The organism is uncultured Aggregatibacter sp. (assembly GCF_938046485.1).
Classification (GTDB): Bacteria; Pseudomonadota; Gammaproteobacteria; order Enterobacterales; family Pasteurellaceae; genus Aggregatibacter.
In genome coordinates this window covers 57,672-99,694 of sequence record NZ_CALIWN010000032.1, presented here as the reverse complement: position 1 = coordinate 99,694, position 42,023 = coordinate 57,672, and the positions used below count along the sequence as shown (strand labels likewise).

General features: G+C 42.9%; 37 protein-coding genes and 1 pseudogene (1 of these 38 only partly in view). 20 read left to right on the top strand and 18 right to left on the bottom strand.

What is annotated here, in order from left to right; translation table 11 throughout:
• Positions 1–371: 371 nt before the first annotated feature.
• The 4 genes from tpx to Q0203_RS04640 are packed head-to-tail and all read right to left on the bottom strand — an operon-like array spanning position 372 to position 5,485.
• Positions 372–872, bottom strand: coding sequence for a thiol peroxidase (tpx, locus tag Q0203_RS04655; protein ID WP_297929897.1), 501 nt, complete (start codon positions 870–872; stop codon positions 372–374).
• A gap of 39 nt (positions 873–911) precedes the next feature.
• On the bottom strand, positions 912–1,973 hold the full coding sequence (hemH, locus tag Q0203_RS04650) for a ferrochelatase (protein ID WP_297929895.1): 1,062 nt from the start codon (positions 1,971–1,973) through the stop codon (positions 912–914).
• On the bottom strand, positions 1,966–2,388 hold the full coding sequence (locus Q0203_RS04645) for a hotdog fold thioesterase (RefSeq protein ID WP_297929893.1): 423 nt from the start codon (positions 2,386–2,388) through the stop codon (positions 1,966–1,968). Before Q0203_RS04645 ends, hemH begins: the two co-directional genes overlap by 8 nt.
• A 7-nt stretch (positions 2,389–2,395) precedes the next feature.
• A complete protein-coding gene (locus Q0203_RS04640; RefSeq protein ID WP_297929892.1) occupies positions 2,396–5,485 on the bottom strand; it encodes an FAD-binding and (Fe-S)-binding domain-containing protein in 3,090 nt (1,029 codons plus the stop codon).
• A gap of 409 nt (positions 5,486–5,894) precedes the next feature.
• Between Q0203_RS04640 and ompA the strand changes: the two genes are divergently transcribed.
• The 7 genes from ompA (at position 5,895) to tsf (ending at position 11,305) form a co-directional block, all read left to right on the top strand.
• On the top strand, positions 5,895–6,950 hold the full coding sequence (gene ompA / locus Q0203_RS04635) for a porin OmpA (RefSeq protein WP_297929890.1): 1,056 nt from the start codon (positions 5,895–5,897) through the stop codon (positions 6,948–6,950).
• Positions 6,951–7,050: 100 nt separating this feature from the next.
• Entirely contained in the window at positions 7,051–7,632 is a 582-nt protein-coding gene (locus tag Q0203_RS04630; protein ID WP_297929888.1) for a LemA family protein, read from the top strand.
• A 20-nt stretch (positions 7,633–7,652) separates the two neighbouring features.
• Positions 7,653–8,102: a TPM domain-containing protein gene (locus tag Q0203_RS04625; protein WP_295976622.1), complete on the top strand. Its 450-nt coding sequence runs from the start codon at positions 7,653–7,655 to the stop codon at positions 8,100–8,102.
• Positions 8,095–8,898, top strand: a complete 804-nt coding sequence (locus tag Q0203_RS04620) for a YgcG family protein (protein WP_297929886.1) — start codon at positions 8,095–8,097, stop codon at positions 8,896–8,898. Before Q0203_RS04625 ends, Q0203_RS04620 begins: the two co-directional genes overlap by 8 nt.
• An 81-nt stretch (positions 8,899–8,979) precedes the next feature.
• Complete coding sequence (grxD, locus tag Q0203_RS04615; protein ID WP_033002458.1) at positions 8,980–9,309, top strand: Grx4 family monothiol glutaredoxin; 330 nt, start codon at positions 8,980–8,982, stop codon at positions 9,307–9,309.
• 282 nt (positions 9,310–9,591) lie between these two features.
• On the top strand, positions 9,592–10,314 hold the full coding sequence (gene rpsB / locus Q0203_RS04610) for a 30S ribosomal protein S2 (protein ID WP_209363253.1): 723 nt from the start codon (positions 9,592–9,594) through the stop codon (positions 10,312–10,314).
• Positions 10,315–10,456: 142 nt separating this feature from the next.
• On the top strand, positions 10,457–11,305 hold the full coding sequence (tsf, locus tag Q0203_RS04605) for a translation elongation factor Ts (RefSeq protein WP_021615774.1): 849 nt from the start codon (positions 10,457–10,459) through the stop codon (positions 11,303–11,305).
• A 172-nt stretch (positions 11,306–11,477) separates the two neighbouring features.
• Here the strand turns inward: tsf and Q0203_RS04600 are convergent, their stop codons facing one another.
• Positions 11,478–11,810 carry a YegP family protein gene (locus Q0203_RS04600; protein ID WP_021615773.1) on the bottom strand — a complete coding sequence of 111 codons (333 nt, stop codon included), beginning with the start codon at positions 11,808–11,810 and terminating at the stop codon, positions 11,478–11,480.
• A gap of 196 nt (positions 11,811–12,006) precedes the next feature.
• Here Q0203_RS04600 and manA point away from each other — a divergent pair, with 196 nt between their 5' ends.
• Together manA and ycaO are read left to right on the top strand one after the other, a co-directional pair.
• Positions 12,007–13,209 (top strand): mannose-6-phosphate isomerase, class I, encoded by a 1,203-nt coding sequence (gene manA / locus Q0203_RS04595; protein WP_297929899.1) that lies wholly within the window; start codon positions 12,007–12,009, stop codon positions 13,207–13,209.
• Positions 13,210–13,283: 74 nt separating this feature from the next.
• Positions 13,284–15,047, top strand: a complete 1,764-nt coding sequence (gene ycaO / locus Q0203_RS04590) for a 30S ribosomal protein S12 methylthiotransferase accessory factor YcaO (RefSeq protein ID WP_297929883.1) — start codon at positions 13,284–13,286, stop codon at positions 15,045–15,047.
• 105 nt (positions 15,048–15,152) lie between these two features.
• Here ycaO and Q0203_RS04585 read toward each other — a convergent pair whose 3' ends face one another.
• From Q0203_RS04585 to dnaK, 11 genes and pseudogenes are all read right to left on the bottom strand, one after another.
• Complete coding sequence (locus tag Q0203_RS04585) at positions 15,153–16,538, bottom strand: Do family serine endopeptidase (RefSeq protein ID WP_297929882.1); 1,386 nt, start codon at positions 16,536–16,538, stop codon at positions 15,153–15,155.
• 182 nt (positions 16,539–16,720) lie between these two features.
• On the bottom strand, positions 16,721–17,851 hold the full coding sequence (gene nrdB, locus Q0203_RS04580) for a class Ia ribonucleoside-diphosphate reductase subunit beta (RefSeq protein ID WP_005700384.1): 1,131 nt from the start codon (positions 17,849–17,851) through the stop codon (positions 16,721–16,723).
• A gap of 134 nt (positions 17,852–17,985) precedes the next feature.
• Positions 17,986–18,114 (bottom strand): annotated as a pseudogene (locus tag Q0203_RS04575) (2Fe-2S iron-sulfur cluster-binding protein); the annotation flags it as partial.
• 68 nt (positions 18,115–18,182) lie between these two features.
• Positions 18,183–19,568, bottom strand: coding sequence for a DASS family sodium-coupled anion symporter (locus tag Q0203_RS04570; protein WP_297929879.1), 1,386 nt, complete (start codon positions 19,566–19,568; stop codon positions 18,183–18,185).
• Positions 19,569–19,826: 258 nt separating this feature from the next.
• Entirely contained in the window at positions 19,827–20,957 is a 1,131-nt protein-coding gene (gene nrdB / locus Q0203_RS04565; protein WP_005700384.1) for a class Ia ribonucleoside-diphosphate reductase subunit beta, read from the bottom strand.
• Between the two features lie 157 nt (positions 20,958–21,114).
• Complete coding sequence (locus tag Q0203_RS04560) at positions 21,115–21,555, bottom strand: pyruvate kinase (RefSeq protein ID WP_297929878.1); 441 nt, start codon at positions 21,553–21,555, stop codon at positions 21,115–21,117.
• A 94-nt stretch (positions 21,556–21,649) separates the two neighbouring features.
• Positions 21,650–23,920, bottom strand: coding sequence for a class 1a ribonucleoside-diphosphate reductase subunit alpha (gene nrdA, locus Q0203_RS04555; protein ID WP_297929876.1), 2,271 nt, complete (start codon positions 23,918–23,920; stop codon positions 21,650–21,652).
• A gap of 295 nt (positions 23,921–24,215) precedes the next feature.
• A complete protein-coding gene (dnaJ, locus tag Q0203_RS04550) occupies positions 24,216–25,340 on the bottom strand; it encodes a molecular chaperone DnaJ (protein ID WP_297929875.1) in 1,125 nt (374 codons plus the stop codon).
• Positions 25,341–25,610: 270 nt separating this feature from the next.
• Entirely contained in the window at positions 25,611–26,879 is a 1,269-nt protein-coding gene (locus Q0203_RS04545) for an O-acetylhomoserine aminocarboxypropyltransferase/cysteine synthase (RefSeq protein WP_297929873.1), read from the bottom strand.
• Between the two features lie 75 nt (positions 26,880–26,954).
• Entirely contained in the window at positions 26,955–27,353 is a 399-nt protein-coding gene (locus tag Q0203_RS04540; RefSeq protein ID WP_295974795.1) for a GyrI-like domain-containing protein, read from the bottom strand.
• Between the two features lie 120 nt (positions 27,354–27,473).
• Entirely contained in the window at positions 27,474–29,375 is a 1,902-nt protein-coding gene (gene dnaK / locus Q0203_RS04535) for a molecular chaperone DnaK (protein WP_297929871.1), read from the bottom strand.
• A 267-nt stretch (positions 29,376–29,642) separates the two neighbouring features.
• Between dnaK and Q0203_RS04530 the strand changes: the two genes are divergently transcribed.
• Positions 29,643–31,073 carry a YdgA family protein gene (locus Q0203_RS04530; protein ID WP_297929868.1) on the top strand — a complete coding sequence of 477 codons (1,431 nt, stop codon included), beginning with the start codon at positions 29,643–29,645 and terminating at the stop codon, positions 31,071–31,073.
• A gap of 99 nt (positions 31,074–31,172) precedes the next feature.
• Here the strand turns inward: Q0203_RS04530 and Q0203_RS04525 are convergent, their stop codons facing one another.
• Entirely contained in the window at positions 31,173–31,583 is a 411-nt protein-coding gene (locus tag Q0203_RS04525) for a copper chaperone PCu(A)C (protein ID WP_297929867.1), read from the bottom strand.
• 127 nt (positions 31,584–31,710) lie between these two features.
• On the opposite strand from Q0203_RS04525, the gene hflD reads away from it, so the two are divergent.
• Entirely contained in the window at positions 31,711–32,322 is a 612-nt protein-coding gene (gene hflD, locus Q0203_RS04520; protein ID WP_297929865.1) for a high frequency lysogenization protein HflD, read from the top strand.
• Positions 32,323–32,349: 27 nt separating this feature from the next.
• Positions 32,350–33,717 (top strand): adenylosuccinate lyase, encoded by a 1,368-nt coding sequence (gene purB, locus Q0203_RS04515; protein WP_297929863.1) that lies wholly within the window; start codon positions 32,350–32,352, stop codon positions 33,715–33,717.
• Between the two features lie 92 nt (positions 33,718–33,809).
• Here purB and Q0203_RS04510 read toward each other — a convergent pair whose 3' ends face one another.
• Entirely contained in the window at positions 33,810–35,474 is a 1,665-nt protein-coding gene (locus Q0203_RS04510; protein ID WP_297929861.1) for a bifunctional UDP-sugar hydrolase/5'-nucleotidase, read from the bottom strand.
• 304 nt (positions 35,475–35,778) lie between these two features.
• Here Q0203_RS04510 and yedE point away from each other — a divergent pair, with 304 nt between their 5' ends.
• The 8 genes from yedE to hemB form a co-directional block, all read left to right on the top strand.
• A complete protein-coding gene (yedE, locus tag Q0203_RS04505; protein WP_297929859.1) occupies positions 35,779–36,990 on the top strand; it encodes a selenium metabolism membrane protein YedE/FdhT in 1,212 nt (403 codons plus the stop codon).
• 51 nt (positions 36,991–37,041) lie between these two features.
• Positions 37,042–37,311 carry a sulfurtransferase-like selenium metabolism protein YedF gene (gene yedF, locus Q0203_RS04500; RefSeq protein ID WP_212510003.1) on the top strand — a complete coding sequence of 90 codons (270 nt, stop codon included), beginning with the start codon at positions 37,042–37,044 and terminating at the stop codon, positions 37,309–37,311.
• A gap of 358 nt (positions 37,312–37,669) precedes the next feature.
• Positions 37,670–38,920, top strand: a complete 1,251-nt coding sequence (locus Q0203_RS04495; protein ID WP_297929855.1) for a NupC/NupG family nucleoside CNT transporter — start codon at positions 37,670–37,672, stop codon at positions 38,918–38,920.
• A gap of 126 nt (positions 38,921–39,046) precedes the next feature.
• Complete coding sequence (gene deoD / locus Q0203_RS04490) at positions 39,047–39,766, top strand: purine-nucleoside phosphorylase (RefSeq protein WP_290521669.1); 720 nt, start codon at positions 39,047–39,049, stop codon at positions 39,764–39,766.
• A 291-nt stretch (positions 39,767–40,057) separates the two neighbouring features.
• Positions 40,058–40,288, top strand: a complete 231-nt coding sequence (gene tatA / locus Q0203_RS04485; protein WP_021615751.1) for a Sec-independent protein translocase subunit TatA — start codon at positions 40,058–40,060, stop codon at positions 40,286–40,288.
• A gap of 3 nt (positions 40,289–40,291) precedes the next feature.
• Positions 40,292–40,945, top strand: coding sequence for a Sec-independent protein translocase protein TatB (gene tatB / locus Q0203_RS04480; protein WP_021615750.1), 654 nt, complete (start codon positions 40,292–40,294; stop codon positions 40,943–40,945).
• Between the two features lie 26 nt (positions 40,946–40,971).
• Positions 40,972–41,739 (top strand): Sec-independent protein translocase subunit TatC, encoded by a 768-nt coding sequence (gene tatC, locus Q0203_RS04475; RefSeq protein ID WP_209363214.1) that lies wholly within the window; start codon positions 40,972–40,974, stop codon positions 41,737–41,739.
• Between the two features lie 18 nt (positions 41,740–41,757).
• Positions 41,758–42,023 carry the 5' portion of a porphobilinogen synthase gene (hemB, locus tag Q0203_RS04470; RefSeq protein WP_297929853.1) on the top strand. 757 nt of this gene lie beyond the right edge of the window, so the window shows 266 of its 1,023 coding nt (coding positions 1–266); it begins with the start codon at positions 41,758–41,760; the stop codon falls past the right edge of the window.

Here is a 42,023-nt window from a genome sequence, read left to right as displayed (position 1 = left end):
GTCCACCAGAATCGTAGCGTGCAACTCGTTGCACGAAATCGTGAATGCTCTAAAGGGTTAAATAAGGTTCTGTGCGTGGTTTGGTCGTGCATCAAGATGCACGCTACGCACGAAATCATGAATACCCGAAAGGGTTAAATAACGTTCCGTGCGTGGTTTGGTCGTGTATCAAGATGCAGCCTACGTATGAAATCGTGAGTTACGCCTTTTTGATGGCGCGCGTTTCCTAACGCGTGCCATTTCATATCAATGGATTATCGATACACGCTATGAAGTCTGTGCCATCGAATGCCCTGAAAACAAAAGTGCGGTGGAGTTTCCAAGTGTTTTTAACACACAGAGAAAACCACCGCACTTTGCTTTATTCGTGATTAGACCAACACGGCAAGTGCAGCGTCGTAATTCGGCTCGTTTTTAATTTCAGACACTAATTCGCTGTGTAGCACATTGTTATGTTCATCTAATACAATAACGGCGCGGGCGGTTAGGCCGGCGAGAAGGCCAGATGTAATGTCAACGCCGAGGGTTTTGTGTAACTCGTGGTGGCGGAACGTGGAAAGGGTTTTTACCTTGTCGATGCCTTCAGCACCACAGAAACGGATTTGCGCGAAAGGCAAGTCAGCGGAAATGCAAAGTACAACGGTGTTAGCCAATGTTGCGGCTTTTTCGTTAAATTTACGCACAGAGGTGGCGCAAACACCGGTGTCGATACTTGGGAAAATGTTTAACACTTTGCGCTGACCGGCAAAGGTGTTTAGGGTTACATCGCTCAATTCATTATTCACTAATGTGAGTTCAGTGAGTCGGTCGCCAATTTGTGGGAAACGGCCTGCAACATCGATTGGATTGCCTGCTAAAGTGACGTTATTCATAATGTTCTCCTTAAATATGAAGTAAAAAGGTTGTCAAGATTAATGACAACGACTGCTTAAATGGCTTGTAGTTGGCACAGAAATAGTTGGAATCACATCAATATTTGGCGAATTGCAGTTATTGCATTTCATTTTCGCTATTTGGCTCATCACCAATTTGCCTAACATTTCAATGTGTGCCGGTTCTGCGTTGAGGGCAGGAATATATTGAAAGCTTTCTCCGCCGTGGGTTAAAAATAACGTTTTGTTTTCTTCCGAAATTTCTTCCAAGGTTTCCAAGCAGTCTGCCGCAAAGCCCGGGCAGATCACCGCCATTTTTTTGATACCTTGTTGTGCTGCATTAGAAATAAATCCATCGGTATAAGGTTGCAACCACACTTCTTTACCAAAACGGGATTGGAAGGTTAAACCCCATTGTTTTTCATTTAAGCCCAACCCTTGTGCCACCGCGGCTGCGGTTTGTTGGCAGTGGGTTCGGTAATAATCTCCGGTATTTTCGTAACGCAATGGAATGCCATGGAAGGAAAATAGCAAAAACTCATCGGATTTTAACCGCACTTTACAGGATTCGATTAAGGCGGCGATGTAATCTTTATTTAATTGATATGAATGAATAAAATCAAAGGGCACAATGCCACGTTGTTGTTTTAACGCGTTGGCAAAAGCATCGAACACCGCGCCTGTGGTGGTGCTACTGTATTGCGGGTAGAGCGGTAGCACGATAATGTGTTCCACTTGTTTTTCCAGTAGTTTTTGTACCGCACTTGGCATGGACGGATTGCCATAAGTCATACCGATTTCGATTTCCACATCCAGTTGCTGTTGTTGGAAAAAGTCGATTAAGCCTTGTTTTTGTTGTTCGGTAAACACCATTAACGGAGAACCTTGTTCAGTCCAAATTGAACGATAATTTTTGGCAATACGTTTAGAACGCAACGGCAAAATAATGGCTTTAAGTAACGGATACCATTTACAACGCGGTAAATCCACAACACGTGGATCCGTTAAAAATTGCCATAAATAACGGGAAATATCCTTAGGACTTGGTGAGTCTGGCGTACCTAAATTGGCAAGAATGACGCCGATTTTTAAATTAGTCATGTGTGATAATAGAAAGAGTTAAACGTGAAACGCAGCATAGTTTATCTTGCTCGTCCCGAATGTCAATTTGCCAAACTTGAACGTTTTTGCCTAAACGAATCGGGCTTGATTTAGCGCAAACATAGCCTTGTTTCACCGGGCGTAAATGGCTTGCATTGATCTCTAAACCAACGACAGCCTGATTTGCTTCTACACAGCAAAAACCAGCAGTGGAAGCAACGGTTTCCGCAAGTGCCGCGGAAATGCCACCATGTAAAAATCCCATGGGTTGAGTAGTACGGTGATCCACCGGCATACGGGCTTCCAGCCAATCATCGCCCTGTGCGGTAAATTCAATGCCTAAATGTGCTACGGCACAGTGTTGGCAGAAGTCATTTAGTTGTTGTAGCGTGAGGTGTTTCTTCCAAATGCTCATGGTGTTGTTATTTCAATAAAGTTAATAAGGCTTGTACAGGGTGTTTCGGCTGATAATGGGCGAAACGCTTCACTTGGCTACGACAGGAATAACCGGTGGCTAAGCAGAAGTTCGGATCTTTACTTTGCAGCTTTTTCTCCCACGAGGCTTCATAAATGGCTTTCGACATTTCAATATGCTGGGTTTCGTGCCCGAAAGTGCCTGCCATGCCGCAACAGCCGACAGTTTCAACCTGCAACTGCTGGTCGAAGGCGGCAAAAATGTGTTGCCATTCTTTGCCGCTGTTTGGCATCGCAGTCGTTTCCGTGCAGTGTGGGAATAAATACCACTGATGCGACTCAAAAGTGCAGTCGGTTTTTTCAGTGTTTTGTGCGGATAACAAGATGCCGTTATCCAACTGTTGCTTGAGCCATTCGTGGGCGGTCAGCACATGGAAATTACCGCGCTCAGCACCAAGAATTTCTTTATATTCGTCACGATACGACAACACAATGGCGGGATCCACACCGACCAAAGGCATACCCAGTTTTGCCATACGATTAAGGAACTCAGCCTGATTTTTTGCGGTTTTGGCAAAACGGGTTAAAAAGCCCTTAATGTGTTGTGCTTTACCGTTGGGTTTAAATGGCAATACCACTGGCGTAAAGCCCAGTTTTTGCGTTAACGCCACAAAATCGGCAACGACTTTGGCATCATAATAAGAGGTGAATGGATCTTGCACGATAAGCAAAACACGTTGTTTTTCCACCGCACTTAAACTTTCTAATTGCTCTAATGAGGCGTTTTGATGGCCAAGTTGAATGAGTTGTTGTTGCAGATTTGGCGTGGAGAGCAACGGTAAATCCGTCATGCCCAAACATTTTTCTGCCACTTTTTGACTAAATTTAGTCGCTGTAAAATAATTGAAGAGCTTCGCTTGTTTTGCCATTAGCGGCGCAACATATTCCACATTGGATACCACATAATCTTTGATGGGGCGCAGATAACGCTGGTGATAAAAATGGAAGAACTTTGCGCGGAAGCTAGGCACGTCGATTTTAATCGGGCATTGGCTGGCGCAAGCTTTACACGCCAGACAAGTATCCATTGCCGATTTCACTTCATGAGAAAAATCGTATTCGCCACGGCGTTTTTGATAGCTGTTTTGGATTTTATGCACAATATCCGTGAGTTTTACCGTGGACTGTTTGAAATCCAATTGCGCCGGGGTAACTTGCTCGTTCGCTAATAAACGCAACCATTCACGCACCATGGCAGCACGCCCTTTCGGTGAAAAAACGCGATCTTTACTCACTTTCATAGACGGGCACATGGTGCTGTGGACGTCAAAGTTAAAGCATAGCCCGTTACCGTTACAATTCATGGCACCGATAAATTCTTCTTTCATTTGAACGGGAATTTGGCGATCGAGATCGGCTCGCATTGGCGATAAAATGGAATAAAGTGCTTGTTCGCTGTTTAACGGCGTGCAGATTTTCCCTGGGTTGAGGCGATTTTGCGGATCAAATAAGAATTTGATGTAACGTAATTCGCGCCATAATTCGGGCGTAAAGAATTTTTCGCCGTATTGCGAGCGCATTCCTTTGCCATGTTCACCCCAAATTAAACCGCTGTATTTGCGGGTGAGTTCTGCCACCTCGTCGGAAATCTGTTTGAATAATTTAACTTGCGCTTGATCGCATAAATCTAACGCAGGACGAACGTGTAACACGCCTGCATCCACATGACCGAACATACCGTATTGCAGATGATGGCTATCTAATAAAGCGCGAAACTCGGTAATGTAATCCGCCAGATTCTCCGGCGGCACACAAGTGTCTTCCACAAAAGGAATGGGTTTTGCTGCACCTTTTGCGTTGCCAAGTAGCCCTACGGCTTTTTTCCGCATGGCATAAATACGTTCAATGGACGGCAAATGATCGCAAACTTGATAGCCGATAATATGATCTTTGCCTTCAGCAATTTTTTGATCCAATTGTGCACATAACTGCGCCACTTGTTTTTCAATTAATGCCTGATTATTGCCGGCATATTCCACTATATTTAAGCCAAGAATCGGATGTTGTGCGTCTTCTGTTAACAGTTCTTTGACGGAGTGCCAAATAATGTCTTGTTTAGCCAAATTCAGCACTTTGGAATCTACGGTTTCTACAGAAAGTGCATTGGCTTTGACCATAAAAGGCGCGTTGCGCAACGCCGCATCAAAAGAATTGTATTTAATGTTAATTAATGTGCGATGTTGTGGCAGCGGCATTAAATCCAATGTAGCTTCGCAAATAAAAGCAAGTGAGCCTTCAGAACCTGTCAAAATGCGGGTTAAATTGAATTCGCTTAAATCATCGTTAAACACATTTTTTAAATCGTAACCGGTTAGAAAACGGTTCAGTTGGGGTAAATCATTCAGGATTTGTGAGCGTTTGTCTTTGCAACGTTGAAAAATCTCTTGATGGATTTTTTTTACATTGGCAGAGAGAGAGCTTTCTTCTGTATAGCGAAAAATGTCGTCAGATTTGACCGCACTTGTCTCTAAAATTTCGCCATTGATGAGCACAGTGCGTAAACCGAGCACGTGGTCGGAGGTTTTCCCATATTGTAAAGATCCCTGCCCTGACGCATCCGTATTGATCATTCCCCCTAAGGTGGCGCGGTTACTGGTGGAGAGTTCCGGCGAGAAAAATAAACCGTGCGGTTTTAGAAATTGATTAAGCTGATCTTTCACCACGCCGGCTTGCACGCGCACCCAACGTTCTTTTACATTGAGTTCTAAAATCTTTGTCATGTGGCGAGAGAGATCAACAATAATATTGTTATTGATGGATTGCCCGTTCGTACCGGTGCCACCACCACGTGGCGTAAACGTCAGCGAAAGGTATTTTTCCTGTTGTGCGAGTTTCGTTAGACGAACCACATCGGCAATGCTTTTCGGAAATAAAATGGCTTGCGGAAGTTGTTGGTAAACGCTGTTGTCGGTGGCGAGGCTCAGACGATCGGCATAATTCGAGGCAATCTCTCCTTCAAAATGTTGCAATCGTAGCGCATCTAAATAATCACTGACTAATGGAGAAAGTTGAGGGATCTTTGTTAAGCGGGGTAGCATGTTGCACCATTCTCTATTTAAGCTAAAAGTCGTCAAAGTGTAACATAGAACGCAAGGGCGACGATATTTATGTCATAAAATCAGGAAGTTGATTAAAAAATTGTCAATAAAAAGGTCTTTTTTGTTTAAATTTTGAGCAAAAGAGTGATCGATGATTTGATTTTCCATTTTTTAGGTAGGATAATACGCGAACTTTTGGACAGTCCTTCACATAAGGATATGAATTGCCCCAAAAGACAGAGTAGAGCAAGTTTGCTTTATTGATGTAATATCTTTGCCTTGAGATGACTTTTTAGATCGAACAGGTTAAGATAGCAGGTAACACAATTCCTTTGTGTTGGTTTTCAGCTACATCAGCTGATACTTGTTTTAATTTAAATAGATGACTACATTTAAGAGGATCATCAAAATGAAAAAAACTGCAATCGCATTAGCTATCGCTGGTTTAGCAGCAGCAACTGTAGCACAAGCTGCACCACAAGCTAACACTTTCTATACTGGCGCAAAAGCCGGTTGGACTTCTTCTCACAACGGTTTCACCCAATTTCGTAATGCGGGTTATGATGTAAACCGTCACTCTGTGAACTACGGCGTATTTGGTGGTTACCAAATCACTGACAACTTAGCAGCAGAAGTTGGTTATGAATATTTCGGTGGTTCTAAAATCAAAAGCCGCCAAGACAAAACTGAAGCTAAACACACTGCACACGGTACTACTTTAGCACTTAAAGCAAGCTACCCTGTATTAGCAGATTTAGACGTTTATGGCCGTGTTGGTGCAGCATTAATCCGTAGCGATTACAAAGCTCCAGTAGCAGGCGGTAAATTAAAAGCTCACAACTTCAAAGTATCTCCGGTTTTAGCAGCTGGTATTGAATACGCAATTCTTCCAGAATTAGCAGCACGTTTAGAGTACCAATGGACTGCTCGTGTAGGTAACTTAGGTAAAGCTCTTGTTAAAAATGGTCCAGCTCCACGTGGACGTCACGCAGAGTTCTCTCCGAACATGGGTACTGTTGCTTTAGGTTTATCTTACCGTTTCGGTCAAGGTCAAGCGCCTATGCCAGCACCTGAAGCGAAAGTAGTAAACAAAACTTTCAACTTGAACTCTGATGTGACTTTCGCATTCGGCAAAGCTGACTTAAAACCACAAGCTCGTAACGTATTAGATGGTATCTACGGCGAAATCGCACAAGTTAACAGTGCTAACGTTAAAGTTGCAGGTTACACAGACCGTATCGGTTCTGATGCTTACAACCAAAAATTATCTCAAAAACGTGCTGAAAGCGTTGCTAACTACTTAGTGTCCAAAGGTGTTTCTCAACACGCTATTTCTGCAACCGGTTATGGTAAAGCAAACCCAGTTACTGGTAACAAATGTGACGCAGTTAAAGGCCGTAAAGCGCTTATCGCTTGTTTAGCTGATGACCGTCGTGTAGAAATCGCAGTTAGCGGTTCTAAATAATTGACTTTTTGTTAATTATTTTTAAATAGATAAAAAAGACCTAAACCTATGTTTAGGTCTTTTGTTTTTTAGCTAAGTTTAATGATTGTAAGGAAAAAAAATGAAAAAATGGCTTGTTCTGATTATTGTTGCCGTTGTTGCGGCTATGGCCTTAATTCCAAGTTATAACGGCTTGGTTGCCGCGGAAGAACAAATTAATTCTGTGTGGGCAAATGTAGAATCGACTTATCAACGTCGTTCCGATTTGATCCCAAATTTAGTGAATACCGTGAAAGGTCAGGCAAACTTTGAAAAAGAAACCTTAACCGGTGTTGTTGAAGCGCGCGCAAAAGCAACGCAAACCAAAATTGATCCGTCTCATTTAACGGAAGATCAATTAACCCAATTCCAACAAAGCCAAAATGAAGTAGGTTCAGCCTTGTCCCGCTTATTGGTGAGCGTAGAGAATTATCCTGAATTGCGTGCGAACGAAGGCTTTATGAACTTACAAGCGCAATTAGAAGGTACCGAAAATCGCATTAACGTTGCGCGTAATAAATTCAATGAAGCGGCACGTGAATACAACCAAAAAATTCGTACTTTCCCAACCAAAGTGGTTGCGATGATTTTTGGTTTCAAAGAAAAACCTTATTTCAAATCTGTTGCCGGTGCTGAAAACGCGCCGACAGTGAATTTTAACTAAACGGACAATAAGGTGGCGCGATGCCATTATTTGCAAAAATCCCGATAGATAAAAAACAGCTTGAGGCGGCAATCGCCCGCCTTGAGCGACAAACCTCCGCCGAGTTTCGGATTTTTATCGAACGAAAAATACCGTCAAAACCGACCGCACTTTCTGTTTATGAACGTGCGTTGGGTGTTTTTTCACAACTGGAAATGCATCAAACGGCGGCTCGTAATGGCGTGTTGATTTATATTGCCTATGATGATCGTCAATGTGCGATTATCGGAGACATTGGTATTCATCAGTATGTGGGCGATGACTTTTGGCAAACAGAATGTGCCCGCATGATTGCGCATTTTAAACAAAAGCAATATACAGAAGGTATTTTGGCTTCGATGCAGAAAATTGGTGAACACTTAATTCAGCATTTTCCGGTTCAACCGGACGATCAAAATGAACTGGATAACGAGGTGATCATTCATGATTAAACGCGTATTTAGTTTATTGAGCTTAAAAAGTGCGGTCATTTTTTTCTGCATTTTTATGGCGACGACTGTTTCTGCCGTCACCTTTCCTGATACCCCGAAACCTTTCCGTTATGTGAATGACTACACGAAAACGTTATCAGTAAAAGAGTTGGACGCATTAGAAGCGAAGTTGGCAGCCTATAGCAAAGAAACCAGTTCGCAAATTGCAGTGGTGATTGTGCCAACGACAGGTGAATATGAGGTTTCTCAATATGCCTTTGAATTAGGTGATAAATGGGGAATCGGGCGGAAAAATCTGAATAACGGTGTGTTGTTACTCATTGCAAAAGACGATCGAAAATTGTTTATTGCGGTGGGACAAGGCTTGCAAGGCGTGTTGACCGATGCGCTGGCTTCACAAATTATTCGCAACCAAATTCGCCCTTATTTCCGCAACGAGCAATATGCTCAAGGCATTGATAACGGCTTGGATTACATTATTGCTGCCACCAAAGGCGAATTTGCGGCACAAGCGGAAGAGGAAAAGGATTTCGGGGATGTTGTGCCCTTTATCATGCTCGCGCTGTTTATTTTGATTGTGGTGATAGCGGAGGTTAACAGTCGTCGCGCTTACGTCAGCCCAACGAATAACCATGTCTTGAATGAAATATTGCGCCAATCAATGTCAGATCGTCGCCGTAATGGCAGAGGCGGTGACGGTTTCGGTGGCTTTGGTGGAGGCAGTTTTGGCGGTGGCTCTGGTGGAGGTTTCGGTGGAGGTGGTTTTGACGGCGGTGGGGCTGGTGGTAGCTGGTAATACCCTTTTGGATTTATTGGTCGGGCACATTGTTTGTGATACAATGCGCGCGTTTTCTCTTCAATGCATATAAGGAACATTATGGAAACGTTAGATAAAATCAAAAAACAGATTAGCGAAAATCCGATTCTGATTTACATGAAAGGCTCGCCAAAATTCCCTTCTTGCGGTTTTTCTGCTCGCGCGGTAGAAGCGTTAATTAACTGTGGCGTACCCTTCGGTTATGTGGATATTTTGCAACATCCGGATATTCGTGCAGAGTTACCGGCTTACGCCAATTGGCCGACATTCCCACAATTATGGGTAGAAGGCGAACTTGTTGGCGGTTGTGATATCGTATTGGAAATGTATCAACAAGGTGAACTCAAAACCTTATTAGAAGAAGTCGCTGCAAGACATCCACAAGCGTAAAATGTTTTCTAAAAAACCGCACTTTGGTTTTCTCAAGTGCGGTTTTTTTGTGAGTTAATTCCTTGTAAATTGTTTTAATAAAACGATGAAAAATCGAAATCTACTGGAAACCAGCCGCACTTTATGATATAAAGCACGGCGTTATTTTGCTGTTTAAAAGTAACGTTTATTTTTTAATCAATTTACTAAAACACACACATATCAGAAAGGCTAAATCGGGGTGCCAAACGGTCGATTGGCTGGATATGTGGAGGCTAAACCCCAAACAAAAGGAAAATTATTATGGCACAAGTTTCTATGCGCGATATGCTTCAAGCAGGCGTTCACTTCGGTCACCAAACTCGTTACTGGAACCCAAAAATGAAACCATTCATTTTCGGACCACGCAACGGCGTTCATATCATCAACCTTGAAAAAACCGTTCCAATGTTCAACGCAGCATTAGCTGAGTTAACCCGCATTGCGAGCAACAACGGTAAAGTATTATTTGTTGGTACTAAACGCGCAGCGACCGATGCCGTGCAAGCAGCAGCATTAGACTGTCAACAATACTATGTAAACCACCGTTGGTTAGGCGGTATGTTGACCAACTGGAAAACAGTTCGTCAATCCATCAAACGTTTAAAAGATTTAGAAACGCAATCTCAAGACGGTACTTTCGACAAATTAACCAAAAAAGAAGCGTTAATGCGTACCCGTGAGATGGAAAAACTTGAATTAAGCCTTGGCGGTATCAAAGAGATGGGTGGTCTTCCGGATGCATTATTCGTTATCGGTGCAGACCACGAACATATCGCAGTGAAAGAAGCAAACAACTTGGGTATTCCGGTATTTGCTATCGTTGATACTAACTCTAGCCCGGACGGCGTAGATTTTGTTATCCCAGGTAACGATGACGCAGCACGTGCAATTCAACTTTATCTTTCTTCTGCTGCTGCTGCGATCAAAGAAGGTCGTGGTAACGAAGCCGCGGTTGCTGAAGAATTAGCGCAAGCCGCAGAATAATTCAGGCGATTGCGATAAGGCATAAGCCCTTATTAATCAGATGATTAATGAATAAGCAGGGGGCTAAATAGCTCCCTGTATTTTTTAGATCTAAAAGTGCGGTCTTTTTCCACCGCATTTTAAACTGACAGAGGATTTTAAAATGGCTGAAATCACAGCATCATTAGTAAAAGAACTGCGTGAACGTACCGGCGCAGGCATGATGGAATGTAAAAAAGCATTAGTTGAAGCAAACGGCGACATCGAATTAGCTATCGATAACATGCGTAAATCCGGTCAAGCAAAAGCGGCGAAAAAAGCCGGTCGTGTTGCCGCTGAAGGTGTCATCATCGCGCGCGTACAAAACGGTTTCGGTGTAGTGGTTGAATTAAACTGCGAAACTGACTTCGTCGCAAAAGATGCCGGTTTCTTAGGTTTAGCCAACGAAGTGGCAGACTACGCAGCAGCACACAAAGGCGCAACCATCGAACAACTTCAAGCGCAATTTGAAGAAAAACGTGCTGCATTAGTGGCAAAAATCGGTGAAAATATGACCATCCGTCGTGTTGCTTACATTGAGGGCGATGTTGTAGGCTCTTACTTACACGGCGCGAAAATCGGTGTATTAGTGGCGGGTAAAGGCGCAGACGATGAATTGTTAAAACACATCGCAATGCACGTTGCAGCAAGCCGTCCAGACTATGTTAACCCAAGTGATGTTCCGGCTGATGTGGTTGAACATGAGCGTAACATCCAAGTGGATATCGCAATGCAATCCGGCAAACCACGCGAAATCGCAGAAAAAATGGTTGAAGGTCGCATGAAAAAATTCACGGGCGAAGTTTCTTTAACCGGTCAACCTTTCGTGATGGATCCATCTAAATCCGTTGGTGATTTGTTAAAAGAAAAAGGTGCTGAAATCTCTAACTTCATCCGCTTAGAAGTGGGCGAAGGTATCGAGAAAGTAGAAACCGACTTCGCAGCAGAAGTTGCTGCCATGTCTAAAGCGTAATAGATAATTTAAGTCGAAAATCGCAATAGCTCATCTGCGCCTAAATGTGGGATAAAATACCGACAAATTTAGGCGCAGATTTTTTATGAAAACGCTCTAACTCCTTCCGCTTCTTACAAAGCCTAAAGATCGGCATCGAAAATGCCGATAAGCGGAGAGTAAGAAAAGCAGATTAAATTTCTTTGATCACTTCAGTAGATGCATTATTCATCACCGATTCCATGCCTTTTTGCGCGGCAGCCTGTGAGGAATAATATTGACTACGACCGATTTCTTGGTGATTCGCCGCTTTCAACACAAAATACGGTTGATCACTTTTTGTCATGCGAAACTCAAAGTTTTTCTCATCTACGCCATTTTTTTGGACGGAAGCAATACCGTTTTGTGCAGCGGCTTTTGTTTTGTAAAGCTCACTGGTTAAGATCACTTGTCCGTTAGTAGCGATTAAGTTGAACATAAATTGACCGTCTTTGGCTGTTTTTAATTCATAATGTCCTTGTGCCATGTTTACACCTCTTGTTAAGTTAATGTGTTTCGTTATCTAAAATTTCATAAAATAAACGTGACAATCGCGATTAAAAAGAAATTTTAGATGGGGCTAAATGTATAAAAAAAGCCTGTATATCGCAACAGTTAAGTGGAAGAATATGCTAAAATGTCGCCTTTATTTTAGGCAAAACAACGCTAAACGAGAACACATGATGGCAGGCATTTATCCCCTGAACGGGAGTCTTCAATATTACGCGTGGGGTGGTAACCAGTATCTTCCGGACTTCTTGCATATTATAAAAACGCAAGCGCATTATGCCGAATATTGGCTCGGCGCACACCCTTCTGCGCCATCACAGTTAATCACCACCAATGGCGAACTGTCGTTACTGGATTTTTTACAACAAAATCCCACTGCACTTGGCAGCCAAAGCCGTCAATTATTTGGGGATAATTTGCCTTATTTGCTGAAAATTTTAGATGTCGCCAATCCTCTTTCCATTCAGTTACACCCAACCAAAAAACAGGCAGAGATCGGCTTTGCGCAGGAAAATGCCGCTGGCATTCCGTTAAATGATCCGAAGCGCACCTACAAAGACGATAACCATAAGCCGGAAATGATGATTGCTTTGTCCGATTTTTGGCTTTTACATGGTTTTAAAACCAAAGCCAAAATTCTCGATACACTACTCCAACGCCTGTCACTTGCGGAACTGGCAACAAAACTGGCCTCGCAGAATTTAGCGGATTTTTATGCTGACATTATGTTGGCAACACAAGATCAATTAGCGCAATGGCTGTTGCCGATAATTGATGCGCAACAAAAGGCTTACGAGCAAAACCAGCTTGCCATGCAAAATCCGGATTACTGGGTGCTTTACACATTGCACGCCATGAAGATTTCCCGAGACAAGTTAGATGCCGGCTTAATGAGTTTCTACTTGTTTAATCTGGTTAATTTGCAGGTCGGCGAAGGGATTTTCCAAGCCGCCGGCGTGCCACACGCTTATTTACGCGGACAAAATATTGAACTGATGGCCTGTTCCGACAATGTCATTCGTGGCGGTCTAACGCCAAAACACGTTGATATCGAACAATTACTAAAAATCATTGATTGTAGCGAAATCGTCCCTCAAATCATCGCGCCGGCACCTCAAAATCAGGTTTACACCTACCCGACGCCCATTGCCGATTTTGCTTTGAGCAATATGCCTTATGCTAAAAACACCGAAATTTCCGACCGCACTTTAAACGGCACGATTCTCTTAGTCATGGCAGGCGAAATGACATTGGAAGCCACACAACAAAAACTCACGTTGAAACAAGGACAAGCGGCGTTCATTGAAGCTGGCACAGACTATCGCGTGCATGGCATGCAAGAAGGTTATGCCGTGCTAGCCGGATTACCGATTTAACATCGTTTTTATGAAAGAAATACTTAACAACGATTTTTATGACCTCTGATTACATCACAAAAATAGGAACAACAATGACTCAACAGACGTTTATTCCCGGCAAAGATGCCGCTCTTGAGGAAAGTATTAAAAAATTCCAGCAAAAACTGACCGCACTTGGCTTTAATATTGAAGAAGCCTCATGGTTAAACCCGGTGCCGAACGTGTGGTCGGTACATATTCGTGATAAAGACTGCCCACAGTGTTTCTCTAACGGCAAAGGTGCCAGTAAGAAAGCCGCGTTAGCGTCAGCACTCGGCGAATATTTTGAGCGTCTTTCCACCAACTATTTCTGGACGGATTTCTATTTAGGACAAGACATTGCCAATGGCGATTTTGTGCATTATCCGAACGAAAAATGGTTTCCGATTGAAGACGAGGCGTTGTTGCCACAAGGCATTTTAGACGATCGTTTATTTGACCATTTCGATCCAAATCAGGAGCTGACACCGGAACTTTTGGTGGATTTGCAATCAGGCAACTATGAGCGTGGTATTGTTGCTTTGCCTTATGTGCGCCAATCAGATCAACAAACGGTGTATATTCCACAAAGCATCATTTCTAATCTCTACGTCTCCAACGGGATGTCTGCCGGCAACAGCCAATTTGAAGCGCGCGTGCAGGGATTATCGGAAGTGTTTGAGCGCTATGTGAAAAATAAAATCATCGCAGAAGCCATTAGTCTGCCATTAATTCCGCAAGAGGTGATGGCACGTTATCCGTCCATTCAAGCCTCTATCGACAAACTAGAACAGGAAGGCTTCCCGATTTTGGCATATGATGCTTCTCTTGGTGGCAAATACCCAGTGATTTGCGTCATTTTGCTTAACCCAACTAACGGCACTTGCTTTGCCTCTTTCGGAGCACATCCAAAATTCCAAGTGGCGTTAGAGCGCACCGTGACTGAACTGCTGCAAGGTCGTAGCTTAAAAGATTTGGATGTTTTTTCTCCGCCATCCTTCAACAATGACGATGTTGCCGAACACGCCAATTTGGAAACCCACTTCATTGATTCCAGCGGTTTAATTTCATGGGATTTATTCAAAGACACACCGGATTATGAGTTCGCCGATTGGAATTTCTCCGGCAAAGATACGCATGAAGAATACGACAATCTGATGGCGATTTTCCGTGCAGAAAAGAAAGACGTTTACATCATGGACTACAATCACTTAGGTGTTTATGCCTGTCGCATTATCGTGCCGGGCATGTCCGATATTTATCCGGCAGACGACTTAATTTACGCCAACAGCAACATGGGCATGGACTGGCGCGAAATCTTGTTAGATTTACCGCACTTCCACCACGACCCAGAAACCTACCAAGAATTATTGGATGAACTGGATGAACAAGGTATTGACGATGCTACCCGCGTACGCGAATTTATCGGCATCGTGGCACCGAAAGCCAGCGGCTGGACAACCTTACGCATTGGTGAATTAAAATCCATGCTTTATCTTGCCTTGGGCGACTTGGAAATGGCTCTAGATTGGGCGAATTGGACCTATAACATGAACAGTTCCGTGTTCACGGCAGAACGTGCCAACTATTATCGCTGCTTAATCAATAGCCTTGAATTGTTTATGGATAGCCAACGTGATCCGCAGCAATATCGCATGGTATTCGAAAAAATGTATGGCAAAGACACCGTGGCATTTGCGTGGGGCGCGATTCAAGGTGGCAATCCGTTCTATAACCTGCCTGCTAGCGATGAAACCCTTGCAAACTTTAGCGAACATCAAAAATTATTGGCGGCTTATGCGAAATTGCAGAAGGCAAAACGTGAAAATTGGCAGTAAAGTGCGGTGGGAAAATCCCGTGGATTTTGAACGTTGGCTTTGCTAAGATTTTTTAATGCGATTTTAAAGGGCGAAGAGATTCGCCCTTTATTTATGGAAATGAGATTATTGAACCAGTAAATAGAAGTTACTGTCACCGCGAATAATATTTAAGGCGATGGCCGATGGCTTACTCTCTAAAATTTTGCGTAACTGACCTAAGTTTTCAACTTTCTGACGGTTAATCCCAATGATCACATCACCGGATTTCAATCCGCGTTGTTCCGCAAGGGAATTTGGTTTGATTTTGGTGATAGCAACACCTTTCATACCTTTTTCGTCATAGTTGTTTAATTCCGCACCGTCTAACGCCGGTAATAATCCATTGGCGCGTGTTTGCGTTTGGTCATCTGATTGAAGCGTCACTTTAGCGTTATTTGATTTACCGTCACGCAAATAAGTTAAATCAAGTTCTTTGCCTGCACCAGATGTGGCGATTTTGGCACGCATTTCAGCAAAGCTGGAAATGGCTTGACCATTTATCGCGGTAATCACATCACCGGCTTTGAGACCCGCTTTATCGGCAGCAGAACCCGGCATCACTTCACTAATAAAAGCGCCTTTCTTCGCTTCAATATCAAACGCTTGTGCTAAATCTGCATTTAATTCGCCGCCTTTAATACCGAGCATACCACGGCGCACTTCACCGAATTCAAGAATTTGTTGTACTAAATTATTGGCCATATTGCTTGGAATCGCAAAGGCAATACCGGCATTGCCGCCGCTTGGGGAAAGAATGGCGGTGTTGATGCCGATTAATTCACCGTTTAAGTTAATTAGCGGACCACCGGAGTTACCACGGTTAACCGCTGCGTCTGTTTGAATGTAGTTTTCATAGGTGCCGCTATCGGATCCCATGGAGCGACCCAATGCGGATACAATACCGGATGTCACGGTTTGACCTAAACCGAACGGGTTGCCGATAGCCACGGTGAAATCACCTACGCGTAATTTGTCGGAATCCGCGAGTTTAAGTGCGGTCAGATTTTTAGGTTTTTCCACTTGAATGAGTGCTACATCGGACATTTCATCGGCACCGATGACTTTGGCTTTAAATTCACGACCATCATGGAGTTGAACGGTAATTTTATCCGCATCTTTAATCACGTGATTATTGGTTAACACATAACCTTTCTCGGCGTTAATAATTGCGCCTGAGCCAAGGCCCTTAAAGTTGCGTGGTGCGCGATCACGATCGAACATATCCGGACCAAAAAAGAATTTAAATTCTTCCGGAATGTCGTCATCCATTTGAGCAGCATTGCTTTTTTGTTTGCCTTCCACAGAAATGGACACCACCGAAGGCAACACTTTTTCTAACATGGGCGCTAAACTTGGCATAACTTGACCGGCAGATATTTCTGTTGGGGTTTCTGCCACGCTCATCATCGGGGCAGTTAATACGCTTAATCCGAGTGCAATACTAGTTAAAACAAAATTGCGTTTTTTCATTCAATTTTCTCCAATTAAAAACAAATAACACGAAATCTCATTGAGTTTCGGTAATGCTTATGACAAATAAATGGCTTGAATGTTCTGCAATTTTGGGAGCGAATAAATAAAAAAGTGCGGTGGAATTTATCGGCATTTAAAAACACTCGAAAAATCCACCGCACTTCTAGCGACATCAAAGATTACAGATCGAAATCGTCGAAATCTTTGGTGTCCACTTTGGAGTCAATTTGACCCACAAGATAAGAACTCACTTCCACTTCTTGCGGTGCCACTTGTACGTTGTCGGAAACCAACCAGGCGTTGATCCAAGGAATCGGGTTGGAACGTGCTTGGAATGGCAATGGCAAGCCTACCGCCTGCATACGGATATTGGTGATGTATTCCACGTATTGCACCAAAATGTCTCTGTTCAAACCGATCATGGAACCGTCTTTAAACAAATAATCCGCCCAGTCTTTTTCCTGTTCTGCTGCCGCCAAGAATAAATCATAGGCTTCTTGTTTACATTCTTCGGCAATTTCTGCCATTTCCGGATCGTCTTGACCTGCCGCCATGATATTTAAAATGTGCTGCGTACCGGTTAAGTGCAACGCTTCATCACGAGCGATGAATTTAATGATTTTCGCATTGCCTTCCATTAATTGACGTTCTGCAAAGGCAAAGGAGCACGCGAAAGACACATAGAAACGAATAGCCTCTAAAGCGTTTACGCTCATCAAGCAAAGGTAAAGTTGTTTTTTCAAATTACGCAAGGTGACGACACATTCTTTGCCATCCACGGTGTAAGTGCCTTCGCCGTACAGGCTGTAAAGTTGGCTGTCGCGGATTAAATCGTCGTAGTAAGAAGAAATATCGCGCGCGCGTTTGATGATTTCTTCGTTGGTCACGATGTCGTCAAACACGATAGACGGATCGTTCACGATATTACGAATAATGTGCGTGTAAGAACGAGAGTGAATGGTTTCAGAGAACGTCCACGTTTCGATCCAGGTTTCTAATTCCGGAATGGACACCAACGGCAACAACGCCACGTTTGGGCTACGGCCTTGAATGGAATCCAACAAGGTTTGATATTTTAAGTTGCTGATGAAAATATGTTTTTCATGTTCAGGCAACGCCGCGTAGTCGATACGGTCTTGTGAAACATCCACTTCTTCCGGACGCCAGAAGAAGGAAAGTTGTTTTTCAATGAGCTTTTCAAAGGTCTCATATTTTTGTTGATCGTAACGAGCAACGTTAACGTTTTGACCAAAGAACATCGGTTCTTTTAACTGGTCGTTTTTGTTTTGTGAGAAAGTGGTGTATGCCATTTTTATTTCTCCTTTAATCTTAAGAGTAAGGTGCGGTCAGTTTTTAAAATGTTTTTTTATGCTGGCGCAAGCGTCTTCGCTTGTGCCTTTAGTTTATTTACTTAGCACAAGCGTGGACGCTTGCGCTATCGGGGGCAGGAACCGCAATAACCGCTACGACATTGGTATTCATGGTAAATGCCATGTTGTTCCAAGCGATTGAGGAGCGGGATTTGATTATCGTGTTCGATGGTTTGACAGCTGTGTAATAAATGGATTTTCATGATTGTTAAAAGAAAAAAGAGCAGTTAGAAAACTGCTCTAAATAGCATTGTGCGTATTGTAATCGAAATTAGATCCACACGAAATATGCCATGCCGCCAATTATTCCGATACAGAAAAGGTTGAGAATAAAGCCGACCTTTGCCATATCCACTTGTTTGACATGGCCTGTCGCGAATACGATAGCATTCGGCGGTGTAGCAATTGGCAACATAAAGGCACAGCTTGCACCACAGGCGATGATGGCAGCGAGGGCGATTGGTGGCAAGTTTAAGGTTTGCGCTACTGAAATTACTATAGGCATAATCAATGCTGCACTGGCGGTATTAGAGGTGAATTCTGTGAGGAATATGATGAATGCGCTGATGACGAAGCACAGCACCCACAGCGGTTTTTCATTGGTAAATTGCACAATGGTGTCTGCCATGATTTTACTGGCGCCGGAGTCTTTCATGACAATACTCAAAGTTAATCCGCCACCAAAGAGCATTAACACGCCCCATTCCACACGTTGCTGAATTTCTTTCCATTTTGCCACACCGGTCACGCCGATAATCACCACTACAGTTAAGGCGATGACACTATCAAAGCTATCAATTTTTTTCTCTAAGCCCAGTAAACCGGAGAACCAAGGGTTGAGAACAGAACTAAACAGGAGCAGTAATGCCATCACACTGAAGATGATTAGCGTGATGATGTTCTTTTTGGTGAAAGAGACTTTTTCAAGAGAAGGGGCAAATTCGACATGAAAATTGGGACGTAAAATGACCCAAAGAGCAAATAACATGGAAGGTAACAACAATAGCATTACCGGGAAGCCATAACCTAACCATTCAGTAAAAGTCACTTGAATTTGAGAGGCCAAGATGGCATTAGGAGCGCTACCGACTAAGGTGCCAATGCCGCCAATACTGGCACAGAACGCCATACCTAATAAGGTAAACGCATACAGGCGATAATTTTTTTCTGCATTCAACCCTTTTAACATTCCTATGGTGAGTGGCAACATCATTGCCGCGACAGCCGTGTTGTTGATCCACATAGATAAAAAGGTGGTCACCCCAAATAAATACGCCACGGAAAGTTTTAAATTGCCTTTGGCGAGTCGCACGATGTAGTTCGCAATGATTTTATCCAGTTGCTGAATTTGTAATACCGCCGCAATCACAAAGCCGCCGAAGAACATATAAATAATCGGGGTGGCAAAAGGTGCAAGGGCTTTCTGTGTGTTAATCAGTCCTAAACCAATGGCAAGAATTGGCACCATAAGCGAGGTCACCGTAATATTAAAGGCTTCTGTCAACCACAAAATACCGATGAACGTCAGCAATGCCAAGCCGCGGTTTTCCTTTGGTGAGAAGGGCAATGTGTTGATTAGCACCAACATCAAGATAAAATCCAAAACAAGAATAATCAGGCTTTTATATTTAGCGAAGAAAGGGATTTGTGTTTGCATAATAAATGTCCTCCATGGCTGCTATTTATTAGCATTGTTTTAATAAATTAGAAACATTTTTTTAACAAATTTGTGACGGCTATCAAATATATTTTTTGAAGAAGAAAGAGATAAAAGTGCGGTGATTTTTATGAAAGGATTACATGCTTGTTTTAGTGAGTAGAGGAGGCAATCCTTGAGAAATAAAAAAGTGCGGTAGAATTTATCGGCATTTAAAAACACCCGAAAAATCCACCGCACTTCTAGCGACATCAAAGATTACAGATCGAAATCGTCGAAATCTTTGGTGTCCACTTTGGAGTCAATTTGACCCACAAGATAAGAACTCACTTCCACTTCTTGCGGTGCCACTTGTACGTTGTCGGAAACCAACCAGGCGTTGATCCAAGGAATCGGGTTGGAACGTGCTTGGAATGGCAATGGCAAGCCTACCGCCTGCATACGGATATTGGTGATGTATTCCACGTATTGCACCAAAATGTCTCTGTTCAAACCGATCATGGAACCGTCTTTAAACAAATAATCCGCCCAGTCTTTTTCCTGTTCTGCTGCCGCCAAGAATAAATCATAGGCTTCTTGTTTACATTCTTCGGCAATTTCTGCCATTTCCGGATCGTCTTGACCTGCCGCCATGATATTTAAAATGTGCTGCGTACCGGTTAAGTGCAACGCTTCATCACGAGCGATGAATTTAATGATTTTCGCATTGCCTTCCATTAATTGACGTTCTGCAAAGGCAAAGGAGCACGCGAAAGACACATAGAAACGAATAGCCTCTAAAGCGTTTACGCTCATCAAGCAAAGGTAAAGTTGTTTTTTCAAATTACGCAAGGTGACGACACATTCTTTGCCATCCACGGTGTAAGTGCCTTCGCCGTACAGGCTGTAAAGTTGGCTGTCGCGGATTAAATCGTCGTAGTAAGAAGAAATATCGCGCGCGCGTTTGATGATTTCTTCGTTGGTCACGATGTCGTCAAACACGATAGACGGATCGTTCACGATATTACGAATAATGTGCGTGTAAGAACGAGAGTGAATGGTTTCAGAGAACGTCCACGTTTCGATCCAGGTTTCTAATTCCGGAATGGACACCAACGGCAACAACGCCACGTTTGGGCTACGGCCTTGAATGGAATCCAACAAGGTTTGATATTTTAAGTTGCTGATGAAAATATGTTTTTCATGTTCAGGCAACGCCGCGTAGTCGATACGGTCTTGTGAAACATCCACTTCTTCCGGACGCCAGAAGAAGGAAAGTTGTTTTTCAATGAGCTTTTCAAAGGTCTCATATTTTTGTTGATCGTAACGAGCAACGTTAACGTTTTGACCAAAGAACATCGGTTCTTTTAACTGGTCGTTTTTGTTTTGTGAGAAAGTGGTGTATGCCATTTTTATTTCTCCTTTAATCTTAAGAGTAAGGTGCGGTCAGTTTTTAAAATGTTTTTTTATGCTGGCGCAAGCGTCTTCGCTTGTGCCTTTAGTTTATTTACTTAGCACAAGCGTGGACGCTTGCGCTATCAGATGAGCTTACTACGCTTACGCTATTTTAAACGGTTAAATCTAATTTTCTTTTCGTGAATGATTCTTCGACTTGCTTATGCCACTCTTTAATAATTTTAGTTGTTTCAACGTTTGGATCTGTGCAACGACTTAATGTGCCACGAGGTTGTGGAATAGTACGTTCTGTTAAAGCCCAGTCTAAAACTCTAATTGGTCTTCTATGAATAATCCATTTGGTATCTGAGTCTGAATCATCATTTACATCATAATTTCCACCAATAACCTGGACTAATGCAATAAGATGAGCACCTTGTTTAATCGCGACAATATCATTAACTTTCATATCATCAATAAATTGAGAAATCTGGTTTGATTTTTCTTCCCAATGTCCTAAGCCAATAATTTTTTTATGTTCAAGAATATATTCGACACCTGAAAAGTCCATTTCATCTGGGTGCATTTGCATATGCCAATATTGAATTGCCATAATAATCTCCTTTAATAAATGTTCTTAAAACAAAAACTACAAAATGCGGCTAATTTTTAAACACTCAAAAAAATCTGACCGCACTTTTATTAAACTAAATCTTACACGCCCCACCGGCACAGCCATCATCCAAATCTTCCTGGCTGTCTTCGGCGCCGTCACGGGTGTTTTGGTAGTAGAGGGTTTTTAAGCCGTATTTGTAAGCGGTTAACAGATCTTTTAACAACACTTTCATCGGTACTTTGCCGTCTTCAAAACGTTTCGGATCGTAGTTGGTGTTGGCGGAGATGGCTTGGTCTACGAATTTTTGCATGATTCCGACCAAGTGCAAGTAGCCGTCGTTGCCCGGGATATCCCAAAGCAATTCGTAGTTTTCACCGAGGTTTTCATAATCCGGCACCACTTGTTTCAAAATACCATCTTTTGAGGCTTTTACGCTCACATGACCGCGTGGCGGTTCGATACCGTTGGTGGCGTTGGAAATCTGAGAAGAGGTTTCCGACGGCATGAGGGCGGTGAGGGTAGAGTTGCGCAAGCCGAATTCTTGAATGTCACGGCGCAGGCTTTCCCAGTCGTAATGCAACGGCTCAGAAGTTAAGCTGTCGATGTCTTTTTTGTACGTATCGATCGGTAAAATACCTTGTGCGTAAGTGGTTTCATGGAAATATTCGCACGCGCCTTGTTCTTTCGCCAAGTTCATGGAGGCTTTCAATAAGTAATATTGAATGGCTTCGAAAGTGCGGTGGGTTAAATCGTTGGCGCTGCCGTCAGAATAACGCACGCCGTGTTTCGCCAAGTAGTAGGCATAGTTGATGACGCCGATACCTAAAGAACGACGGGCAAGGGAACTGCGTTTTGCCGCAATTACCGGATAATCTTGGTAATCCAATAAGGCATCTAACGCACGCACGGCAAGATCCGCTAAATTGTCGAGCTCGTCTAAGTTGTCCAATTTGCCCAAATTAAAGGCGGAAAGGGTACAAAGGGCGATTTCACCTTCTTCATCATTAATGTTATTTAGTGGTTTGGTGGGTAAGGCGATTTCCAAGCACAGGTTGGATTGACGCACCGGTGCCACTTTCGGATCGAACGGCGAGTGGGTATTGCAGTGATCCACGTTGTGAATGTAAATACGACCGGTGGATGCCCTTTCTTGCATTAATAAAGAGAACAATTCCACGGCTTTTACGGCGCGTTTACGAATGGACGGATCCTGTTCGTATTGTACGTAAAGTTCTTCAAACTTGTCTTGATCCGCAAAGAACGCTTCGTAAAGTCCCGGCACATCGGACGGGCTAAATAGGGTGATGTCGCCGCCTTTGATTAAGCGTTGGTACATTAATTTGTTGAGCTGTACACCGTAGTCCATGTGACGCACGCGGTTGTCTTCCACACCGCGGTTGTTTTTCAACACCAACAGGCTTTCTACTTCTAAGTGCCAAATCGGGTAGTACACGGTTGCCGCACCACCACGCACGCCGCCTTGAGAACAAGATTTCACGGCAGTTTGGAAATATTTATAGAACGGAATACAACCGGTATGGAACGCTTCGCCGCCACGAATTGGGCTACCTAGTGCACGAATCGCACCGGCATTCACACCGATACCGGCACGTTGAGAAACATATTTCACGATGGCAGAGGCGGTGGCGTTAATGGAATCCAAGCTGTCGCCACACTCGATCAACACGCAAGAGCTGAATTGACGGGTTGGCGTACGTACACCTGCCATGATTGGGGTTGGCAAGGAAATTTTGAAAGTGGAGGTCGCATCGTAGAAACGGCGGATATAATCCAAACGGGTTTCTTGCGGGTATTTGGAGAACAGACTTGCCGCCACTAATAAATAGAGGAATTGGGCGGATTCGTAGATCTCACCGGTCACGCGGTTTTGGACTAAATATTTGCCTTCTAATTGTTTCACTGCCGCATAAGAGAAGGTCATATCGCGCCAATGGTCGATAAAACCGTCCATTTCATCCCATTCTTCACGGGTGTAATCATCCAATAAGGCATGATCGTATTTGCCCATGCGCACCAATTTTTTCACATGATCGTATAAACGCGGCGGATCGAAATGGCCGTAGGCTTTTTTGCGTAAATGGAACACTGCAAGGCGCGCAGCAAGGTATTGATAATCCGGAGAATCTTTGCTGATTAAGTCTGCAGCTGCTTTGATAATGGTTTCGTGAATATCAGAGGTACGAATACCTTCATAAAACTGAATGTGAGAACGCAATTCCACTTGCGACACGGACACATTGTCTAGTCCTTCTGCCGCCCAGGTAATTACGCGGTGGATTTTATCGAGGTTAATCGGCTCCAGTGTGCCGTCACGTTTGGTGACCATTAATGCTTTATTCATGAAAGACGCTACTCCTTAGATATAGATCTAAAACACAATATATAGTTATAAGTCAAAAAATTTGGCACAAGATAATGTGTTGAGATAAAGAATTCAAGCGATATATTTTTTTATTGCTTAGTTGACATTAAATAACTGATTATTAATTAAAGGAAATTTCGTATGCGCAGAAAATTTACTTGATTAAAATGTATAAATTGGCGCAAAAATGACATCCGAGGGGAAAAAGATTAAAAAAGTGCGGTGAAAAAATACCTTAAATTTTCACCGCACTTTGCAAGGAAGGTTGTTGGCGTTACTTCGTTAAATCATCAAAGAAGCGTTTTACACCATCGAGGAAGCTAGAGGATTTCGGGCGCTGTTTTGTTTGCCCTTCCAAGCTTTCTTCAAGTTTGCGTAGCAATGCTTTTTGTTCTTCGTTGAGTTTTACCGGTGTTTCTACCACAATTCGACAGATTAAATCGCCGGCATAACCGCTACGGGAGGAGGTAACACCTTTGCCACGCATACGGAATAATTTACCTGTTTGGGTCTCTTCCGGGATTTTTAACTTAACCCGTCCATCCAATGTTGGCACTTCAATTTCGCCACCAAGAGCCGCCATAGTGAAGCTAATCGGCACTTCACAATAAAGGTTGTTGCCATCACGCTCAAAAATGTGATGCTCTTTCACATGGATTACAACATATAAATCGCCTGCCGGTGCGCCGTTTTCACCGGCTGCGCCTTCGCCTGATAAGCGTAATTGATTTCCAGTGTCCACGCCTGCCGGAATTTTCACCGAAAGATTTTTCGGTTTATTCACTCTGCCGTCACCGTGACAAACTTTACACGGTTTCTCAATTTTCTTACCGCTGCCATGACAGGTTGGACAAACGGTTTCGGTCATAAAGAACCCTTGTTGACGACGCAGACGACCGGAACCGTGACATTGTGGACAGGTTTCCACTTTTGAACCGGCCTCAGCCCCTGAGCCATGACAGGTTTCACAAGGCGCAAGGGTATAAATTTTAATGTCTTTGGTCGTGCCTTTGACGGCTTCTTCAAGGGTGATCTCAAGGTCATAACGTAAGTCATCACCACGCACAACACGTTGGCGGCCACGTCCGCCGCCACCGAAAATATCGCCGAACATATCGCCAAAAATATCGCCGAAATCCGCACCACTAAAGCCTCCGCCGGCACCGAAACCTTGTTCAAAGGCGGCATGGCCGTATTGATCGTAGTTAGCGCGTTTTTGCTTATCGCTTAATACTTCATAAGCTTCTTGGATTTCTTTAAATTTTTCTTCTTTCGCTTTATCCCCTTTGGTTCTGTCCGGGTGATATTGCATCGCGAGCTTTTTATAGGCGCGCTTAATTTCTTTTTCATCAGCGGATTTAGAAACGCCGAGGAGTTCGTAGTAGTCTTGTTTTGCCATAATGTTTCAATTTTCCGTTTAAAATATCAAATGCTACTTCTATGATTATGTATTGTATTATATGAACGATAGTTCTAAACACCAAAATGATGTCAAAGGCAGAAATATCAAGAGCCAACACATGAATTTATTAGGGCATGGCTCGGCTTATTTTCGTTTGTTGACAGTCAAACGAAAGTCAACAAACCAAAATGAGCCGTCTATATTTCTGTTACGATATGATTTTATCGTTGTTCAAAGAGGCAGGCCGATTGCCTGCCTTGAATACCATTATTTTGCCGCATTGAAGGCTTGTTCTAAATCCGCCAAAATATCTTGAACACTTTCAATACCACAAGAAAGGCGAATTAATCCTGCGGAAATCCCTGCTTTTTCTAATTCGACTTCACTTAATTGGCGATGCGTTGAGGTCGCAGGATGTAACGCACAAGTACGAATATCCGCTACATGCACTTCACGCGATGTCATTTGTAAAGCATTTAACCATTTTGCCGCGGCTTCTTTACCGCCTTTTATTTCAAAAGAAATGACGCCACATAAACCATTTGGTAAGTATTTTTGTTTAAGCGCGTAATCCGTGGAACTGATTAATCCCGGATAGCTTACTTTTACCACTTGTGGATGTTTTTCTAAAAACTCAGCGACCGTTTGAGCATTTTCATAATGACGTTGCATACGCAATGCAAGGGTTTCCATACCTACATTGAGCAGGAAACTGTTTTGCGGTGCCGGTGTTGCGCCTAAATCACGCATTAATTGCACGCGCGCTTTGACAATATAAGCGGCAGGACCAAAGGTTTCCGTATAAACTAACCCGTGATACGTTTGGTCTGGTGTGCTTAATTGCAGATATTTGCCGTTATTCCAATTAAAGTTGCCACCATCCGTAATAGAACCGCCAAGTGCAATGGCATGACCGTCTAAATATTTAGAGGTGCTATGAATGACCACGTTTGCACCAAATTCGATTGGGCGACAAAAATAAGGCGTGGCAAAGGTGTTGTCGATGAGTAACGGTGCCTGCGCGGCTTGGGCTAAGGCAGCGAATTTTTCAATATCCAACACACGTAACGCCGGGTTTGCAATGGTTTCGGCAAAAACAGCTTTGGTATTTGGACGAATGGCTTTTTTGAGTTCTTCGAGCGGTAAATCTTGATCCACGAAGCTCACTTCAATTCCCATTTTTTTGAACGTATGTGCAAATAAATTGTAGGTGCCACCATAGACACAAGAGGAAGAAATAAAGTGATCGCCGGCTTCTAAAATATTCAACATGGCATAAAATACCGCAGATTGTCCTGAGGCGGTACACATTGTCGCCACACCGCCTTCAAGTGCGGTAATTTTTTCTTCTGCGGCATTCGTGGTTGGATTTGCTAGGCGGGTATAGAAATAGCCAGCCGCTTGCAAATCAAATAATTTACCGATTTCTTCTGCAGAGTCGTAAGTGTAAGTCGTGCTTTGTACGATGGGTTGAACACGCGGTTCACCATTTTTAGGTGTGTATCCGGCATGGAGACATTTTGTTGCAAATTCCATTATTTTTCCTTGGGTTGTGTTTGTTTTGAGGGGAAAAGTGCGGTCATTTTTTATAAAATTTTACGCACTTTGAGCTTAGCAATGTGGTACAACAGCGATATAAATTTCTACTAAACCATCAGGGTGGTATTTTTCAAAATCCACAGAATAAGCCCGCTTAAGTAAGCCTTGTTGTTCTTTTTTCCAGATCAGCTGCCATGTTTGATAAATTTCATCTACTTTGCAACGAAAAACTTCGTAGAAACTCAAATCTTCAATTTCAATCGCGGGGATATCTGTCTCTAATACGGCTTCACTTGCAATCGCAAAATCATAGTCTGCTTGGTAATTCGTCACATAATTAAAATAAATGCCATAACAATAGTGGCCTTGTGGTAGTTTATCGAAATTGTTTTGCCAAAGGGTTGGGATCATCTCATTTGCTATGTTGTTATTTAAGCGTTGTTGTACGATTGGGTAGAGTTTTAACGCCATTTATCCTCCTGATTTATTTTTCCTGACTTCACTTTTTTAAATAAAGTCAGGAAAAATTGTGGTTGATGAATACACTAAAAGGGCGTATTACTACGCCCTTCTATTTTAGTGAGAGTGAAATTACTTATTATCCTTCACTTCTTCAAACTCAGCATCAACAACATCATCGTTTGGTTTGCCGTTGCTTTGCGCTTGTTGTGCATCACCTTGCGGTTGTGCTGTTTGTGCAAGTTTTTGTGCAACTTCTGCAAGAGCTTGAAGTTTAGCTTCAATCACTGCTTTGTCTTCACCTTTTGCGGCAGCTTCTAAGTCGCTTAATGCGCTTTCGATAGCAGCACGATCTGCGGCTGGAACTTTATCACCTGCTTCTTCTAATTGTTTACGTGTGCTGTGTACAAGGTGATCTGCTTGGTTGCGCACTTGTACTAATTCTTCAAATTTACGGTCAGCTTCAGCGTTCGCTTCGGCATCGCGTACCATTTGTTGAATTTCTTCATCACTTAAACCGGAAGACGCTTTAATGGTGATTTGTTGTTCTTTACCGGTGCCTTTGTCTTTCGCAGAAACATGGATGATGCCGTCTGCGTCGATGTCGAAGGTCACTTCAATTTGTGGCATACCGCGTGGCGCTGGGTTGATGCCTTCAAGGTTGAATTGACCTAAAGATTTGTTGGCAGAAGCCTGTTTACGTTCACCTTGTAACACGTGAATGGTTACCGCACTTTGGTTATCTTCCGCAGTTGAGAACACTTGCGATTTTTTGGTTGGAATCGTCGTGTTTTTCTCAATTAAGGTGGTCATCACACCGCCCATGGTTTCGATACCCAATGATAATGGGGTAACGTCTAACAACAATACGTCTTTTACATCACCGGCTAACACACCGCCTTGTACTGCTGCACCCACTGCAACGGCTTCGTCTGGGTTAACGTCTTTACGTGGTGTTTTGCCGAAGAATTCTTCCACTTTTTGTTGAACAAGTGGCATACGGGTTTGACCACCCACTAAAATCACATCATCAACTTGAGAGGCGCTTAATCCTGCATCAGATAAGGCAACTTTCACCGGCTCAAGGGATTTCGCCACTAAATCTTCTACTAAAGATTCTAATTTCGCACGGGTCAACTTAATGTTTAAGTGTTTAGGACCGGTTGCATCCGCTGTGATGTAAGGTAAGTTCACATCCGTTTGTTGTGCGGAAGAAAGCTCAATTTTCGCCTTTTCACCGGCTTCTTTTAAACGTTGCATTGCAAGTGGGTCATTACGCAAGTCAATTCCTTGTTCTTTTTGGAATTCATCTACCAAGTAGTTGATCACGCGGTTATCGAAGTCTTCACCACCTAAGTGAGTATCGCCGTTGGTTGCTAACACTTCGAATGTTTTCTCGCCACCCACTTCATCAATTTCGATGATAGATAAGTCGAATGTACCACCACCTAAGTCGTAAACAGCGATTGTTTTGTTACCTTGACCTTTATCCAAGCCGTAAGCTAGTGCGGCTGCAGTTGGTTCATTGATGATACGTTTAACTTCTAAACCAGCGATACGACCAGCATCTTTGGTTGCTTGACGTTGCGCATCGTTAAAGTATGCCGGCACGGTAATAACCGCTTCAGTAACCGGTTCGCCCAAGAAATCTTCGGCGGTTTTTTTCATTTTTTTCAACACTTCGGCAGAAATTTGCGGAGGTGCTAATTTCTCGCCTTTCACTTCAACCCATGCATCGCCATTATCGGCTTTTGTAATAGTAAATGGCATAATGTCGATATCACGTTTTACTTCAGCATCTTCAAAACGACGACCGATTAAACGTTTGATGGCGAATAAGGTATTTTTCGGGTTGGTTACCGCTTGGCGTTTTGCCGGTTGACCGACTAAAATTTCGTTATCATTTGTATAAGCAATAATTGACGGGGTGGTGCGATCGCCTTCTGCGTTTTCAATCACGCGTGGTTTATCGCCATCCATCACAGCAACACAAGAGTTTGTTGTACCTAAGTCAATACCAATAATTTTTCCCATTTGTTTTCTCCTCGTAAAATTTTAAATTCGGTGTAATGGTTTACGGATTGTAAGATGTGGATTGAATTTTGCATTTCAAGGCATTTCTTTAAAAAATTTTTCAATGCATGAAAAGTGCGGTTCAATCCTGATTCGTTTTGTAAAATGAGGATAAAAGTAAGAGATTCAAGAGGAGAATAAAAATTTCGTGGTCTTTTTTCTAAAAAACTAAATTTATGCTAGATTAGCCGAATCATTTTACTTTGATTAATTTTAAGGATAGAGGATATGAAAAAATCAACGTTAGCGGCCAGCGTGATTGTGGCATTAGGTGCGGTTTGGTTGGGTGGCGCATGGTATACAGGAAAAGTCGCCGAAGAAGAGTATGTCCATCAATTTGAGTTGCTCAACCAAAACATACAACAATCGTTTTCTGCAAAAGGATTGTCCGTTGAGTTTAGTCATGTTGCCATTGAGCGCGGTTTATTGAGTTCAAAAACCCGATATGACATTGTTGTGAAAGATCCGAATAAGCCTGAATCTGTCTTTACTTTACCGTTTGAAGGCACCTTATATCACGGCCCGTTGCCGGTTAATCAATTATCTCAATTTAATTTTACACCTACGATGTTCGCCAGTGTTGATAAGCTTACCAAAAATGACAAAACCACGAAGTGGTTTGCTGCCGCAAAAGGTGAATCACCATTATCTGTTAGCACATCAATGAATTATCAGCGCCAAGGGAAAGCGAAAATTAATTTTGCACCTTTTGAGACTTCTGTAGAAAAAGGTGTATGGCAAGTCGGTGATGTAAATTTGAGTGTTGATTTTTCGCAGAAGGGCATTCAGCAAGCTCATTTGGCTCTCAGTAATATTGCTTATCAAGAAGCAAACGCAAGGCTACGATTGAAGTTTAACAATATTAACGCAATGGCTGAATATCAACCAATTAAGGAATGGGATTTACTTTTCACTGGGCAACAATGGATTAGCGGTGGTGAAATGTATATTGAAGAGGAGAATACACAAGATAAAACTAATCATCTTGCTATCAAAAATTGGAAAATTGATTTGAATACGGTCAGAAAAGAGGCGTTTCTTGATTTGGCAATGAATCTGAAACTGGAGGGGACACATTTAAATCAAATTCATTTTGGCGATCTTAATTTGAATACTGCGTTTAATCATCTCGATGGCGAGACATTAAACCAAGTATTACACGCAAAATTCGCTCAAATCGAAGATGCACCATTAACTGATGCGGAGATTGCGCTCATTCGAAAATTCTTTGATGGGCAACCGAACTTTATCCTTCGTCCGACATTAAGTAATAGTGCAGGTAAGTTGACAACGGATATTGATGTTGCCGTGGCAACGTCCGATCTTAGCAGCACATTATCTACCGGAAAAATTTTTAAATTATTCCGTCACTTTATTTTTAAAATTGATGCAAATAAAGCCGCATTAATTGAAACCCTGACTGCTGCCGAGCAACTTTCCTCTAAGTTGGATAAAGAAGAAGCGGCTCGGATTGCCGAGATGAAAATCAATGACGGCTTAAAAACACCGGTACAGCAAGGGATTTTGGTTGATGATGGCAAACAAGTAAAATTGGATCTTGTGCTAGAAAATGGCGAACTCAAACTTAACGGAAAAGTCATTCCGGAAGAACAAGTAGCGTCCATCCTATTTTTAGCCGCAATGTCGATGGGATATTAATCGGCATTTTGATTCATCAAGATCTTAGCGCCTGTTCGTCTTTCTTATTTTTTGTAACAAGCCGTACGCTATTGCGCCAGAGGATCAGGAAAACGATGACTAATGGTGAATAATGGCGGCATCTGTAGCCACTTTTTCACCATTATCAAACATCAAGGTCAATGGAAAACGTTCTCCAGCGTGCAACGCCTTGGCAGCATCAAACACCATAATATGCAAACCACCCGGTTTTAATTGCACGTTGCCATTAGCGGGAATTTCAATGCCATCCGTGGTGATCATTTTGCCATTTTGTGTGCCATGCAAAACTAAATTTGCCGATTCACTGCTTTGTACCATCGCCAGATTCACAGCTTCATTGCCATCATTATGCAGTTCCATAAAAATCGCGGTGGGTTCACCGGCTTGTTGAGTGGCAAAAATGATTGGGTTTGTCACGGTAACTTTTGCCAATGCGCCAAGAGGCAAAAGTGCGGTCATAAAAAATACTGTTTTGTAAATGCGTTGCATTGTTTTCTCCTTTTTCATCTTTTTTGAGTTTATCGACCTTGCCGATTGCCTTTCCACTATAGCAGAAAAATGCTATATTACCGCTCACTTTTTCGTACTCTTTTTATTCAATTCTCATTAAACCTCAATGGCTAATTATTACGACAGTACACTCGCCCTTGCCGGCGTCTGCCAAGCAGCGAAACTCGTGCAACAACTGGCATTAAATGGTGAAGCGGATGCAGCCGCATTAGAAACCAGTCTGAACAGTTTATTAAAAACCACGCCAAATACCACACTCGATGTGTTTGGCGGCGAGCTAAACAACCTGAAATTGGGGTTAACCACACTTTGCGAACAGCTTAACGGGAGCGAGCCGGAACTAGGTCGTTATTGGCTTAGTTTGTTGGCATTGGCGGCAAAACTCAACAAAACCCCGGAAGCCAAACAAGAATTGGCACGCCGCATTCAATATTTACCCACACAGCTGGAACATTACCACTTACTCGACGAACAGATGCTGTCTAATTTTGCCGGCATTTATGTGGACGTTATCAGCCCGTTAGGTCGCCGAATTCAAGTGACCGGCGTGACTCAATATTTACAGCATTTAGGCACACAAAATCGCATTCGCGCCGCGTTATTAGCCGGCATCCGTTCCGCTATTTTGTGGCAACAAGTGGGCGGCACCAAATGGCAACTGCTGTTTTTCCGTGGCAAAATTGCTGCCACGGCACAACACATTCTCTCTTCTCTTTAACTTCTCTAAATAATGGAGCTTTCATCTATGCAACTTAGCGCGCTAACCGCACTTTCCCCGATTGATGGTCGTTATCAAGACAAAACCGCCCGTTTACGTCATATTTTCAGCGAATTCGGTTTATTAAAATTCCGCGTTACAGTGGAAGTTCGTTGGTTACAAAAATTGGCAGCAACCGCACAAATCACTGAAGTTCCTTCTTTGTCAAAAGAAGCAAACGATTACCTTAACCAAATTGTCGCTAATTTTGCTATTGAAGATGCCGAGCGCATTAAAGAAATTGAAAGAACGACCAACCACGATGTAAAAGCGGTGGAATATTTCCTTAAAGAAAAAAGCGCAGCATTGCCTGAATTAGCCGCAATCAGCGAATTTATTCACTTCGCCTGCACCTCCGAAGACATCAACAACCTTTCCCACGCCTTAATGCTAAACACCGCGCGGGAAGAAGTGTTATTACCGGAATGGCAAAATTTAATCGAAAAAATCACCGCACTTGCCGAGCAATATAAAACCATTCCATTACTTTCCCGCACGCACGGTCAACCGGCATCGCCAACCACCGTGGGCAAAGAAATGGCCAACGTGGTGTATCGTTTAAGACGCCAATATAAACAATTACAACACATTGATATTCTAGGTAAAATTAACGGCGCCGTGGGCAACTATAACGCCCATTTATCCGCTTACCCGAATATTGACTGGCATACCTTCAGCGAAGAATTCGTGACCTCTTTAGGCATAACATGGAACCCGTACACCACCCAAATCGAACCGCATGATTACATCGCCGAATTGTTCGATTGCGTAGCGCGTTTTAACACGATTGTGATCGACTTTGACCGCGACCTGTGGGGTTACATCGCATTAAATCACTTCAAACAACGTACTATCGCCGGTGAAATCGGTTCTTCTACCATGCCACACAAAGTCAACCCAATCGACTTCGAAAACTCCGAAGGAAACCTTGGTTTGGCAAATGCCGTGATGGCACACTTAGGCAGTAAGTTGCCGATTTCCCGTTGGCAGCGCGATTTAACAGATTCCACCGTGTTGCGCAACCTTGGCGTAGGTTTAGGCTACTGCTTAATCGCCTATGCAGCGACACAAAAAGGCATCAGCAAATTAGAAGTGAATGAAGCCCATTTGCGCGAAGAATTGGATCAAAACTGGGAAGTGCTCGCCGAACCAATTCAAACCGTGATGCGTCGTTACGGCATTGAAAAACCGTACGAAAAACTGAAAGAACTCACCCGCGGCAAACGCGTCGATGCCAAAGCGATGTTTGATTTTATTGAGAAATTAGACATTCCGGCAGAAGAAAAAGCACGCTTGCAACAACTCACACCGGCAAGCTATATCGGCGCGGCAATAGAGTTGGTGGAAAAACTGTAATCGATAAATAACGTTTAAAAAATAAGCGTTCCCGATGTAAATGATCAAACGCATTTCATAGGGAACGCTTTTTTACGCAGATGCTGAGAATCTTATTCTAATCCAATGATTTCCCAACGTTGATGTGAAAGCCCATCAATTTTGCCTTTTTTCACGTTTTGGATGTAATCAATCATCATGTTTTGAATGGTGCCTTTTTCACGTCCCATCGCGACTTTAGATTCCCATAAAACAGGAATCTGCTGACCTTCCCAAATACCGCCTTTACCATTTAATTGACCAAAACGATAAGAGTTCATACCGACTTTGAGTTTCATATCATCGGTAATCGCGCGTCCATCTGCCAAGGTCAAGTCCACGATTTTATGGCCGCTTTGATTGCGTAAATCAATTTTATATTTCACTCCGCCGAAGATATCGAAGGTGACATATTTAGATTTACTGCGTTTTTCATCATAACGATAATTCGTATCGCCCGGCTGAATCGTATTGAAATAATCTGCCGACCATTCCATATACTCTTTTAACTGCTTGCCTGTGAGTTCATAGACAGTGACATCACCACCGGCATAACGATAGTTATAAATCACGTCTTTTTTCTTAATCTCACCTTTAGGCAAACGCACTGTTTCATAGTCAAAGGCAAAACTCACTACATCAGCACCGCTATAGTGACGTTCAACATCGGTGATAAAAGAAGAAAGACCGGTATCTTTAGAGAAAGCAATGGAGACACCATGATTTTTTCCTTGTGGCACCATATCATGTTCGGTATGCCCGATGACCACATTATTCAAACGGCGTAATTCTTCATGATAAGGACGATAAATTTTCTCAATTTCAGGATCGGCCTCCAACGCTTTCACCGGAACGGTTTTGGCTTCTTTCTTCAATAGCTTAACCTCTTTTTTATCGTTGATATCAAAGGTTAAATCCACTTCGGAAACCACGGTGCCGTAACGGTGTGGTTCTGTGATTAGAGTATCTTTGATGGTTTCACTCGGTACGTTTTTGTGCATGTGACCGGCAATAACGACATCAATGCCATCAACAGCATTAATCACATCACGCATACCGGTATCAGGGATATTGTTTTCATTATCAATGCCCATGTGACTCACTGCGATAATGACATCTGCACCTTTCGCTTTTAAAGCCGCCACTTGTGCTTTTGCTTCTTCGCTTGGCGAAGTGAATTTCATGTCTTTTAAGTTACCGGTATCTTCTTCAAACTTGGCAGACATTGGGGTGGTTAAACCGATAATTCCCAATTTCACGCCGTCTTTTTCGATAATTGTTGCCGGTGCGAGATAGCGTTTATCATTCTTTTTATAATAAAAATTCGCAGTTAATTTTTTTGCCTTAATGTCTTTTAAAATTTCATCAAGTGCTTTCATACCAAAATTAAACTCATGATTTCCCAACACAAAAACGTCATATTTCATTGCGTTTAATACTTTTGGTACAGGATGATCTTGATAGTATTTTTTCGTTTTAGCGAAAACATCAACTTGGTTGTCTTGAATGGCATCCCCAACATCGACTAACACCACATTTTTATGTTGTTTACGAATATCGTTTACATAAGTGGCAATTTGCGCATAAGAACCGGATTTGTCAGCAACATCCGCCCCATAACTCCAAGGCACAATACGGCCATGCACATCGGAGGTTCCAAGAATTTTAATATTGACTTCTTGTGCCACCGCAGTACTCAATGCTGAAAGTGCAAATAATGAACAAATGACTTTTTTCATAGGATTTCCTTTGTTGTAATAAATGTGCGACGAATTATATCCATTTACATAGCACAAGCAATATGGATTCAGCTGAATCATAGAGGAGATTAAAAGTAAGGTAACGTACCTAAAAATGTTAAAAAAACAAGCGAACGATTGCCTTTCATGATTTTATTCATTAAACTAACGCCCGCAAATCTAATTTGTAATTTCATTTATATCGCAAGTTTGTGTATAGGAAATGACAAAGCCTTTCTTTTGAGCCTTTTCTCATTGTTATACCTTCCTTGTAATACTTTCATTCACTTTAATAGGATTAAAAATGAACGAAGTTTTACAACAGTTCAAACAACAATATTTAATTAAATATTGGAATCCCGTCATCGCCGTTATCGCCGCCGGTTTAATCTCGGCCTATTATTTCGGCGTTACCGGTACGTATTGGGCGGTTACCGGCGAGTTTACCCGTTGGGGTGGCCATGCTTTACAAGCCTTGGGCGTTGATGTGTCCGATTGGAGCTACTACAAAATCATTGGTATGCAAGGCACGATTTTCACCCGTGTCGATGGCGTGATGATCTTAGGCATGTTTGCCGGTTGTATCTCCGCAGCCTTGTGGGCAAATAATGTGAAATGGCGTAACCAGCCACACAAACGCCGTATCGTGCAAGCCTTAATCGGCGGAGCCATTGCCGGCTTCGGCGCACGTTTAGCCATGGGCTGTAACCTTGCCTCATTATTTACCGGCATTCCACAATTTTCCGTACACGCTTGGTTTTTCACTATTGCCACAGCACTTGGCACTTACGCCGGCGTAAAAGTCACTTTATTGCCGATGTTCCGCGTGAAACTGGAATTGAAAAAAGGCGCCGCGAAATTACAAGAAAGTGATCCGAAAAGAGCACAACGCCGTTTTTGGATCGGCATGGTAGTTTTCTTCGCTTACCTCATCGCCTCTCTTTATGTAATGACCCAATCCATCAAACTCGGTTTTGCCATGTTGTGTGGTTTAGCATTTGGTTTACTTATCGAACGTGCGCAAATCTGCTTCACTTCCGCGTTCCGTGATCTCTGGGTAACCGGTCGCGCTTACATGGCAAAAGCCATTATTTTCGGCATTCTTGCCGGCACTATTGGTGTCTTCAGCTACATTCAATTAGGCGTTCCGGCAAAAATCATGTGGGCAGGTCCGAATGCGATTATCGGCGGTTTATTATTCGGTTTCGGCATCGTGTTAGCCGGCGGTTGTGAAACCGGTTGGATGTACCGCGCGATGGAAGGTCAAGTACACTTTATGTGGGTGGGTATCGGCAACGTTATCGGTTCTACCTATCTCGCCTACGCTTGGGATGATTTGGCACCGGCATTGGCGCTTGACTACGAAAAACTGAACTTACTGAAAGAATTTGGTCCGGTCGGCGGATTATTGGTGAACTACGGTTTATTGATCGTCTGCTTAATCGCTGTCGTCTGGTGGGAAAAACGCTTCCTTGCCAAAGCAAAAGCCAAAATCGCCGCTTTCGCACAGGCGTAAAAGTGCGGTTTGATTTAACGTTATTTTTATTTCACAGAAGGAAAACACATTATGGCATTTACCGTTGTGCACAAATTAGATAAAGATCCAAAAGACATCGTTCCGGATTACACCATCGACACCGTGGGCGAACCTTGCCCATACCCGGCTATCGTCATGTTGGAAAGCATGCCTGAGCTCAAAGAAGGGGAAGTATTGGAATTGTTAAGCGACTGCGCACAATCCATCAACAACATTCCGGTGGATACCAAAAACCACGGTTATACGTTATTAAGCATAGAACAAGATGGCACCAAATTACGCTATTTGATTCAGCGTTAAGCATTAAAAAATCCTCGCTATATAACGAACAAGGCTGACAACCGAAATTCAACATATAGGAGGATTATTTACCACCTCGTAGCGTGCAACTTATTGCACGAATGATTAACCTCGATGCGTCATTCACCATGTCGTAATAAGTGCCGTTCATCTTGATGAACGACCAAACCACGCACGGAACGTTATTTAACGTTTTCGGGCATTCACGATTTCGTGCAACACGTTGCACGCTACGATGCTAAGCATTAAAAAATCCCGAAATCCTCGGGATTTTTTTATTCTTGAAAAAATCACTCCCTCTTCGCCACAAAAACAAGTAGAATACGCCAAATTTTTATTTACATCCTTTGAGGTATCTATGGACATTTTAATCAGCATTATCGGTATTTTGGTGCTGTTAGGGATTGCTGTTTTATTCTCTAACAATCGCAAAGCGATCAATTTACGTACTGTGTTTGGCGCACTGGCCATTCAAATCGCTATCGGTGCTTTCGTGCTTTATGTGCCGGCCGGGCGTCACGCATTACAAGCGGCATCCGATTTTATTGGTAAAGTTATCGGTTTTGGTAATGAAGGGATTAGCTTTGTTTTTGGTGGATTGACTGACCCAAGCCAAAGTTTCGGTTTTATCTTTGCCATTAAAGTATTGCCGGTGATTATCTTCTTCTCCGCACTCATTTCCTTACTTTATTACATCGGTGTGATGCAATGGGTCATCAAACTTATCGGTGGTGGGTTACAAAAATTATTAGGTACCTCAAAAGCGGAATCCATGTCAGCTGCCGCAAACATTTTCGTGGGGCAAACGGAAGCGCCGTTAATTGTTAAGCCATTTATCGGCCGTATGACCCAATCCGAATTATTCGCTGTGATGGTGGGTGGGGTGGCTTCTATCGCCGGTTCTGTGATGGCAGGTTATGCCGGAATGGGCGTGCCGTTAACTTACTTAATCGCCGCTTCTTTTATGGCCGCACCGGGTGGTTTATTATTCGCGAAAATCATGTTTCCACAAACGGAAAAGACTGATGATATGTTAAAAGAGGACGCGGATGTGGAAAAACCGTCCAACGCGATTGAAGCCTTAGCAAATGGTGCGCGTGACGGTATGCACTTGGCACTGAATGTAGGCGCGATGTTAATTGCGTTTGTGTCTGTGATTGCCTTAATCAACTGGATTTTAAGTAGCTTGGGTGGCATTGTTGGTGAACCAAACTTAACTTTACAAGTGATTTTAGGTTGGATTTTCAAACCATTGGCATACTTAATCGGGATTTCTTGGGAAGAATCTGCCATTGCCGGCCAAATGATTGGTTTAAAATTAGCGGTGAACGAATTTGTGGGTTATTTAGAATTTGCTAAATATTTACAACCGGATTCTGCTGTGGTGTTAAGTGATAAAACCAAAGCAATTATTACCTTCGCACTTTGTGGTTTCGCTAACTTCAGCTCCATTGCAATCTTAATCGGCGGTTTAGGCGGTATGGCACCAAATCGTCGCGGTGATGTTGCGCGTTTAGGTTTAAAAGCGGTGCTTGCCGGTTCATTATCTAACTTAATGAGTGCAACGATTGCTGGATTATTTATCGGTTTGAGTGGTGCTGTGCTATAAAGTGCGGTATGATTTCACCACGTTTTTTATGATGACACCACGACCCGTTCGTGGTGTTGTCGTTTATAGGCAACGAAAACGTTTGCGCTAATTTTAGTTCACCATGTCAATAAAGAGGAAAAGACTATGACTCCACACATTAACGCGCCAGCCGGTGCATTTGCCGATGCCGTATTAATGCCGGGCGATCCGCTTCGTGCGAAGTATATCGCAGAAACTTTCTTAGAAAACGTGCAAGAAGTGACCAACGTTCGCAATATGTTGGGCTTTACCGGCACCTATAAAGGTCGCCGCATTTCTGTGATGGCACATGGTATGGGGATCCCTTCCTGTTCCATTTACGCGAAAGAACTTATTACGGAATACGGTGTGAAAAAACTGATTCGTGTCGGCTCTTGTGGTGCCGTCCGCATGGATGTCAAAGTGCGTGATGTGGTTATCGGTCTTGGTGCGTGTACCGATTCCAAAGTCAATCGTATTCGTTTTAAAGACAACGATTTTGCAGCCATTGCCGATTTCGGTTTAACGCAAGCGGCGGTACAGGCAGCGAAGGAATTAGATGTTAAGGTTCGTGTCGGTAATCTATTTTCTGCGGATTTATTCTATACTCCGGATGTCGCCATGTTTGACGTGATGGAAAAATACGGCATTCTAGGCGTAGAAATGGAAGCCGCCGGTATTTATGGCGTGGCAGCGGAATACGGTGCGCGTGCATTGACTATCTGTACCGTATCCGACCATATTCGTACTCATGAACAAACCAGTGCGGAAGAGCGTCAGTTGACGTTTAATGAAATGATCAAAGTGGCGTTAGAAACCGTGTTAATTGACGATAAGGCTAACTAGTCAACTCCTTGAATGCTGCCTAATTTGCGTCATTCGGCAGCATTCTTTTGAGTGTGTTATCGCGGTATAAAATGAGAGCGACAGTTTGACTTCAAGGGAGTTATTTAAGGCTTAGAAGGAAGAGAGTTGCTATACGATGCTAAGTTAAAATGCAAAGAAGCAAGGTAAGCAGCGTCAATAAATACGAAAATAATCCGGCTTGGCTATTGTTCAACACGGGTAAAACGAGTATAGTTCTGCACGTTTTTAATAGATAAATTTCATCACTTAACGCATATCAATGAGGTTTTTATGGGTGGCATTAGCATTTGGCAATTGGCTATTTTGGTTTTAATCATTGTATTGTTATTCGGTACGAAGAAATTGCGTACGTTAGGTACGGATTTGGGCGAGTCTGTAAAAGGCTTTAAAAAAGCCATGAATGAAGAAGCCAAACCGGCTGATGCAAGTTTCGATAAAGTGGAACAAAAGCAAAAGGCACAACCGGAACAAGAAAAAAGCAAAGAAAAAGAACAGGCATAATCCGTGTTTGATATTGGTTTTTCTGAGGTTGTCTTAGTTTGTATTGTGGGCTTAGTGGTACTAGGCCCACAACGTTTACCGGTAGCCATTCGCACGGTCATGTCTTGGGTGCGAACCGTTCGTGGCTTGGCGGCAAATGTACAAAACGAACTGAAACAAGAATTAAAATTGCAAGAGTTGCAAGACAGCATTAAGAAAGCGGAAAGCTTGAATCTTAAGGCGCTGTCTCCCGAATTAGGCAAAACCGTTGAGGAATTAAAAGCCTCTGCGGATAAGTTGCGTGCCGATTTGGAACAAAAAGCAGCACAAAGTAATACTACGTTGCAAGATCAAATCAAGGAAATGAAAAGTGCGGTAGAAAATTCGGATGAAAATGACAATATTCATCCCGGTTCAAATGATCGCAACCCAATGGCTAACTATGACATTCTTGATGTTGAAGATTTTTCCGAACAAAATACAGAAGCCTTAGCCGTTGCAGAAATGTCGCGAAATACGACCGCACTTTCTCCGGCAGAACAGGCGGAGCAAGAAGAAATTGAGCTAGATGACAAACTGGCTTATTACATCAATCAATATGATCCGGATAATCCTTTGCCGGCCAATTCAGAAAATGCCCATTCGGAGAAAACCGAACAATCCTCAAATAAAAGCTAGGGCGCAACCCTCAATTAGGATAATTTATGACCAGCGTTGACGATACTCAACCCCTCATCACTCATCTGGTAGAACTGCGCAACCGTTTATTACGCAGCATTATTTTCGTTGCTGTGGTATTTGTGGCGTTAGTTTATTTTTCCAACGAAATTTATAACTTTGTGGCAGCACCGTTAACAGCGAACTTGCCAAACGGTTCCAGCATGATTGCCACCAACATCGCCACGCCGTTTTTCACCCCAATTAAACTGACCGGCGTTGTTGCCATTTTTATTTCCGTGCCATTTTTGCTTTACCAAATTTGGGCGTTTGTGGCACCAGCGTTATATCAACATGAAAAACGCCTGATTTATCCACTATTATTTTCCAGCACGCTGTTGTTTTATCTAGGCGTAGCTTTTGCTTACTATGTGGTATTCCCGTTAGTGTTCAGCTTTTTAACTAAAACGGCACCGGAAGGGGTGGCGATCGCGACCGACATCAGTAGCTACTTAGATTTTGTACTGACGTTATTCTTAGCTTTCGGTGTTTGCTTTGAAGTGCCGGTGGCGATTATTCTGTTATGCTGGACTGGTGTTACCACACCGGAAGATTTAAAAGCCAAGCGCCCTTATATTATTGTTGGTGCGTTCTTTATTGGCATGCTTTTAACTCCGCCGGATGTGTTCTCACAAACCTTGCTTGCTATTCCAATGTGTTTGTTATTTGAAGTGGGAGTATTCTTTGCGCGATTTTATCGTCCGCGTGAAGAAGACGAGGCCACTCAAGATGAAAACAACACAGCTAATCACTAATTCAATTCGGGAGATAATATGACACAACAAATTTTTACCGGTTTTCCAACCCGCCGTTTACGCCGCATGCGTAAACAGGATTTTAGTCGCCGCTTAATGTCGGAACATAAACTGACTGTTGATGATCTGATTTATCCCGTATTTATTATTGAAGGTGAAAATCATCGTGAAGCGGTGCCTTCCATGCCAAACGTAGAACGTTTAACCATCGACCAACTGTTAATTGAAGCGGGTTTATTGGTGAAATACGGCGTACCGGTGATTGCGTTATTTCCTGTGGTGGA

What these genes read in the sequence shown, in the direction of transcription:
- tatC (WP_209363214.1), top strand. Translation starts at nt 40,972, where the DNA reads ATGACCAGCGTTGACGATACTCAACCCCTCATCACTCATCTGGTAGAA.
- Q0203_RS04510 (WP_297929861.1), bottom strand. Translation starts at nt 35,474, where the DNA reads ATGAAAAAAGTCATTTGTTCATTATTTGCACTTTCAGCATTGAGTACT.
- tatA (WP_021615751.1), top strand. Translation starts at nt 40,058, where the DNA reads ATGGGTGGCATTAGCATTTGGCAATTGGCTATTTTGGTTTTAATCATT.
- Q0203_RS04495 (WP_297929855.1), top strand. Translation starts at nt 37,670, where the DNA reads ATGGACATTTTAATCAGCATTATCGGTATTTTGGTGCTGTTAGGGATT.
- dnaK (WP_297929871.1), bottom strand. Translation starts at nt 29,375, where the DNA reads ATGGGAAAAATTATTGGTATTGACTTAGGTACAACAAACTCTTGTGTT.
- manA (WP_297929899.1), top strand. Translation starts at nt 12,007, where the DNA reads ATGGCAGGCATTTATCCCCTGAACGGGAGTCTTCAATATTACGCGTGG.
- purB (WP_297929863.1), top strand. Translation starts at nt 32,350, where the DNA reads ATGCAACTTAGCGCGCTAACCGCACTTTCCCCGATTGATGGTCGTTAT.
- Q0203_RS04585 (WP_297929882.1), bottom strand. Translation starts at nt 16,538, where the DNA reads ATGAAAAAACGCAATTTTGTTTTAACTAGTATTGCACTCGGATTAAGC.
- Q0203_RS04625 (WP_295976622.1), top strand. Translation starts at nt 7,653, where the DNA reads ATGCCATTATTTGCAAAAATCCCGATAGATAAAAAACAGCTTGAGGCG.
- Q0203_RS04600 (WP_021615773.1), bottom strand. Translation starts at nt 11,810, where the DNA reads ATGGCACAAGGACATTATGAATTAAAAACAGCCAAAGACGGTCAATTT.
- deoD (WP_290521669.1), top strand. Translation starts at nt 39,047, where the DNA reads ATGACTCCACACATTAACGCGCCAGCCGGTGCATTTGCCGATGCCGTA.
- nrdB (WP_005700384.1), bottom strand. Translation starts at nt 20,957, where the DNA reads ATGGCATACACCACTTTCTCACAAAACAAAAACGACCAGTTAAAAGAA.
- Q0203_RS04620 (WP_297929886.1), top strand. Translation starts at nt 8,095, where the DNA reads ATGATTAAACGCGTATTTAGTTTATTGAGCTTAAAAAGTGCGGTCATT.
- Q0203_RS04530 (WP_297929868.1), top strand. Translation starts at nt 29,643, where the DNA reads ATGAAAAAATCAACGTTAGCGGCCAGCGTGATTGTGGCATTAGGTGCG.
- Q0203_RS04630 (WP_297929888.1), top strand. Translation starts at nt 7,051, where the DNA reads ATGAAAAAATGGCTTGTTCTGATTATTGTTGCCGTTGTTGCGGCTATG.
- yedE (WP_297929859.1), top strand. Translation starts at nt 35,779, where the DNA reads ATGAACGAAGTTTTACAACAGTTCAAACAACAATATTTAATTAAATAT.
- yedF (WP_212510003.1), top strand. Translation starts at nt 37,042, where the DNA reads ATGGCATTTACCGTTGTGCACAAATTAGATAAAGATCCAAAAGACATC.
- hflD (WP_297929865.1), top strand. Translation starts at nt 31,711, where the DNA reads ATGGCTAATTATTACGACAGTACACTCGCCCTTGCCGGCGTCTGCCAA.
- Q0203_RS04525 (WP_297929867.1), bottom strand. Translation starts at nt 31,583, where the DNA reads ATGCAACGCATTTACAAAACAGTATTTTTTATGACCGCACTTTTGCCT.
- ompA (WP_297929890.1), top strand. Translation starts at nt 5,895, where the DNA reads ATGAAAAAAACTGCAATCGCATTAGCTATCGCTGGTTTAGCAGCAGCA.
- Q0203_RS04540 (WP_295974795.1), bottom strand. Translation starts at nt 27,353, where the DNA reads ATGGCGTTAAAACTCTACCCAATCGTACAACAACGCTTAAATAACAAC.
- Q0203_RS04545 (WP_297929873.1), bottom strand. Translation starts at nt 26,879, where the DNA reads ATGGAATTTGCAACAAAATGTCTCCATGCCGGATACACACCTAAAAAT.
- Q0203_RS04560 (WP_297929878.1), bottom strand. Translation starts at nt 21,555, where the DNA reads ATGGCAATTCAATATTGGCATATGCAAATGCACCCAGATGAAATGGAC.
- Q0203_RS04640 (WP_297929892.1), bottom strand. Translation starts at nt 5,485, where the DNA reads ATGCTACCCCGCTTAACAAAGATCCCTCAACTTTCTCCATTAGTCAGT.
- hemH (WP_297929895.1), bottom strand. Translation starts at nt 1,973, where the DNA reads ATGACTAATTTAAAAATCGGCGTCATTCTTGCCAATTTAGGTACGCCA.
- tsf (WP_021615774.1), top strand. Translation starts at nt 10,457, where the DNA reads ATGGCTGAAATCACAGCATCATTAGTAAAAGAACTGCGTGAACGTACC.
- nrdB (WP_005700384.1), bottom strand. Translation starts at nt 17,851, where the DNA reads ATGGCATACACCACTTTCTCACAAAACAAAAACGACCAGTTAAAAGAA.
- dnaJ (WP_297929875.1), bottom strand. Translation starts at nt 25,340, where the DNA reads ATGGCAAAACAAGACTACTACGAACTCCTCGGCGTTTCTAAATCCGCT.
- grxD (WP_033002458.1), top strand. Translation starts at nt 8,980, where the DNA reads ATGGAAACGTTAGATAAAATCAAAAAACAGATTAGCGAAAATCCGATT.
- Q0203_RS04645 (WP_297929893.1), bottom strand. Translation starts at nt 2,388, where the DNA reads ATGAGCATTTGGAAGAAACACCTCACGCTACAACAACTAAATGACTTC.
- Q0203_RS04570 (WP_297929879.1), bottom strand. Translation starts at nt 19,568, where the DNA reads ATGCAAACACAAATCCCTTTCTTCGCTAAATATAAAAGCCTGATTATT.
- ycaO (WP_297929883.1), top strand. Translation starts at nt 13,284, where the DNA reads ATGACTCAACAGACGTTTATTCCCGGCAAAGATGCCGCTCTTGAGGAA.
- rpsB (WP_209363253.1), top strand. Translation starts at nt 9,592, where the DNA reads ATGGCACAAGTTTCTATGCGCGATATGCTTCAAGCAGGCGTTCACTTC.
- tpx (WP_297929897.1), bottom strand. Translation starts at nt 872, where the DNA reads ATGAATAACGTCACTTTAGCAGGCAATCCAATCGATGTTGCAGGCCGT.
- nrdA (WP_297929876.1), bottom strand. Translation starts at nt 23,920, where the DNA reads ATGAATAAAGCATTAATGGTCACCAAACGTGACGGCACACTGGAGCCG.